This window comes from Arthrobacter sp. BPSS-3 (assembly GCF_044628475.1).
Taxonomy (GTDB): domain Bacteria; phylum Actinomycetota; class Actinomycetes; order Actinomycetales; family Micrococcaceae; genus Arthrobacter.
Window position 1 is genome coordinate 280,225 of record NZ_JBIMMV010000001.1, and the last position, 54,896, is coordinate 335,120.

General features: G+C 67.5%; 58 protein-coding genes and 1 tRNA gene (1 of these 59 running past the window's edge). 47 read left to right on the forward strand and 12 right to left on the reverse strand.

Features of this window, described 5'->3' with window-relative positions:
• Positions 1-366: 366 nt before the first annotated feature.
• The 6 genes from ACFVY3_RS01310 (at position 367) to ACFVY3_RS01335 (ending at position 8,719) form a co-directional block, all read left to right on the forward strand.
• On the forward strand, positions 367-972 hold the full coding sequence (locus tag ACFVY3_RS01310; protein ID WP_400158509.1) for a hypothetical protein: 606 nt from the start codon (positions 367-369) through the stop codon (positions 970-972).
• The gene (locus ACFVY3_RS01315; protein WP_290256032.1) at positions 969-2,318 is read left to right on the forward strand and encodes a glycosyltransferase; all 1,350 of its coding nucleotides are present in this window, start codon (positions 969-971) and stop codon (positions 2,316-2,318) included. Before ACFVY3_RS01310 ends, ACFVY3_RS01315 begins: the two co-directional genes overlap by 4 nt.
• A complete protein-coding gene (locus ACFVY3_RS01320) occupies positions 2,308-4,110 on the forward strand; it encodes a polysaccharide deacetylase family protein (RefSeq protein ID WP_400158510.1) in 1,803 nt (600 codons plus the stop codon). The genes ACFVY3_RS01315 and ACFVY3_RS01320 overlap by 11 nt, the downstream gene beginning before the upstream one ends.
• 58 nt (positions 4,111-4,168) lie before the next feature.
• Positions 4,169-5,956, forward strand: a complete 1,788-nt coding sequence (locus ACFVY3_RS01325) for a polysaccharide deacetylase family protein (protein WP_400158511.1) — start codon at positions 4,169-4,171, stop codon at positions 5,954-5,956.
• 164 nt (positions 5,957-6,120) lie between these two features.
• Entirely contained in the window at positions 6,121-7,716 is a 1,596-nt protein-coding gene (locus ACFVY3_RS01330) for an endo-1,4-beta-xylanase (RefSeq protein WP_400158512.1), read from the forward strand.
• Between the two features lie 130 nt (positions 7,717-7,846).
• The gene (locus ACFVY3_RS01335) at positions 7,847-8,719 is read left to right on the forward strand and encodes a universal stress protein (protein WP_400158513.1); all 873 of its coding nucleotides are present in this window, start codon (positions 7,847-7,849) and stop codon (positions 8,717-8,719) included.
• A 12-nt stretch (positions 8,720-8,731) separates the two neighbouring features.
• On the opposite strand, the gene rarD is transcribed toward ACFVY3_RS01335, so the two are convergent.
• Positions 8,732-9,664: an EamA family transporter RarD gene (rarD, locus tag ACFVY3_RS01340; protein ID WP_364134649.1), complete on the reverse strand. Its 933-nt coding sequence runs from the start codon at positions 9,662-9,664 to the stop codon at positions 8,732-8,734.
• Positions 9,665-9,971: 307 nt separating this feature from the next.
• Here rarD and ACFVY3_RS01345 point away from each other — a divergent pair, with 307 nt between their 5' ends.
• From ACFVY3_RS01345 to ACFVY3_RS01385, 9 genes are all read left to right on the forward strand, one after another.
• Positions 9,972-11,411, forward strand: coding sequence for an FAD-dependent oxidoreductase (locus ACFVY3_RS01345; protein WP_400158514.1), 1,440 nt, complete (start codon positions 9,972-9,974; stop codon positions 11,409-11,411).
• A 191-nt stretch (positions 11,412-11,602) separates the two neighbouring features.
• A complete protein-coding gene (locus ACFVY3_RS01350; RefSeq protein WP_400158515.1) occupies positions 11,603-13,015 on the forward strand; it encodes a GAF domain-containing protein in 1,413 nt (470 codons plus the stop codon).
• 166 nt (positions 13,016-13,181) lie between these two features.
• Positions 13,182-14,705 carry an aldehyde dehydrogenase family protein gene (locus ACFVY3_RS01355; RefSeq protein WP_400158516.1) on the forward strand — a complete coding sequence of 508 codons (1,524 nt, stop codon included), beginning with the start codon at positions 13,182-13,184 and terminating at the stop codon, positions 14,703-14,705.
• Positions 14,706-14,798: 93 nt separating this feature from the next.
• A complete protein-coding gene (locus ACFVY3_RS01360; RefSeq protein ID WP_290256024.1) occupies positions 14,799-15,215 on the forward strand; it encodes a DUF779 domain-containing protein in 417 nt (138 codons plus the stop codon).
• A gap of 106 nt (positions 15,216-15,321) precedes the next feature.
• Positions 15,322-16,896 carry an amino acid permease gene (locus ACFVY3_RS01365; RefSeq protein WP_400158517.1) on the forward strand — a complete coding sequence of 525 codons (1,575 nt, stop codon included), beginning with the start codon at positions 15,322-15,324 and terminating at the stop codon, positions 16,894-16,896.
• Positions 16,897-17,143: 247 nt separating this feature from the next.
• Complete coding sequence (locus tag ACFVY3_RS01370; protein ID WP_400158518.1) at positions 17,144-18,127, forward strand: ABC transporter substrate-binding protein; 984 nt, start codon at positions 17,144-17,146, stop codon at positions 18,125-18,127.
• The gene (locus ACFVY3_RS01375; RefSeq protein ID WP_400158519.1) at positions 18,124-18,969 is read left to right on the forward strand and encodes an ABC transporter permease; all 846 of its coding nucleotides are present in this window, start codon (positions 18,124-18,126) and stop codon (positions 18,967-18,969) included. The genes ACFVY3_RS01370 and ACFVY3_RS01375 overlap by 4 nt, the downstream gene beginning before the upstream one ends.
• A complete protein-coding gene (locus ACFVY3_RS01380) occupies positions 18,966-19,739 on the forward strand; it encodes an ABC transporter permease (RefSeq protein WP_400158520.1) in 774 nt (257 codons plus the stop codon). The genes ACFVY3_RS01375 and ACFVY3_RS01380 overlap by 4 nt, the downstream gene beginning before the upstream one ends.
• Before the next feature lie 37 nt (positions 19,740-19,776).
• A complete protein-coding gene (locus ACFVY3_RS01385) occupies positions 19,777-20,598 on the forward strand; it encodes an ABC transporter ATP-binding protein (RefSeq protein ID WP_400158702.1) in 822 nt (273 codons plus the stop codon).
• 120 nt (positions 20,599-20,718) lie between these two features.
• On the opposite strand, the gene ACFVY3_RS01390 is transcribed toward ACFVY3_RS01385, so the two are convergent.
• Together ACFVY3_RS01390 and ACFVY3_RS01395 are read right to left on the reverse strand one after the other, a co-directional pair.
• On the reverse strand, positions 20,719-22,215 hold the full coding sequence (locus tag ACFVY3_RS01390) for a catalase (RefSeq protein ID WP_290256019.1): 1,497 nt from the start codon (positions 22,213-22,215) through the stop codon (positions 20,719-20,721).
• Positions 22,216-22,241: 26 nt separating this feature from the next.
• Positions 22,242-22,709 carry a Fur family transcriptional regulator gene (locus tag ACFVY3_RS01395; protein WP_290256018.1) on the reverse strand — a complete coding sequence of 156 codons (468 nt, stop codon included), beginning with the start codon at positions 22,707-22,709 and terminating at the stop codon, positions 22,242-22,244.
• Between the two features lie 81 nt (positions 22,710-22,790).
• On the opposite strand from ACFVY3_RS01395, the gene ACFVY3_RS01400 reads away from it, so the two are divergent.
• Both ACFVY3_RS01400 and htpX read left to right on the forward strand, forming a co-directional pair.
• Entirely contained in the window at positions 22,791-24,062 is a 1,272-nt protein-coding gene (locus ACFVY3_RS01400) for an MFS transporter (RefSeq protein WP_400158521.1), read from the forward strand.
• A gap of 75 nt (positions 24,063-24,137) precedes the next feature.
• Complete coding sequence (gene htpX / locus ACFVY3_RS01405) at positions 24,138-25,007, forward strand: zinc metalloprotease HtpX (protein WP_377973237.1); 870 nt, start codon at positions 24,138-24,140, stop codon at positions 25,005-25,007.
• Between the two features lie 114 nt (positions 25,008-25,121).
• Here htpX and ACFVY3_RS01410 read toward each other — a convergent pair whose 3' ends face one another.
• A complete protein-coding gene (locus ACFVY3_RS01410; RefSeq protein ID WP_290256015.1) occupies positions 25,122-25,613 on the reverse strand; it encodes a YajQ family cyclic di-GMP-binding protein in 492 nt (163 codons plus the stop codon).
• A gap of 202 nt (positions 25,614-25,815) precedes the next feature.
• Here ACFVY3_RS01410 and ACFVY3_RS01415 point away from each other — a divergent pair, with 202 nt between their 5' ends.
• Complete coding sequence (locus ACFVY3_RS01415) at positions 25,816-26,070, forward strand: hypothetical protein (protein ID WP_364133533.1); 255 nt, start codon at positions 25,816-25,818, stop codon at positions 26,068-26,070.
• Positions 26,071-26,278: 208 nt separating this feature from the next.
• A tRNA-Tyr gene (locus ACFVY3_RS01420) sits at positions 26,279-26,360 on the forward strand.
• 65 nt (positions 26,361-26,425) lie between these two features.
• Here the strand turns inward: ACFVY3_RS01420 and ACFVY3_RS01425 are convergent.
• Positions 26,426-27,706, reverse strand: coding sequence for a tyrosine-type recombinase/integrase (locus ACFVY3_RS01425; RefSeq protein WP_400158522.1), 1,281 nt, complete (start codon positions 27,704-27,706; stop codon positions 26,426-26,428).
• Positions 27,693-28,292: a helix-turn-helix domain-containing protein gene (locus ACFVY3_RS01430; protein WP_400158523.1), complete on the reverse strand. Its 600-nt coding sequence runs from the start codon at positions 28,290-28,292 to the stop codon at positions 27,693-27,695. The genes ACFVY3_RS01425 and ACFVY3_RS01430 overlap by 14 nt, the downstream gene beginning before the upstream one ends.
• Positions 28,293-28,406: 114 nt before the next feature.
• Here ACFVY3_RS01430 and ACFVY3_RS01435 point away from each other — a divergent pair, with 114 nt between their 5' ends.
• The 10 genes from ACFVY3_RS01435 to ACFVY3_RS01480 all read left to right on the forward strand — a co-directional run bounded on the left by ACFVY3_RS01435 (position 28,407) and on the right by ACFVY3_RS01480 (position 34,293).
• Positions 28,407-28,592 (forward strand): helix-turn-helix domain-containing protein, encoded by a 186-nt coding sequence (locus ACFVY3_RS01435; protein WP_400158524.1) that lies wholly within the window; start codon positions 28,407-28,409, stop codon positions 28,590-28,592.
• 79 nt (positions 28,593-28,671) lie between these two features.
• The gene (locus ACFVY3_RS01440) at positions 28,672-28,830 is read left to right on the forward strand and encodes a hypothetical protein (RefSeq protein ID WP_400158525.1); all 159 of its coding nucleotides are present in this window, start codon (positions 28,672-28,674) and stop codon (positions 28,828-28,830) included.
• A complete protein-coding gene (locus ACFVY3_RS01445; protein ID WP_400158526.1) occupies positions 28,827-29,360 on the forward strand; it encodes a hypothetical protein in 534 nt (177 codons plus the stop codon). Before ACFVY3_RS01440 ends, ACFVY3_RS01445 begins: the two co-directional genes overlap by 4 nt.
• Before the next feature lie 235 nt (positions 29,361-29,595).
• The gene (locus tag ACFVY3_RS01450) at positions 29,596-30,237 is read left to right on the forward strand and encodes a helix-turn-helix domain-containing protein (RefSeq protein WP_400158703.1); all 642 of its coding nucleotides are present in this window, start codon (positions 29,596-29,598) and stop codon (positions 30,235-30,237) included.
• 9 nt (positions 30,238-30,246) lie between these two features.
• Positions 30,247-30,681, forward strand: a complete 435-nt coding sequence (locus ACFVY3_RS01455; RefSeq protein WP_400158527.1) for a hypothetical protein — start codon at positions 30,247-30,249, stop codon at positions 30,679-30,681.
• Positions 30,662-31,213, forward strand: coding sequence for a helix-turn-helix transcriptional regulator (locus tag ACFVY3_RS01460; RefSeq protein ID WP_400158528.1), 552 nt, complete (start codon positions 30,662-30,664; stop codon positions 31,211-31,213). The genes ACFVY3_RS01455 and ACFVY3_RS01460 overlap by 20 nt, the downstream gene beginning before the upstream one ends.
• Positions 31,214-31,331: 118 nt before the next feature.
• Positions 31,332-31,556 carry a hypothetical protein gene (locus tag ACFVY3_RS01465; RefSeq protein ID WP_400158529.1) on the forward strand — a complete coding sequence of 75 codons (225 nt, stop codon included), beginning with the start codon at positions 31,332-31,334 and terminating at the stop codon, positions 31,554-31,556.
• Between the two features lie 25 nt (positions 31,557-31,581).
• Positions 31,582-32,226: a hypothetical protein gene (locus tag ACFVY3_RS01470; protein ID WP_400158530.1), complete on the forward strand. Its 645-nt coding sequence runs from the start codon at positions 31,582-31,584 to the stop codon at positions 32,224-32,226.
• A gap of 157 nt (positions 32,227-32,383) precedes the next feature.
• A complete protein-coding gene (locus ACFVY3_RS01475; RefSeq protein ID WP_400158531.1) occupies positions 32,384-33,289 on the forward strand; it encodes a tail fiber domain-containing protein in 906 nt (301 codons plus the stop codon).
• A gap of 647 nt (positions 33,290-33,936) precedes the next feature.
• Positions 33,937-34,293, forward strand: coding sequence for a hypothetical protein (locus tag ACFVY3_RS01480; protein ID WP_400158532.1), 357 nt, complete (start codon positions 33,937-33,939; stop codon positions 34,291-34,293).
• A 183-nt stretch (positions 34,294-34,476) separates the two neighbouring features.
• On the opposite strand, the gene ACFVY3_RS01485 is transcribed toward ACFVY3_RS01480, so the two are convergent.
• A complete protein-coding gene (locus ACFVY3_RS01485; protein ID WP_400158533.1) occupies positions 34,477-34,800 on the reverse strand; it encodes a hypothetical protein in 324 nt (107 codons plus the stop codon).
• 186 nt (positions 34,801-34,986) lie between these two features.
• Between ACFVY3_RS01485 and ACFVY3_RS01490 the strand changes: the two genes are divergently transcribed.
• The 3 genes from ACFVY3_RS01490 to ACFVY3_RS01500 all read left to right on the forward strand — a co-directional run bounded on the left by ACFVY3_RS01490 (position 34,987) and on the right by ACFVY3_RS01500 (position 36,267).
• The gene (locus tag ACFVY3_RS01490; protein WP_400158534.1) at positions 34,987-35,319 is read left to right on the forward strand and encodes a hypothetical protein; all 333 of its coding nucleotides are present in this window, start codon (positions 34,987-34,989) and stop codon (positions 35,317-35,319) included.
• A gap of 204 nt (positions 35,320-35,523) precedes the next feature.
• Positions 35,524-35,802, forward strand: coding sequence for a hypothetical protein (locus ACFVY3_RS01495; RefSeq protein ID WP_400158535.1), 279 nt, complete (start codon positions 35,524-35,526; stop codon positions 35,800-35,802).
• A 63-nt stretch (positions 35,803-35,865) separates the two neighbouring features.
• Complete coding sequence (locus tag ACFVY3_RS01500) at positions 35,866-36,267, forward strand: helix-turn-helix domain-containing protein (RefSeq protein WP_400158536.1); 402 nt, start codon at positions 35,866-35,868, stop codon at positions 36,265-36,267.
• 83 nt (positions 36,268-36,350) lie between these two features.
• Here ACFVY3_RS01500 and ACFVY3_RS01505 read toward each other — a convergent pair whose 3' ends face one another.
• Complete coding sequence (locus ACFVY3_RS01505; protein WP_400158537.1) at positions 36,351-36,911, reverse strand: hypothetical protein; 561 nt, start codon at positions 36,909-36,911, stop codon at positions 36,351-36,353.
• A gap of 9 nt (positions 36,912-36,920) precedes the next feature.
• Positions 36,921-37,901 carry a hypothetical protein gene (locus ACFVY3_RS01510; protein ID WP_400158538.1) on the reverse strand — a complete coding sequence of 327 codons (981 nt, stop codon included), beginning with the start codon at positions 37,899-37,901 and terminating at the stop codon, positions 36,921-36,923.
• Positions 37,902-38,316: 415 nt separating this feature from the next.
• On the opposite strand from ACFVY3_RS01510, the gene ACFVY3_RS01515 reads away from it, so the two are divergent.
• From ACFVY3_RS01515 to trxA, 6 genes are all read left to right on the forward strand, one after another.
• Positions 38,317-38,739, forward strand: coding sequence for an STAS/SEC14 domain-containing protein (locus tag ACFVY3_RS01515; RefSeq protein WP_400158539.1), 423 nt, complete (start codon positions 38,317-38,319; stop codon positions 38,737-38,739).
• Positions 38,740-38,933: 194 nt separating this feature from the next.
• Complete coding sequence (locus ACFVY3_RS01520; RefSeq protein WP_290256012.1) at positions 38,934-39,110, forward strand: DUF1059 domain-containing protein; 177 nt, start codon at positions 38,934-38,936, stop codon at positions 39,108-39,110.
• A gap of 41 nt (positions 39,111-39,151) precedes the next feature.
• On the forward strand, positions 39,152-40,273 hold the full coding sequence (locus ACFVY3_RS01525) for an EAL domain-containing protein (protein WP_400158540.1): 1,122 nt from the start codon (positions 39,152-39,154) through the stop codon (positions 40,271-40,273).
• A 4-nt stretch (positions 40,274-40,277) separates the two neighbouring features.
• Entirely contained in the window at positions 40,278-40,832 is a 555-nt protein-coding gene (locus ACFVY3_RS01530) for a GNAT family N-acetyltransferase (RefSeq protein ID WP_290256010.1), read from the forward strand.
• 84 nt (positions 40,833-40,916) lie between these two features.
• Positions 40,917-41,462: an acyl-CoA thioesterase gene (locus ACFVY3_RS01535; RefSeq protein WP_400158541.1), complete on the forward strand. Its 546-nt coding sequence runs from the start codon at positions 40,917-40,919 to the stop codon at positions 41,460-41,462.
• 124 nt (positions 41,463-41,586) lie between these two features.
• A complete protein-coding gene (gene trxA / locus ACFVY3_RS01540; protein ID WP_290256008.1) occupies positions 41,587-41,991 on the forward strand; it encodes a thioredoxin in 405 nt (134 codons plus the stop codon).
• Between the two features lie 118 nt (positions 41,992-42,109).
• Here the strand turns inward: trxA and ACFVY3_RS01545 are convergent, their stop codons facing one another.
• Positions 42,110-42,388 carry a putative quinol monooxygenase gene (locus ACFVY3_RS01545; RefSeq protein WP_290256007.1) on the reverse strand — a complete coding sequence of 93 codons (279 nt, stop codon included), beginning with the start codon at positions 42,386-42,388 and terminating at the stop codon, positions 42,110-42,112.
• 112 nt (positions 42,389-42,500) lie between these two features.
• Here ACFVY3_RS01545 and ACFVY3_RS01550 point away from each other — a divergent pair, with 112 nt between their 5' ends.
• A complete protein-coding gene (locus tag ACFVY3_RS01550) occupies positions 42,501-44,174 on the forward strand; it encodes an AMP-binding protein (RefSeq protein WP_400158542.1) in 1,674 nt (557 codons plus the stop codon).
• Positions 44,175-44,197: 23 nt separating this feature from the next.
• Here ACFVY3_RS01550 and ACFVY3_RS01555 read toward each other — a convergent pair whose 3' ends face one another.
• Positions 44,198-45,178: a DNA-3-methyladenine glycosylase gene (locus ACFVY3_RS01555; RefSeq protein WP_290256005.1), complete on the reverse strand. Its 981-nt coding sequence runs from the start codon at positions 45,176-45,178 to the stop codon at positions 44,198-44,200.
• 135 nt (positions 45,179-45,313) lie between these two features.
• Between ACFVY3_RS01555 and ACFVY3_RS01560 the strand changes: the two genes are divergently transcribed.
• Positions 45,314-45,715, forward strand: coding sequence for a VOC family protein (locus tag ACFVY3_RS01560; protein WP_400158543.1), 402 nt, complete (start codon positions 45,314-45,316; stop codon positions 45,713-45,715).
• Between the two features lie 25 nt (positions 45,716-45,740).
• On the opposite strand, the gene ACFVY3_RS01565 is transcribed toward ACFVY3_RS01560, so the two are convergent.
• A complete protein-coding gene (locus ACFVY3_RS01565; RefSeq protein ID WP_400158704.1) occupies positions 45,741-46,874 on the reverse strand; it encodes an SLC13 family permease in 1,134 nt (377 codons plus the stop codon).
• 132 nt (positions 46,875-47,006) lie between these two features.
• Here ACFVY3_RS01565 and ACFVY3_RS01570 point away from each other — a divergent pair, with 132 nt between their 5' ends.
• The 7 genes from ACFVY3_RS01570 to ACFVY3_RS01600 all read left to right on the forward strand — a co-directional run.
• Positions 47,007-48,392 (forward strand): cystathionine beta-synthase, encoded by a 1,386-nt coding sequence (locus tag ACFVY3_RS01570; protein WP_290256002.1) that lies wholly within the window; start codon positions 47,007-47,009, stop codon positions 48,390-48,392.
• 17 nt (positions 48,393-48,409) lie between these two features.
• Entirely contained in the window at positions 48,410-49,588 is a 1,179-nt protein-coding gene (locus ACFVY3_RS01575) for a cystathionine gamma-synthase (RefSeq protein ID WP_400158544.1), read from the forward strand.
• A gap of 5 nt (positions 49,589-49,593) precedes the next feature.
• On the forward strand, positions 49,594-50,871 hold the full coding sequence (locus ACFVY3_RS01580) for a glycosyltransferase 87 family protein (RefSeq protein WP_400158545.1): 1,278 nt from the start codon (positions 49,594-49,596) through the stop codon (positions 50,869-50,871).
• Positions 50,872-50,919: 48 nt separating this feature from the next.
• Complete coding sequence (locus ACFVY3_RS01585) at positions 50,920-51,432, forward strand: winged helix-turn-helix transcriptional regulator (protein ID WP_377973224.1); 513 nt, start codon at positions 50,920-50,922, stop codon at positions 51,430-51,432.
• Positions 51,429-52,766, forward strand: coding sequence for an MFS transporter (locus ACFVY3_RS01590; protein ID WP_400158546.1), 1,338 nt, complete (start codon positions 51,429-51,431; stop codon positions 52,764-52,766). Before ACFVY3_RS01585 ends, ACFVY3_RS01590 begins: the two co-directional genes overlap by 4 nt.
• Before the next feature lie 92 nt (positions 52,767-52,858).
• A complete protein-coding gene (locus ACFVY3_RS01595) occupies positions 52,859-54,265 on the forward strand; it encodes a glycosyltransferase 87 family protein (RefSeq protein WP_400158547.1) in 1,407 nt (468 codons plus the stop codon).
• Positions 54,262-54,896, forward strand: partial view of an SDR family oxidoreductase gene (locus ACFVY3_RS01600; RefSeq protein ID WP_400158548.1) — the 5' portion only. The gene runs 151 nt beyond the window's last position; the window shows 635 of its 786 coding nt (coding positions 1-635); it begins with the start codon at positions 54,262-54,264; its stop codon lies off the right edge, out of view. The genes ACFVY3_RS01595 and ACFVY3_RS01600 overlap by 4 nt, the downstream gene beginning before the upstream one ends.

Below are 54,896 nucleotides of genomic sequence, written 5' to 3' on the forward strand. Positions count from 1 at the left end.
CAATGCTGGCTGGCCCCTATGAGGGGAGTCGCCATTGAAAACCTCATCACAACTCAATCCCCGGCGAGGGACCCGGGGAACGCAGGGGAGACCTCCTGCCTGACACGGCACCCACGGCCCAGGCAACCGGAGCTTAGTCCGGTTCACTCCGCTACCGCGGACCGGCCACCACCCTGCGTTAGCGCGCCCCGCTACCGGAACCCACTCTGTTCCGGCGGGGTATGCACCGTGCGCGGCCACCGCGCCATGGACGTCAACGATGCCGATCCGTGGGGGGCCGTGGCACCAACTTTTGCACGAGAGAGGGGACATGCAAATGATTCAGCTTCTACCTACCCAGAGTCCAAAAGACCCGGGAGTCCGGGCATGACCGCCGCCGTTGCCGTGACCACTGCCATCGCGGTGCCCGCGGAGACGACCTTCGGCCGGGACGGGGCGCTGTTCGAGGCTCTGCTGGGCTTCGTCGCGCAGATGAGCCTGGTGCTGTGGGCGCTCGTGATCTTCACCGTCCTGATCCGCTTCGTCGGTATCCGCGTGTACCGCCGTGCCGCCCGGCGCGGTGCCGCACGCCAAGCCGCCGTCGTCGCCCCGGTGGACTCCCCGGCGGACCTGCTGCCTCCGGCGGTTACCGCCGTGATCGACGCAGCCGTCGACGCGGCCCAGCCTGCGGTCTCCGCCGTGATCGACGCCGCTGTTGACCTGATCCAGCCGCCCGAAGCGCGCCCGGCCACCGTCGCCGCCAGCGTGGCGCCGGTTGCGGCCGCTCTCCCGGCGGAGGATCCGCGCGGAGCGGGCATGCCGCCCGCCGTGCCGGCGCCCTTCCCCGCCGTTCCCGCCCTGGCAGCGCACGGGGCCGGTCCGGCCATCACGCTGCCCTACAGGAGGCCCCGCGACCGGCACGCCGACCGGCACGCCACGGCCCGCACCGATGAGCATCTCCCCGCCATGTCAGTGAGGGCAGCGAAGCCGTGAGCCTGGATATGCCGCTGCTGACATTCTGGCTCTTCGCCGGCGTCAGCATCCTGTACGTCATGCACTTCGGCCTGTACCTGGTCGGGGCCAACTTCTACGACGTGTGGCAGCAACGCCGCAAGGCCGTTAGGGCGGTCCCCCGCCGCGTCGACTTCGAACCGGAGTGCGCCGCGACCGCCACCTGGACCCGGCGCGCGGCGCCCGAGGTGCCGGGGCTGGTCTCGATCGTCGTTGCCGCGCACAACGAGGAAGCCGTCATCGTCCGGACCCTGGACTCGATCGGACGGAGCCTGTACCGCTCCTTCGAGGTGATCGTGGCGGATGACGCCTCGACCGACCTGACCGGCCGGCTGGTCCGGGACTACCAGGTGCGCCATCCCGGCATGAACCTGCGGATCGTGCGGATGCACCACAACGTCGGCAAGGGCGCCGCGCTGAACGCGGCACTGCGCCGGCACGCCCGCGGCCAGTTCGTCATGACCCTGGACGCGGACTCGATCATCGCCCCGGACGCCATCTCCAACGCCCTGGCCTACTTCGAGGACCCCTACGTGGCCGGTGTTGCCGCCAACGTCAAGATCCTGGAGGAGACCACCGCGTTGGGCATCCTGCAGCGCTTCGAGCACATGATCGGCTACCGCTCCAAGAAGCTGTACTCCCTGATGAACTGTGAGTTCGTCGTCGGGGGAGTGGCCTCCACCTACCGGATGCGGGTGCTGCGGAAGGTGGGCTTCTACGACACGGACACCCTCACTGAGGACATCGGCCTGAGCGAGAAGGTCACCAGCCTGGGCAACCGCCGCTTCCGCCTGGTTTACGGCTCGGACGTCGTGGCCAAGACCGAGGGCGTCATGACCCTCCGGGCGCTGGCGAAGCAGCGCTACCGCTGGAAGTACGGCAGCCTGCAGAACCTGATCAAGTACCGCGGCATGATCTTCAACCCCAGCCGCCGGTACACCCGGACCCTGACCTACTACCGGATGCCGATGGCCCTGCTGAGCGAGTTCACCCTGCTGATCTCCCCGCTGGCGTGGACCTACGCCGTCTACTGGTCCCTGGTGACCCGCACCCCGGCGCTGGTCCTGGGCGCCTACCTCACCATCACCGCCTACACACTGATGACCATCTGGCTCGACGAAAACCTCAGTCCCCGCGAGCAGATCCGGCTCACCATCTACGCGCCCACCGCCTATTTCCTGTTCTACATCATGGACCTGGTCCAGTTGACGGCGGCGGTCCGCTGCATCGTCCGCTCCCGCGGTCTGTTCCGCCGCCCCGCAGTGAACACGTGGAAGTCACCGCAGCGGGCCGGGAGCACGACGGCGGTGGTAGCCCATGGCACGTAGGCGCCCCTGGATCCTGAGGCTGCTGCTGAACCCCCTGGTGGTCATCGCGGCGGTGGTCGCCCTCGTGGCTGCCGGCTGGATGATGTACACGGGCGCGACCAACGGCATCGCCCAGGCCCGCCCGGGCGCGAACCTGCTGCCGACGCTGGCGCGCACTGCGGGCGGCGCCGCCGGATCTGTCTCCGGAACGGCTGCCGCGTTGCCCACCGCTGGCTGGACCGTCAACCACAGCGGGGACGCCAAAACCTCCCTCGAAGTGACCGACGGGCAGGTGATCGGCCAGGCGCTGAAGCTGGACGTCACCAGCTACGCCTCGGGCGACATCACGCTGACCAGCCCCCGCGTCAACGTGGACCCGGGCAAAACCTACCTGTTCAAGGCGTATGCCGCCAGCGAGGCGGATTTCACCCTGCTGGCCCGGCACCACCACGCCGACGGCTCCGCCACCCTGGAACAACTGCGCAACCCGCTGCAGAAGCCCGGCAATTCCCCGTTCACCGTCAGCGACGCCTTCGACACCAACGACAAGACCACGGCGGTGGAGTACGTCTTCCGGATGGCCTCCAAAGGCACCCTCCGGGTCGAGGGTGCCTACCTGGAGGCGGCCGACGATGTCCGTGTCCCGCCCGCGTCCCCGGCCGGACCGAACCTGATTCCCCCACCCGGCCCGGCCGGGCCCCAGCCCGGCGACGCCGACGGCTGGGCCCCCTTCACCTACGGGGCGCTGGCCATGCAGTCCGGCCGTGGCGTGGACCAGGACGGCAGCTACTTCTGGACCCGCATCACTAATTACCAGAACGGCGAGGGGAAGTGGCAGTACCCGCCGGTGACGGTGGCCCCGGACCGGTCTTACGAATTCGGGGCGAGCTACCGGGCCGACCGTGAGGTGGACGTCGTGGCGGAGTTCGAACTGGCCGGGGGCGGACGCATATTCCGGAACCTGGCGACCCTGCCGCCGGCCGGGGAATGGACCACGCTCCGGGACGTCGTCCAGGCCCCCGCCGGAGCCGCGTCCGTGATGGTCACGCTGATTTCCCACGCCAACGGGAACACCGCGGTGCGTGGCTACACACTCAAGGACATCACCCGGCCCGGGCCGCTGCGCTGGAGCCAGCCGACGGTTTCCCTGACCTTCGACGACGGCTGGCAGTCGGTGTATGACCGGGCTCTTCCGCTGTTGAACAAGCACAACTTCGTCTCCACGCACTACATCAACGCCAGCTCCATAGAGACGCCGAACTTCATGACCGCGGCCGAACTCCAACAATTGCACCGCTCCGGGCATGAGATCGCCGCACACAGCTACCAGCACGTCGACCTCACCTCCATCGGTACCGCCCAGCTGGACGAGCAGCTGCGTAAGAGCGAGGACGGGCTGGCCGCGGCCGGCCTCGCCACCGACGACCTTGCCCCTCCGTATGGGCGGATGGATCCACAGGTCCAGTGGTACGCAGGGAAGTACTTCAACGTCATCCGCGGCACCGACGACGGCATCAACACCCGGCAGAACCTCGACCCCGAGGACCTGAAGGTCCTCTACGTCACCGACGAAACCACGCCGGAAACCCTCAAAGAAGCGCTCGCCGAGACCAAACAGGCCAACGGCTGGCTCATCGTGGTCTACCACCAGATCTCGGCTCCCGATTCGTCGGGCACCCAGGAACACACCATCGCGGCGGACCGCAGCACCATCACGAGCGACGCCCTCACCACCCAGCTCCAGATCATCGCCGACAGCGGCATTCCGGTGCAGACGGTAGCGAAGGCGTTCATGCAGCTGCAGGGACCCTGACCGCCGTCCGGCGGTGCGGCCCCGCAGCTGAGGTCACCCAAGAGATACGGAGAAATTCATGACCAGAACCAGATCCGGCTTGGCGCGGGGGCGCGCCTTGCTGATGACCGTCGGGGTGGCGGTGGGGGCCATGGGTGCCGCACTGCTCACGCCCGCCGTGGCTAACGCCGCCGCGGACAACCCCGCGGCGACTCCGCTCGTGTCCTTCACTTTCGACGACAGCATGGCAAGCGCCATCACCCAGGCCGCCCCCACGCTGCAGAAGTACGGGCTCACCGGCACCAGCTACGTGATCACCAACTGTGTCGGAATGACGACGGCGCCCAACACCTGCCGGGCGAACACCGATGTCCCGTACATGACGTGGGACCAGATCACGCAGCTGCAGAACACCTACGGCTGGGAAATCGGCTCGCACACCGTGGACCACCAGTGCCTGGTCAGCGTCGGCAATGACTGCCAGGCCACCAAGCTCACCGCCGCGCAGGTGGAGGCCGAGCTGGCCAACAGCCGCTCCGCCCTGGTGTCGCACGGCTTCAATCCGACCGCGTTCGCGCCGCCCTACGGCGACTACGACATGTCGGCCCTGGCCCGCATCGCCAAGTACTACAGCTCGATGCGCGGCTTCGCGGACACCGGCAACAACCCCTGGCCGCTGGGGGATTACCTGCTCCGTGACGTCCCCGTCCAGGAGGTCACCACCCCGGTCTCGAACCTGAAGGCCCAGGTGGACGCGGCCATCGCCAACAAGACGTGGGTGATCTTCACTTTCCACGACATCCGGCCCTCGCCCAGCCAGGTCCCGGACGACTACCAGTACGGCACCGCCGAACTGGACCAGCTGGCCGCGTACGTGAAGACCAAGGTCTCCGCGGGCCTGATCAAGAACGTCAACGTCAGCAAGGGCCTGGTCAACGGCAGCCCCAACAAGCTGCCCAACGCCTCGTTCAACAACGGCATCGCCGACGGCTGGACCACCGATGCTCCGACCGGCATCACCGCCGACTCCGGTACCAACGGCAACTACCCGGACGCGGCCAAATCGGTGAAGCTGGTCTCCGGCACCACCTCCCGCCACCTCTTCTCGCCCAAGGTTCCGGTCACGCCGGCCACGAACTACATGTTCAAGGCGTACCTCAACGTGGCCGCGATCAGCAGCGGTGAAGTGGGCTTCTACGTCGACGAATACAACTCCGCCGGTCAATGGATCTCCGGGCAGTTCCGTAAACGGGAGAACACCAGGTGGGTGGAGTCGATGAACTTCACCTACACGCCAAGTTCCACCAGCGTCGCCTCCGCCAGCCTCCAGGTGTACGTCACCGGGACCGGCATCACGGCCTACGTGGACAACATGCAGATGTTCGCCCTCGGCGCCGAAACCGCCCCGCCGCCTGCCACCAACCTCGTGGCCAACGGCACCTTCGACGCCGGCATCAGCGCCGGCTGGACCACCGACTCGGCCACCACCATCCTGGCCGACGCCGCCAACCACGGCAGCCCCGCCAACCCGGTGAACTCGGTCAAGATGACGGCCACGACGGCGAACAAGCACTTGTTCTCGCCGCAGGTCGCCGTCAGCGCCGGAACGTACAAGATCGCCAGCTACCTCAACGTCACTGCACGGACCAGCGGTGAGGTGGGCTTCTACATCGACGAGTACAACTCCGCCGGCCAGTGGATCTCCGGCCAGTACAAACTCGGGGTCACCGCCGGCGGTGTCACCAACGTGGACCTGACCTACTCGCCGAGTACGACGTCGGTCGCCAAGGCGAGCCTCCAGGTCATCGTGCAGGGGAACTCCGCAATCCAGGGGTACTTCGACGACGTGCGCTGGACCAAACCGTAGAGCCTCTGCCCGGTGCACGAGGGCTGCGCGCCGGGCACAAAGAGAGTAGAAACGAAAGGACGATTGGAGACGCAATGGGCGGGCGCCGGGCATCACGGTTGGTGGTGCTGGCGTCCGTCCTTGCCTTTGCCGCGGGGTGCACGCCGCCCGCCCCGAAACCCGACGTGACCATCGACCTGCTCCGCCAGGACTGGGGACACACCCCCGGCATCACGGCCGACGGCGGCGCCCTGCAGGTCTCCGCGCTCCAGCGGACCATCGTCGAACAGGACGGCTCCGGTGGCCAGCCCAACCCGCCGGTGAACCTCGCCGGCACCCACCTGGAGGCGGCCGGGGACTTTACCCTCGCCGCCACCTTCACGAACATCGGCACCGACGCGACGTGGACCGTCTACAACCAGCCGCCGATCATCGCCGACGAATTCAGGGTCGAACCGGCCTCCCTCCGGCTCACGCTCCAGGGATCGGACCTGCACATCGCCGTGTTCGACGGGAAACAAAAGAAGGACGTGACCCGGCCGGCCCCCGTGCACGACGAGACCGTCACGCTCAAGGACCCCGCGGCCGCCCTGACGGTCAACCGGTCGGGGGACACCCTGAAAATCCTCAACGGCCCGGACACCCTCTCCTCCCAGCCGCTGGCGAACATCTTCTCCTCCGGCAGCCTCTGGTTCGGGTTCTCCACGGGAGCGGGCAGCTTCGAGGTCACCTCGCTCACTGCGACGGCGCCCGCGTCCACCGGGCTGCGGGCCTCCGGCGCCGCGGTGGCCGGCGACGGCTCCGCCACCAACGGCCTGCAGGCGCTCGCCGCCAAAATCCGGCCGGACTTCCGGATCGGGGCCGCCGTCGCCCTGGGACCGCTGACGGGGGACCCGGACTACGCCCGCGCGTTCGCCGGCAACTTCGGCGCGCTCACCCCGGAAAATGCCATGAAGCCGCAATTCCTGTCCCCGGCGCGCGGGCAGTACACCTTCGAGGAGGCCGACGCGATCCTGGCGATCGCGCAGAGCAAGGGAATGGCCGTGCACGGGCACACCATCACCTTCTCCGAGGCACTGCCGCGCTGGATGCAGGACCTGCCCAGCGGGACCGACGCCGAACGCCGCGCCAGCGCCGGTGCCCTCCTGGACTACGTGAAAACCGTGGTGACCCACTTCAAGGGCCGGCTCGCCTCGCTCGACGTCGTCAACGAACCCTTCGACGTGGACCAGGGCACCAGCATGCAGAAGAACGTCTGGTACCGGGTGCTCGGCGCCAACTACCCGGCCGTCATCTCCAAAGCCGTGTTCGCAGCGGACCCGGACGTCCGCCAGTACATCAACGAGAACGGCGCCGACGTCCCCGGCCGCCGGCAGGACGCCCTGCTCAAGCTCGCCCTGGACACCAACGCCGCGGGCGGCCACATCTACGGCGTCGGGCTGCAGGCCCACATCTACGACCTGAAAACGGACGCCATCTCCGCGGCCGACCTCACCAAGACCCTCGGCAAGTTCGGCGACGCCGGGCTGCGGGTACGGATCTCGGAGAACGACGTCACCGACGGCAAAGGCAAGCAGGCCCAGGCCGAGCAATACGCCGCCGTCCTCTCCACCTGCCTGCGCTCGCAAACCTGCGTTTCCTACACGACCTGGGGAGTTGACGACCGCTACGACTGGCGGATCGAGGACGACGGAAGCCTGCAGCAGGGCCACGATTTCCTGTTCGACGGCGGCAAACCCACCCCCGCCTATGACGCGCTCCGCAAGGTCCTGGGCGGCTAAGCCCTAAACCTCCCGCATCCGCGCATTGCTGGGCTAGAGTCGTGCCAACACTGCAGGAATGCAGGCCGGCCAGCGCAGCCCGGAATCCCGGGCGGATGCCCGGTCCTGCCCGGACCCACAAGGGGTACACATGCGATACATCGTCGGCTACACCCCCAACGACCGCGGCGCTGACGCCGTCGCCCTCGCCTCCGCCATGGCCCGGGCCCAGGGCGCCCACCTGGACCTGGTCCACGTGGTGGACGGCAACACCCCGTACGTGGCGCTGAACCCGCAGGGCAACCGCGTAAGCGCGGCGGAACAGTCGGTGCTCACGGCGGAGCGGCAGGGCCTGGCCCTCGTCCCGGAGGGGCTGCAGGCCCGCTTCCACGTCCGGCAGGCGGAGTCCTTCGCCGCCGGACTGATCGACGCCGCGAAGGAATACCGGGCCGGCCTGATCGTGGTGGGCGCCGCCGGCAACGGCCTGTTCAAGAGGTTCAGCATCGGCAGCGTGGCCAACGCCCTCCTGCACGCCTCCCCGGTGCCGGTGGCGCTCGCTCCCCGCGGTTACCGGCGCACCGAACCCGTCAGCCGCCTCACCCTCGCCGTGGGCCAGCGCACCGGCGCGGAGGCGGCGATCGACGTCGCCATCGAATCGGCCGAACGCCGTGGCGTGCCGCTGCGGCTGGTCTCCCTGGTGGAGCTGGACGCCGAGGGCGACGGCGGCGAGAACGTCAACGCGGCCCACGTCCACGCCAACACGGTCCTGAGGGCGGCCGCCGAACGGCTACCGGAGGGTCACCACGTCAGCGTCGAGGTCGCCCACGGCCGGACCATCGAGGAAGCCATCGACGACCTCGAATGGGACGACGCCGAAATCATGATTGTCGGGTCCTCACGGCTGGCGGAGAAGAACAAGCTGTTCCTCGGCAGTACGGCCAACAAGGTCCTGCGCGCCCTGCCGGTTCCGATGGTCGTGGTCCCGCGGGACTACGTCCGGATCGACAGCAGCCCGGAGGACTAGGTCTACTAACAACTAGGCGGCGGCGCGGGCGCGCTTCCGGGTCACTGCATTCCTGCGGGCGGCCCGGAGCATGTCCGCCGTCAGCAGCAGCAACGCCAGCCAGACGACGCCGAAGCCAACCCAGCGCTCCGGGGTCATCGCCTCCTTGAAAACCACCAGCGCCACGATGAACTGCAGCACCGGAGCGAAGTACTGCAGCAGCCCGATGGTGGTCATCGGCAGCCGTCGCGCGGAGGCGCCGAAGAAGAGCAGGGGCACGGCAGTGATCACGCCCGAGGCGGCGAGCAGCCAGAAGTGGCCGGAGCCGTTGCTGGTCAGCGTGGCGGCACCCGTGACCGCCAGGACCACCATCGCCACCGCGGCGATCGGGGCCAGGACGAACGTCTCCACGCTGAGGCTGGTGAGGGCGTCAACGCGCGGGCCCACCCGCTTCTTCACGAAGCCGTAGAGGCCGAAGCTGAAGGCCAGGGTCAGCGCGATCCAGGGCAGCTTGCCGTAGGAATACGTCAGGACGCCGACGGCGACGAAGCCCACCGCCACCGCCGCCCACTGCAGCGGCCGCAGCTTCTCCTTCAGGACGAAGACGCCCAGCAGCACCGAGACCAGCGGGTTGATGAAGTATCCCAGCGACGTCTCCACGGCCTGGCCGGTGGTCACGCCGTACGTGTAGGTCACCCAGTTCACCGCGATCAGGCCGGCCGCGAGGGCCAGGGTGCCGAACACGGTGCGGTTGCGGAAGGCGGCGCCGATGGCGGGCCACGCGCGGGACACGGTGATCAGCAGCGCACAGAACAGCAGCGACCAGACGACGCGGTTGGCGACGATCTCGACGGCGCCGGCAGGGTTCAGCACATAGAAATAGAGCGGGAGCAGCCCCCACAGCCCGTACGCGCCGATGCCGAAGAGGATGCCCGTCGTCGTTTCCTTGTCCGCTGCCTTGTCCATGACCGAGCGCGTTGCCGCCGGGCCGGGACCGCTGCCGCGGGCGACGCCGTTCACTGCGGGGGAAGCGTCTCCCGAAGAGGTCAGGGCGGTGGGAGCGGAGGATCCGTCGGAAGTAGGCACAGGAGACATAACATCACCTCCGCGGACCCTATTCCTCCCGCCGAGCCGTGTCCGGGACTCCGCCGCACTGCGACGTCCATCACGCCCGCTCCCGTTTTCCGGGCCGGGAGCGGGCGCGGGCATCTAGAATGGAAGACTGCGCGCCGCATCGTGCCGGCGCATCCGCCAAGAGTCAGAAGGGTTCCCGGTGTCCAACTCGGCCGAATCACCGTCCAATCGTCCCCTCCGCGTCGCCATCATCGGCGCCGGACCGGCCGGCGTCTACGCCGCGGACATCCTGACCAAGTCGAACCAGGTCAAGGACGGGGACCTCGAGGTCAGCATCGACCTCTTCGAGGCCTACCCGGCGCCCTACGGACTGATCCGCTACGGCGTGGCCCCGGACCATCCCCGGATCAAAGGCATCGTCAACGCCCTGCACAAGGTCCTGGACCGCGGCGACATCCGCTTCCTCGGCAACGTCACCTACGGCCGTGACCTCACCCTCAGCGACTTCCGGGCCTTCTACGACGCCGTCATCTTCGCCACGGGTGCGATCAAGGACGCGGACCTGAACATCCCCGGCATCGACCTGGAGGGCTCCTTCGGCGGCGCCGACTTCGTCTCCTGGTACGACGGGCACCCTGACGTGCCCCGGGAATGGCCGCTGGAGGCCAAGGAAATCGCGGTGATCGGCAACGGCAACGTGGCCCTGGACGTGGCCCGTATCCTGTCCAAGCACGCCGACGACCTCTTGGTCACCGAGATCCCGGACAACGTCTACGAGGGACTGAAAGCCTCCCCGGTCACCGACGTGCACGTGTTCGGCCGTCGCGGCCCGGCCCAGGTGAAGTTCACCCCGCTGGAACTGCGCGAACTCTCGCACTCCAAGGACGTGGACATCGTCCTCTACGCGGAGGACTTCGAGTTCGACGAGGCCTCCGACGAAGCAATCCAGTCCAATAACCAGATCAAGACCATGGTCGGCACGCTGACGAACTGGATCGCCGAGCAGCCCGAGGACCTCTCCGAACTCACGGCGTCCCGCCGGCTGCACCTGCACTTCCTGCACAGCCCGGTCGAGATCCACGACGACCCCGCCCACCCCGGCAAGGTCACCGGCATGACCTTCGAGCGCATGCAGCTCGACGGCACGGGCAACGCCAAGGGCACCGGCGAGTTCGTCGACTACCCGGTCCAGGCCGTCTACCGCGCCATCGGCTACCACGGCTCGCCCCTGGCCGAACTGGAGTACGACGCCCGCCGCGGCGTCATCCCCAACGAGGGCGGCCGCGTGCTGGACACCGCTGGCAGCCCGGTCCCCGGGATCTACGCCACCGGCTGGATCAAGCGTGGCCCGGTCGGCCTGATCGGCCACACCAAGGGCGACGCCCTGGAGACCATCGGATTCCTGCTGGAGGACCGGCTCACGCTGCCCCCGGCGCAGAACCCGGACCCGCAGGCCATCATCGACCTCCTCGAGGAACGCGGCGTCGAATACACCACCTGGGAAGGCTGGAACAAGCTCGACGCCCACGAGAAGGAACTCGGCGCCGCCTGGACCTCCGCCCACCCGGCCGACGGAATCGAACGCGAACGCGTCAAGGTGGTCCCGCGCGAGGACATGATCCGGATCTCCCGCGACTGACGCCGCGGCAGTCCTGCACTGTCGACGCGCATCATGCCCGCCGCCCCCGGAATAACCGGGGCGGCGGGCATTTTCCGTATCGCAGGCCACGAACGACGTCGGTCCATCCTCTGGCGGGCGGCGTGCCGCGACCGTAGACTCGACGGGACGAGTTGCAGTGCATCGACGCCGATGCCGGCCAGGGGAGTTCAATGAGGAATCCGCTCCAGCAGCCAGCCCCGCACGGATCCTACGCCGGACCCGACCCGGAGCTGCGGCAGCGGTATGCCCGCGCCGGGCACGAACTCCTCGGCGCCGCGGGTGACACCGCCGGCCTCCCCGACGGCCCGGTCCCCGGCCTGCGGAGCCTGGTCCAGGAATCGTGGCAGCGCTCCGCCCGATCACACGCCAACCCGGACAACCCCGAGGCCCCGCTGGCCATGGACCGCGAGGAACTCGAAGAATACCGGCGGCAGCACCCCTTGGCCGCCATCATGCCCATCATCCACAAGCTCCTCATCCTGCCCAGTCACGACAGCGGCATGCTTGTGGCCGTGGGTGACGAGGTGGGCCGGCTGCTGTGGGTGGAGGGCAACCCGGTCCTGCAGCGCCGGGCCGAATCCATGATGTTTGTCCCCGGGGCGGACTGGTCCGAGGCCACTGTGGGCACCAGCGCGCCGGGGACCGCCCTGGCCCTGGGCCGCGGCATCCAGATCGCCGGCGCCGAACACTACAAGCGCTCCGTCCACCCGTGGAGCTGCACGGCCGTGCCGTTCCACGATCCGGACTCCGGCGCCCTGCTCGGCGTCGTCGACATCACCGGCACGGAGAACGCCGTCGCCCCGCACACCCTGTCCCTCGTCGAGGCGACCGTCGCCGCCGCCCAGGCGCACCTGCGGGTGGAACGCCTGCAGCGGGAGGCGGCCCGGCTCACCACCCCCGCAGGCCGCCGCCGGACCGGCCCGGCGGCCGGCGGAGCCGCCGCGACCGCCGCCGGGCGGGGCACAGGAAACGCCGGCGGCACTCTGTACCGCAACGGGCTGCAGCTGCTGGGCCGGGACCAGGCCGTGCTCACCCTCGACGGCCGGACCGTCACCCTCTCGGCCCGGCACAGCGAGATCCTGGCCCTGCTCAGCTCCCACCCGGAGGGCCTCAGCGCCGAGCGGCTCACCGCCCTGCTCTACCCGGGAGACGGGTCCACCACCACGTTGCGGGCCGAGATGGTGCGGCTGCGGAAGGTTCTCCAGCAACTCAACCCCGCCGCCGTGCCCGACTCGCGGCCGTACCGCCTGCCGCTGGACCTGGTCCCGGACACCGGACAGGTGCTCGGCTGCCTGCGGCGCGGAGCGCACCGGATCGCGCTGGAACTCTACCGCGGCGCCGTCCTGCCCGGCTCTGAGGCGCCCGGCGTCGTCGAACTCCGCGGCCGGGTCGCGACGCTGCTGCGCGAGGCCGTGCTCACCGACGGCAGCGCCGACGCCCTGCTGAAGTACGCCGCCCTGCCCGAGGCCCGGGACGACGTCGAGGTCCGCGCCGCGGCGCTGCGCCTGCTCCCGGCCCGCTCGCCGCGCCGGGCCGCCGTCGTCACCGAACTCGAGCGGCTCGAAGCCGAACTCAGCGCCTGACCCCCCGCACCCCCGCAGCCGCCACCGGGGCCGCAGCGCGGAACGTGACCCGGATCACCCCGATGCAACCTGGCTGCAACCTTCCCGCTCCTACGCTGGGTGCAGCGGCGGCCCGTGATGTCCCGGCCGCGTCCGCCACCGACCTTGCACAGCAAAGGAGCTAGCAATGACTGTTTACGCACAACCCGGCACCGACGGTTCGAAGGTCCAGTTCAAGGACCGCTACGAGAACTGGATCGGCGGGGAGTGGGTGGCCCCGGTCAAGGGCCAATACTTCGAGAACATCACCCCGGTGACCGGCAAGGCCTTCTGCGAGGTGGCCCGCGGCACCGCCGAAGACATCGAGCTTGCCCTGGACGCCGCGCACAAGGCGGCACCCTCCTGGGGCAAGATCTCCGTCGCCGAACGCGCCGCGATCCTGAACAAGATCGCGGACCGGATCGATGAGAACACCGAGCTGCTGGCCGTCGCCGAAACCTGGGACAACGGCAAACCGATCCGGGAAACCCTCAACGCCGACATCCCGCTCGCGGCCGACCACTTCCGCTACTTCGCCTCCGCCGTCCGCGCCCAGGAGGGCCGGCTCTCCCAGCTCGACGACGACACCACCGCCTACCACTTCCACGAGCCGCTCGGCGTCGTCGGCCAGATCATCCCCTGGAACTTCCCGATCCTGATGGCCGTCTGGAAGCTGGCCCCCGCCCTTGCCGCCGGCAACGCCGTCGTCCTCAAGCCCGCCGAGCAGACCCCGTCCTCGATCCTGGTCCTGATGGAACTGATCAGCGACCTGCTGCCGGCCGGCGTGGTCAACGTGGTCAACGGCTTCGGCGTCGAGGCCGGCAAGCCGCTCGCCTCAAGCCCGCGGATCCGCAAGATCGCCTTCACCGGCGAGACCACCACGGGCCGCCTGATCAGCCAGTACGCCTCCGCGAACCTCATCCCGGTCACCCTGGAACTCGGCGGCAAGAGCCCGAACATCTTCTTCAACGACGTCGCCGACAGCAACGACGCGTTCTACGACAAGGCCCTGGAGGGCTTCACCCTCTTCGCGTTCAACCAGGGCGAGGTCTGCACCTGCCCCTCCCGCGCCCTGGTGCAGGAAGGCATCTACGACTCGTTCATCGCCGACGCCCTGGCCCGGACCCAGAAGATCATCCAGGGCAACCCGCTGGACACCGACACCCAGCTGGGCGCCCAGGCCTCCAACGACCAGCTGGAGAAGATCCTCTCCTACATCGACATCGGAAAGCAGGAGGGCGCCAAGGCCCTCACCGGCGGCGCCCGCGCAGAGCTCGACGGCGACCTGGCCGGCGGCTACTACGTCCAGCCCACCATCTTCGAGGGCCACAACAAGATGCGCATCTTCCAGGAGGAGATCTTCGGCCCGGTGGTCTCGGTGACCCGGTTCAGCGACTACAACGACGCCATGGGGATCGCCAACGACACCCTCTACGGCCTCGGCGCCGGCGTCTGGTCCCGCAACGGCAACGTCGCCTACCGTGCCGGCCGCGAGATCCAGGCCGGCCGGGTCTGGGTGAACAACTACCACGCTTACCCGGCAGGGGCGGCGTTCGGCGGCTACAAGTCCTCCGGCATCGGCCGCGAGAACCACGCCATGATGCTCGACCACTACCAGCAGACCAAGAACCTGCTGGTCAGCTACAACGAGAACAAGCTCGGCTTCTTCTAAGCCGCGGCAGCGGCGGGCCGGCCCCCACCCGGGACCGGCCCGCCGCACCCCCCATTCGCCCCTCCCAGCCCTTTCCGCCTCCAGGAGTCCGCCATGACCCAGCCCGTGCTCGACGCGGCGTCCACCCTCCCCGGCGAGGACTTCTCCAGGGTGGCCCTCACCCCCGAAGCCGTGGAGCTGCTGCGCAAACTGTGGGACCAGCACGGGCCGCTGATGTTCCACCAGTCCGGGGGCTGCTGCGACGGCTCCTCGCCCATGTGCTACCCGGCGGGGGAGTTCATCACCGGCGGCTCCGACGTACTGCTGGGACGCTTCGACATCGCCGCGGACACCGGCGCGGGAGCAGCCCAGCCGATTGAGTTCTGGATGTCCCGCGAGCAGTTCAACTACTGGAGCCACACCCACCTGACGGTGGACGTCGTGCCCGGCCGGGGAAGCGGCTTCTCGGTGGAGGCACCTGAGGGAAAGCGCTTCCTGATCCGCTCCACGCTGATGGACTGGCCGGTTTAAGACACCTTCACCGTCTCACCATGTGGGATTAAAGCGGCCGTCCAGTGGATGGACACTACTATTAATAGGTCCGTTTTCCCCAGCTATAGAGACCGTGGACCTTCCTATGAACCTTTTCCGGACCAAGTCCGTCGAGCAGTCGATGGCCGACGCCGATGAGCCGGGCCGCAAGCTCAAGCGCTCGCTCAGCACCTGGGACCTGATGATCATGGGCGTCGCCGTCGCCGTCGGCGCCGGGATCTTCTCGGTCGGCGCCAAGGCCGCCGCCAACTTCGCCGGCCCTGCCGTCACCATCTCCTTCGCCATCGCGGCCGTCACCTGTGCCCTGGCCATCATGTGCTATGCCGAGTTCGCCACCGCCATCCCCGTGGCCGGCTCCGCCTACGTCTTCACCTACGCCACCATGGGCGAGGTGCTGGCCTGGATCATCGGCTGGAACCTGATCCTGGAACTGTTCACCGCCGGCGCCGTGATCGCCAAGTACTGGGGCATCTACCTCAGCAAGGTCTTCGCGCTGATGGGGCTCGACGTCCCGCCGTCCATCTCCCTCGGCGGGATCGACCTCTACTGGGGCGCCTTCCTGATCGTGGCCATCTTCACCGTGCTGCTGGTGCTGGGGACAAAGCTGTCCGCCCGCGTCGGGAATGTCTTCACGCTGATCAAGATCGCCGTCGTCCTCTTCGTCATCGTCGTCGGCTTCACCTACGTGAAGTTTGAAAACTACAGCCCGTTCGTCCCGGCCTCCCAGCCCACCGGCGGCACCGGCACCACCGACGTGCTCAAGCAGTCCTTCTTCGGCTTCCTCACCGGCGCGGCCCCCGCCCAGTACGGCACCCTCGGCATCTTCGCCGGCGCCGCGCTGGTCTTCTTCGCCTTCATCGGCTTCGACGTCGTCGCCACCTCCGCCGAGGAAGTCAAGAACCCGCAGAAGACCCTGCCGCGCGGCATCTTCGGCGGCCTCGCGATCGTCACCGTGCTCTACATCCTGGTCTCGCTCGCGCTCACCGGCATGGTCCCCTACAGCAAGCTCGCGGAGGCAGAGAGCCCCACGCTCACCACCGCCTTCGAGGCCGTGGGCAACAACGACGCCGCCAAGGTGATCGCCTTCGGCTCGCTGGTGGGCCTGACCACGGTGATCATGGTGCTGCTGATGGGCCTGTCCCGAGTGGTCCTCGCGATGAGCCGCGACGGCCTGCTGCCGCGCTCCCTGTCCAAGACCAGCACCATCCGCGCCACCCCGGCCCGGCTGCAGATCATCTGCGGTGCCGCCGTGGCCCTGGTGGCCGGCCTGACCAAGGTGGACCTGCTGGAGGAAATGATCAACATCGGCACGCTGTCCGCCTTCGTGATGGTCAGCCTGGGCATCCTGGTCCTGCGCAGGAAGCGGCCGGACCTCAAGCCGTCCTTCCGCGTGCCGTTCGGCAAGGTGGTTCCGGTGGTCTCCGCCGTGCTCTGCCTCTACCTGATGACCAATCTGGCTGTGGAGACCTGGATCTTCTTCGCCCTCTGGCTCGTGGTGGGCATCATCATCTACTTCTCGTACGGACGCCGGCACTCCCGGCTGAACGAGAAGTTCGCCGAGGCGCGGGCGTCCGTCAGCGGCCCGGCCGCTGCGGGCACCGGCGAACCCGGCACCGACGAACCCAGCAACGTGGCCTCCGAGAAGGTCTCCCGCCACTAGCGGGCCACCTCCCGCAGCACCGCACAGCGGGGTCATTCCGTCCCGTCCGGCACCGCCGGACGGGCCCGGAGTGGCCCCGCTTTGCTGTGCCCGGCGACCTGTCTCAGAGCCGTAACAATGCCCCGGATGTGGTTGACCTCACAGTAGCCTTAGACCAGACTTGATATTTGAACGTTTGTTCGAAAAGCGAACATTGGCGGTGGTGGGGGCGAGTCACTCCCGGGCCGCAGTGCACAAAGGAGTGAACATGTTACGTCGTACCTTCTCCCTGCTGGCGGCCGCGTCCGTCCTGGCCCTCACGGCCTGCGGCAGCGGATCGCCCAGCTCGACGGGCGGCACCGCCCAGGGCGGGGCCGCCGGCGGGGGAGACCTGACCAAGGTCAGCGTCGGCGTTATTCCGATCGTCGACTGTGCGCCGGTCTACCTGGGCAACAAGCTGGGCTTCTTCAAGGACGAGGGACTCCAGTTGGACATCCAGACGGCCACCGGCGGCGCCGCGATCGTTCCCGGCGTCGTCAGCGGTAGTTTCGATTTCGCCTTCTCCAACCTGATCTCCGTGATGGTCGCCAGGGACAAGGGCCTCGACCTGAAGTTCGTCGCCAACGGCGCTTCCACCACCGGTGAGAAGGGCAAGGACGTCGGCGGCGTCGTCGTCCCGGCCGGTTCCCCGATCAAGTCCGCCAAGGACCTGGCCGGCAAGACCGTCTCCGTGAACAACCTGTCCAACATCGGCGACACCAGCATCAAGTCCGCGATCGAGAAGGATGGCGGCGATCCCTCCTCCGTGAAGTTCGTCGAGGTGGCCTTCCCGGACGCGCCGGCGGCCATCGCCAACAAGCAGGTGGACGCGGCCTGGATCCTCGAACCCTTCATGTCCAAGGCCCTGGCCGACGGCGGCACCGTAGTCTCCTGGAACTTCGTGGATGTCAGCCCCAAGCTGGACATCGCCGGGTACTTCACCAAGGCCGACACCATCATGAACAAGCCGGAGCTGACCCAGAAGTTCACCCGGGCCATGAACAAGTCCCTCGAGTACGCCCAGGCCCACCCGCAGGAAGTCCGGGACATCGTGGGCACCTACACCAAGATCGACGAGGCCGCCCGCTCCAAGATGACCCTCACGCACTGGACGGTCACCTTCGACAAGGACGCCTTCAAGACCCTGGGCGACGCCGCCGCCAAGTACGGAACCCTTTCCAAGGCCCCGAACGCGGGCGACCTGCTGCCGTGAGTGCCGACGCCCTCGCCACCGGCGGCCGCACGACCCGTGCGGGACGCGGCCGCCGTACGGGCAAACGCGCCTTCCCCGGCCAGCGGCTGCTGGGCCTGGCCGGGATCCTCGGATTCCTGGCCACTTGGGAGCTGATTCCTTGGCTCGGCCTGATCGACGCCAAGTACCTGCCGCCGGCCAGTGAGGTGGTGATGGCGCTGGTCCGCGACCTGGGCCTCACCGCGTTCTGGGTCTCGGTGGGGGAGACCATGAAGGCCTGGTTCCTGGGGCTGGTCCTCGCGATCGTCCTCGCCGTCGTGCTGGGCTTTGTGATCGGGTCCAGTACCTTCCTCCGCCGGGCCACCAACTCCACGGTGGAGTTCCTGCGGCCCATCCCGTCGGTGGCGCTGATTCCGCTGGCCGTGCTGCTGTTCGGCGTGAAGCTGGAATCCTCGCTGATGCTGATCACCTACGCCGCCTTCTGGCAGGTCCTGATCCAGGTGTTCTACGGCGTGGCCGACGTCGACATGGTCGCCAACAACACGGCCAAGACCTACGGGCTCGGGCCGCTGGCCCGGATCCGCTACGTCGTCTTCCCGACGGCGCTGCCCTACCTGATGACCGGCGTGCGGCTGGCGGCCACCGTGGCACTGGTCCTGGCCATCACGGCCGAGCTCGTGATCGGTTCCCCGGGCCTGGGCCGGGAGATCGCGCTGGCGCAGTCCGGCGGCGCCATCTCCGGGATGTACGCCCTGGTGCTGGCCACCGGCCTGATCGGCGTCGTGATCAACGCCCTGATGCGGCTGATCGAGAAGAAGACGCTGTCCTGGCACTCCTCCGTCCGCTCCGAGGTGATCCTATGAAAGCCCTGAAAACCCTGGGCTACGTGCTGGCGCTGCCGGTGCTGCTCGTCCTGCTTTGGTGGGCCTCCACCCTGGGCGCGGTGAACTTCTTCGTGCCGACGCCCGCGGCGCTGGTGCAGAAGTTCGCCCAGACCTGGTTCGGCCCGCGGTTCTTCTCGGACGTGCTGCCGAGCATCGGCAGGCTCCTGGTGGGCGTCGTCGCGGCGGTCGCGATCGGCGTCGTCGGCGGCGTGGTGATCGGCTCCGTCCGGTGGCTGCGCGCCCTCCTGGAACCCACGCTGGAGTTCTTCCGGGCCATCCCGCCGCCGGTGCTGGTGCCGGTGCTGATGCTGCTGATGGGCATCACCGACTCCATGAAAATCGCGGTGATCATCTCCGGCTGCGTCTGGCCGGTGCTGCTGAACACCATCGAGGGTGTCCGCGCCGTCGACGGTGTCCTCTCCGACTCGGCCCACACCTACGGAATCTCCGGCTGGGCCCGGGTCCGGTACCTGGTGCTGCCCTCGGCCAGCCCGCAGATCCTGGCGGGTGTCCGCCAGTCCCTCTCGCTCGGGCTGATCCTGATGGTCATCTCCGAAATGTTCGCCTCGTCCTCCGGGCTTGGCTTCACCATCGTGCAGTTCCAGCGTTCCTTCGCCATCCCGGAAATGTGGTCCGGCATCGTGGTGCTGGGGCTGCTGGGCGTGACGATGTCGTTCATCTTCCAGTGGGCCGAGCGGAACATCCTGCGCTGGTACCACGGCCAGAAAGAGGTAGAAAATGCAGCCTGACACCACCCCCGAGGCGGGGACCATCCGGCCGGAGGCCATGCTCTCGGTCCGAGGACTGAAGAAGGTCTATCAGACCGACGGCGGCGACATCGAAGCCGTCCGCAACCTCACCTTCGACCTGCGCGCCGGGGAACTGGCCTGCCTGGTGGGTCCTTCGGGCTCGGGCAAGACCACCCTGCTCAAGTGCATCTCGGGCCTGATGGCGCCCACCGAGGGCGAGGTCCTGCTCGACGGCAAGCGGGTCTCCGGGCCGCCGAAGAAGATGGCGGTGGTCTTCCAGGAGTACGGCCGCTCCCTCTTTCCCTGGATGCGGGTCCGGGACAACGTGGCGCTTCCGCTGAAAAACCAGGGCGTGCCGAAGGCCGAACGTGACCGGCTGGTAGACGAGGCGCTGGAGGCCGTGGGCCTGTCGCACGTGCCGCGGTCCTACCCCTGGCAGCTCTCCGGCGGCATGCAGCAGCGCGTGGCGATCGCCCGGGCCATCGCCTACCAGCCCGAGGTGCTGCTGATGGATGAGCCGTTCGCCGCGGTGGACGCGCAGACCCGCGCCGACCTGGAGGACCTGATCCGGACGATCTGGAAGAAGTTCGGCGTGACCGTCCTCTTCGTCACCCACGACATCGATGAGTCGGTCTACCTGGGCGAACGGGTCATCATCCTCTCCAGCTCGCCCACCGTGGTCCAGGAGGATATCCGGATCGACCTGCCGGTGGAGCGGGACCAGCTGGAGACCCGGTCCCTGCCGCGGTTCACCGAGCTCCGGCACCACGTGTACGAGCAGATCCAGCTGGCCAAGAAGGGCCACCGCCCGGCCGCGGCGGAGCCGGCGCCGGCCGGCAGCGCGGCCAAACCCGCCTGACGCTCGCCCGCCTAAGCCTGGCCCGCCTGACACGTCCGGCACCCCCGACAAACGACAGCGCCCCGCCGCGGAAGATCCGCGGCGGGGCGCTGTTGTGTCCTGCTGTGTGTCCGGGGACACTTAGGCCATCTTGTTGGCGGCCTCGGCGTCGGACGGGTTGGCGGCACCGAGGTTGGAGCGCAGCTTGGCGCCGAGCTCGGCGTCGACGTTGGTCCAGTACTGGATGGCGCGTTCCTTGATGTCGGCGTTCTTCACGCCGCCCACGGCGGTGGTGATGGTCTCCAGGAACCGGGCCTTGGCGGCGTCGTCGTAGACCTCGCGGTACATCGTGCCGGCCTGGCCGAAGTCGTCATCCTCGGCGTGCAGGGAGTGCGCGGAGAGGGTGAGTGCGCCGTCGTTCTCCCAGCCGCCGGCCGGGTTCTGCGGCTCGACGGCGGCGGGGCCGCCCAGGGAGTTCGGTGCGTAGACCGGAACGGTGGGCGCGTTGAAGTGGTAGCGGGCCGCGCCGTCCTGGCTGTAGTTGTGCACCTCGTTCTTCGGGGCGTTGACCGGCAGCTGGGCGTGGTTGGTGCCCACGCGGTAGCGGTGCGCGTCCGCGTAGGAGAAGATGCGGGCCTGCAGCATCTTGTCCGGGGAGGCGGCGATGCCCGGGACGAAGTTCGACGGCGCGAAGGTGGCCTGCTCGATCTGCGCGAAGTAGTTCTCCGGGTTCTTGGTCAGCTCCATGGTGCCGACCTTGATCAGCGGGTAGTCGCCGTGCGGCCACACCTTGGTCAGGTCGAACGGGTTGAAGCGGTAGGTCTTCGCGTCCTCGTAGGGCATGACCTGGACGTGCAGGTCCCAGGCGGGGAAGTTCCCGGCGTCGATGTTTTCGCGCAGATCGCGGATGTAGAAGTCCGCGTCGTTGCCGGCCAGTTCCGCCGCCTCGTCGTTGGTCAGGGACTTGACGCCCTGGTTGGACTTGAAGTGGTACTTGACCCAGAAGCGCTCGCCCTCGGCGTTGATCCACTGGTAGGTGTGCGAGCCGTAGCCCTGCATCTCGCGCCAGGTGGCGGGCAGGCCGCGGTCACCCATCAGCCAGGTGACTTGGTGGGCGGACTCGGGGGAGAGGGTCCAGAAGTCCCACTGCATGTCGGCGTCCCGCAGGTGCGAGCCCGGCAGACGCTTCTGGGAGTGGATGAAGTCCGGGAACTTGATGCCGTCGCGGATGAAGAACACCGGGGTGTTGTTGCCCACGAGGTCGTAGTTGCCCTCGGAGGTGTAGAACTTGATCGCGAAGCCGCGCGGGTCGCGCAGGGTGTCGGCCGAGCCGGCCTCGCCCGCGACGGAGGAGAAGCGGATCAGCATGTCCGTCTCGGTGCCCGGCTGGAAGAGGGCTGCCTTGGTGTACTTCGAGACATCCTCGGTGGTCTTGAACGTACCGAAGGCACCGCCGCCCTTGGCGTGCACGACGCGCTCCGGAACCCGCTCGCGGTTGAACTGGGCGAGCTTTTCGATCAGGTAGTGATCGGTCAGGATGATGGCGCCGTCGGCACCGACGGACTGCGAGTGGGCGTCCGACGTGACCGGCGCGCCGGACTGGGTCGTGGACACGGGCGCAGAAATGTTCTGAGTCATCGTTCTCCTCAATTGTTGTTGTGAACCTAGTTGCTGTGGGCGGGCAGTTTTTGGGTGCGCTGGCACTCTTCGCAGATGCCCTGGTACAGGACGTCGGCGATCTGGATGGTCATCGGTGCGGTCCCGGAGCCCCAGTGCGGGGTCAGGCAGGGGGCGTGGCCGACGGCGCACTCGACGTCCTCCACGCGCCCGCACCCGATACAGACGGCGTGGTGGTGGTTGTCGCCCACCCGGGTCTCGTACAGGGCGGGGGAGTGCGGGGGTTCGAAGCGGCGCAGCATTTGCAGCTCGGTGAGGTCGCCAAGGACCACGTAGACCGACTGCGCGGTGAGCTCCGGGAGTTCCTCCCGGGCGGCGGCCAGGATGCGCTCGGCCGGCGAGTGCGGGTGGCGTTCGACGGCGTCGAGCACGGCCAGCCGCTGCTTGGTCACCCGGCGGCCGTGGGCGCGCAGGGCGTCGGCCCATGCGTCGCTGCTGCCCGGGTTAGCGTTCATGGACCCATTCAAGCATCTATTTTGAGCAAGTCGCAATAAGGCTGGACTTAGTTAGCCTTGCCGTCCTATTAGAGTTGCCGGGTGGGGAAATTCCTGGCTGACATCACGCCGCTACGCGAGAGCCCGGCGTTCCGCCGCCTGTGGCTGGGAACCGCGGCTTCCGCCGTCGGCAGCCAGCTCACCCTGGTGGCCGTGAGCCTGGAGGTGTACCGCCTCACCCAGGACAGCTTCTACGTGGGCCTGCTGAGCATCTTCGCCCTGGTCCCCCTGATTCTCGGCGGGCTGCTGGGCGGATCGATCGCCGACGCCCACGACCGGCGCCGGGTGGCCCTGCTGGCCTCCTCCGTCCTCTGGCTGACCACCGGCTGCCTGGCGCTTCAGGCCTGGCTGCAGGTGGGCAACGCCTGGCTGCTCTACGCCCTGGTGGCGGTCCAAAGCGGCGCCCAGGCCATTAACCAGCCGGCCCGCAGCGCCATCATCCCGGTATTGGTCCGCAAGGAACTGCTGCCTGCCGCGAACGCCCTGTCCATGATGAGCATGGGCCTGTCCATGACCGCCGGGCCGCTGCTGGCCGGCGTCCTGGTGGCCACCATCGGCTTCGCCTGGACCTACACCATCGACGTGGCCAGCTTCGCCTTCGTGGTCTGGGCCCTGGTCAAGCTGCCGGCCATGCCGCCGGACCGGGTGACGCACCGGGCCGGGCTGCGCTCTGTGGTGGAAGGCTTCCGCTTCCTCGGCACCCGACCCAACCTGCGGATGACCTTCGTGATCGACCTGATCGCCATGATCCTCGCCCAGCCGCGGGCCCTGCTGCCGGCCATCGGCGCCCTGATGATCGGCGGCGGTGAGGCCACGGTCGGCATCCTGCTGGCCGCCACCGCCGTCGGCGCCTTCCTGGCCGGGCTGTTCTCCGGTCCGCTGGGCGGCGTCCGCGCCCAGGGGACCGCCGTGGTCTGGTCCGTGATGGGGTGGGGCGCCTCGGTCGCCGGGCTGGGGCTCGTCGTCGTCCTGGCCGGCCGCTCCGGAGGTGCCGGGGTGACGGCCTGGCTGATTCCCGCCGCGCTCTGCTGCGCGCTCGCCGGCATCGCTGACTCGGTCAGCGCCGTCTTCCGCACCACCATCCTGCAGTCCGCAGCGCCCGATCATCTCCGCGGCAGGCTGCAGGGCGTGTTCGTCGTGGTCGTCGCCGGCGGGCCTCGCGTGGGGGACCTGCTGGCCGGCGGCGCAACCAAGCTGCTGAGCGAGGGCTGGGTACTCCTGGCCGGGGGCGTCCTGTGCGCCGTGGCGGCCTGGCTGGTGGCACGGTGGCAGTCCGGTTTCCTGCGCTATGATGCCCGGAACCCGGTGCCGTAGCAGTTCGTTTCCAGAGTGGAACGGGCCCGGTGTTTCCGCACCGGGGGACGGTTCCGGTTTGGCTTGGGAGGATCTGTGCACAACCATCACAACGGCCTGAAGACGGCCGCCCTGTTCGGTGCCCTGTGGGCGGTGCTGCTGGCACTGGGTGCCCTGATCGCGTCCGGGACGCGCAGCTCGGCCCCGCTGTGGATCATGGCGCTGATCGGCGTCGGCACCACCTTCTACGGCTACTGGAACAGCGACAAGCTCGCCATCCGGGCCATGCAGGCCTTCCCGGTCGCAGAGGCCGAGGCGCCGCAGCTGTACCAGATCGTCCGGGAGCTTTCGGCCCGGGCCAACCAGCCGATGCCAAGGATCTACATTTCCCCGACCATGGCGCCCAACGCGTTCGCCACGGGCCGCGATCCGCAGCACGCGGCCGTCTGCTGCACGCAGGGCATCCTGCAGCTGCTGGACCTGCGGGAGCTCCGCGGCGTCCTGGGGCACGAGCTGATGCACGTCTACAACCGGGACATCCTCACCTCCTCGGTCGCGGCCGCCGTCGCGGGCGTGATCACCTCGGTGGGGCAGTTGCTGCTCTTCTTCGGCGGCGGGGACCGCCGGAACGCCAACCCGCTAGCCCTGCTGGCCATGTCCATCCTGGCGCCGTTCGCCGCGTCCCTCATCCAGATGGCGATCTCCCGCACCCGCGAGTACGACGCCGACGAGGACGGCTCGGCGCTGACCGGGGATCCGCTGGCGCTGGCCTCGGCGCTGCGCAAGATCGAACAGGGGGTGCAGCTGGCGCCGTTGCCGCAGGACCAGCGGCTGGTCAACGCCTCGCACCTGATGATCGCCAACCCATTCCGCGGCGGGGGCATGGCCCGGATGTTCTCCACCCACCCGCCCATGGCCGACCGGATCGACCGGCTGGAGCGGATGGCGGGCCAGCGGCTGGGCTAGGGCCCTTCAGCTCACCGCCCCGCGAGGCTGAAACCGCCCCGCGACACGGAATAGACCTGCCGCTGCCGGAATACCGGGAGCGACAGGTCTTTTGCGCGTCGAAATTGAGGGAGCTTAGCTGCGGAAGTTCACGAACTGCAGGTCGGCCTCGTCGAAGTTCTTCAGCAGGGCCATTGTCTCCTGCAGGTCGTCGCGGGACTTCGAGGTCACGCGGAGCTCGTCGCCCTGGATCTGGGACTTCACGGACTTGGGCGCCTCGTCGCGGATCAGTTTGTTGATCTTCTTCGCCAGATCCTGCGCGATGCCTTCCTTGATGCTCGCCTCCAGGCGGAACTCCTTGCCGGAGGGGTAGGGCTCGCCGGTGTCCAGGGACTTCAGCGAGATGCCGCGGCGGATGAGCTTGGACTGCAGGACGTCGAGGACGGCCAGGACGCGCTCCTCGGAGTTGGCCTTCATCAGGATCTTCTCGCCGCTGAAGTCGACCTCGGCGCCGACTCCCTTGAAGTCGTACCGCTGGGCCAGTTCCTTCTGGGCCTGGTTCAGCGCGTTGGCAACTTCCTGTTTGTCGACCTTGCTGACGACGTCGAATGTGGATTCGCCTGCCATGACTGTCCTCCTGCTATTTGTCGGTGATGTTTCACTGTGCCGGCCCTCGGAAAGGGCGGTACTTCCTGCCATCCAGCCTAATACGGATGGCCCGGACGGAGCGGGTGCGTTCACAGTCGGCTCAAAGCGAAACGCGGGTGGGAACGAAGGTTGGCCCGGCAGGGTTGAAGGCGTTGACAGAGTTTCACGAAAGGCAGGGCCCATGAGCCGCAAAGCCATCCAATACGTCACCGCCACCACCGCTGCGGCCGCCGGTTCACTGACGACGGCGGCCACCTCCATGGCCGCGGCCGCCCTGGCCGCCTCGGTGGTCCTGAGCCCCGCCGCCGGGACGATCGCCCGGCTCGACGGCGTCCACGCCGACCTCGCCCGGGCCGTCCAACTGAACCAGGTCACGTCCGAGCAGGCGGCCCGCTTCGAGGCCAGGCTGGCCGGACGCATCCTCGGCGAATCCTGACCGCAACCCACTTAGCCGCGGCCCGCTTCCGCCGCGGGCTGCCGCCGTCGTTCCGGCCCTCGAGCGGCCTTGGAGAGGGGCTGCGGGGCCGATTCGATTCTTCGGCGGAAGTTCTGTAAAGTTGTCTTGCCCGCGGTTGCCGGACACGGAACGAACTGGAAACAGGACGAACCAGGACGGTGGCGCGAGTGATCTTCTTTTGAAGTTCGGCAGATTACCCGAGCGGCCAAAGGGGGCTGACTGTAAATCAGCTGGCAACGCCTACGGGGGTTCGAATCCCTCATCTGCCACAGTCCCGGATTTCCGGGGAATTTAGACCCGTTCGGATCTCTTCGGAGGTCCGGGCGGGTCTTTTTTATTGCTCTGTGAGCACAGTTGTGAGCACACCGCTGCGCACACGCGGGTTTCGGGCCGGCAATTGGGAGGAAATTCCCTCCGCTGCAGCCTTGGCTGTCGCGTCGAACATGTGCCCGTACAGGTCGCGGGTGATCGCACTGTTGGAGTGCCCCAGCATCTTGGAAACGATGGCGACGTCGGTGCCGTCCTTGATCGCCAGCGAGGCGGTGAGATGCCGCATGTCGTGGAATCGCATCAGGGGGAGGCCGGCCTTCTCCACCAGCGCTTCGAACAACTTCGAGGGGTAGCCAGGCCGCAGCTGCCGGCCATCCTCGTACGTGAACACCCGGACGCTGGCTTGGTACGCCTCGCCCCACTGGTCTCGCTCCGCGGCCTGCTGGATCTGCCAGGCGACCAACGCGCCGGCGGCACGATCGTTAAGCGCCACGCGACGGTCCTGCCCGGCAGCCGTCTTGGCTGACACCTCCTTGACCTCCGCGCCCACCTGAACGAGCTGCACCCTTACGGTTAGGGTCCTATTTGCGAGATCGACGTCTTCCCAGCGCAGGCCGCAGAGCTCGCCGCGTCGCATGCCGGTGAGTATGGCCACCTCGAAGAGGGGAGCGAGTCGGTGACCGACCTTCCCGTTGGGCCGCCCATGGCTGTCCACGTTCTCGAAGTCCGCTATGTAGTCGAGGAACTCGCCCGCTTGGGTGGGCTCCCACACCTGTATGCGCTTCTTGTGAGCCTTCGGGAGGCGGACTTGGGCGGCGGGGTTGTCCTCGATGAGATCCTCGCGCAGAGCGTCGCCAAGGGCCGATGACAACGTGGCGTGAATCCGCTTGATGGTCACCGCGCCGCGCCCATCGTCCTGCAGCTGCTGCACCAGCCCGGACACCTGATACTTCCGCAAGCTGGTGAGCTGCAGGTGGCCCAGAACGGGAACGATGTCGTTCTCGATGTAGCGCCGGTACATGCGAACGGTTGAGGGCTTGAGGCCGGCGTGCTGCTCATGCCGGTCAAGCCACTTCGTCAGATACTCGCCAACCTTGATGCGGTCGAACTTGAAGTTCTTCGACATCAGCTTCTTCTCATCAGCGTTCTTGGCCGTGCGCGCCGCCTCCGCCGAAGGGTACTTGTAGCTGGTCACGTACCGGCGCTTACCGGTAACAGGATCGGTACCGGCCGACAGTCGGTAACCCCATGTGCCATGCCGCGGGTTCTTCAGCTTCGGGCACGCCTTCCCGTACTGCTTGCCCGCCTCATCACGGCACCCGCAGCGCCGGCTAACTTCCGCCATCTTGGTTCTCCTCGGCTCCCTGAAGGCGGCCCAGCAGTCCGGATTCAGGTAGTTCTTCTGTTTCGGGTTCGTAGTACTCCGATGCTCGCTGGATGTTGAAGTTACTCAGCACCGACAGGATGTCGTCGTGACCCTCGATCTGCACGGATGGCTGGTTCAAAACAGCCTGCTTTGCGTCCGATACAAGAACGTATTGGGCTGAGACCATCCCTTGCAGAGCGCGCTGAGACTTGTCCAACGCCCTCACGCTCCTGGCTATCCTCTGCATCTGCTCATCGCTTGATGCGCTGAGGTCTGAGGCCAGGGATTCCGCCGGGATAGCCAGAGTCCCCGTTGTCACTGTGCGGACATCGGCGGGCGGCAGAAATAACTGCGCTAGAGGGATTTCCAAGACGTGGGATACGGCAAGGACCTCATGGGCAACCATGGCCCGGTCTCCGCTCTCCATCATGTAGATCGTTTGCCTGGGCCAGGGCTTGCCGAAGATCTCCCCAAGACGCTCCCCGAGGACCGCGGCGGTCATTCCTAGCGCATCCCGCTTCGTGCGGACGTTGTGTCCGATCACCTGGGTGATTGTCCAGTCCATATGCATCCTTCCATTGTTGGTGGTCTCAAATATGTCAGGAATATTGAGTGTTGACAAGTGCTGCAAGGTGCCATAGATTATGACTGTCAGCTTCTAGGGAACCAAGGAGGGCAGATGCACCAGCAACAGGAAGAAAGCCCCACGCTCACCGTGGCGGAGGCAAAAGAGATCGCAGGCATCGGGATGAGCCAGATGTACGCGGCGATCAAAGAGGGAACAATACCTTCGCTCCGGATCGGCCGGCGGATCTTGATCCCTCGCAAGAAATTCATGGCCCTGCTCAATGGCGAAGCGGCCTGAGCCCAAAAAAGAAACGGCCCGGTAGCTGTAACTACCGGACCGTCAGTCGAACCCCAACCAACCAGAAGGAATCCGAATCATGTTCAACACACAGCTTAGCCCCCGCGGTCCCGTCAACGTCAACCGTCCGGCCCCGACCCGTCAGAACCCTGGCGTTGTCTACGGCCAGCGCGGAACCGACTTCCAGCGCCTCACCGGCCGCACCATGCCGGTCTTCATCAAGGGCGGCACCAAGTGAGCACTGCAACCCTGACAACTGCCCGCACGCTTCTCTACGACCCTTGGGAGCACGTCGCCGAGCTCGGCATCGAGGTCAACGCGACCAATCTCCCGGGATACATGGTCGCAGCGACAGATGCCAAGGCGATCTGGATCGACAAGCGTCTCTTCACCTGGGAAGCGACCAACGCACTGGCTCACGAGATCGTTCACTGGGAACTCGGTCACAGCACGGCCCAGCCGGCATGGATTGAGCGCTCCGTCAACGCATTGACTGTCAGCCGGTTGTACCCGGACTGGTTGCTCGAGCGCGCTCCAATGGAAACCATGTGCGGGCGCGACGTCAACGCCTGGCTCTACGAAGAGACCGGCCGGCAAATGACCGGCGGCCAGCTGCAGGACATGGCGGGGCTGGGCGGGACCGGCGTGTGGGGCGATCTGCGTAATTGCACAAAGGGCTTCGACGGTTCTTGCGAGCACGGCCGCCAGTACCCCAAAAGCTCGCGCACACGGGACTGGCTGAGCCTCATCTCCGGACGGCTGTCGTGACCTCGAAGGAACTTAGTAGGCATCTCGGCGCGCCCAGACCCCAAGCGGCGCAAGGCCGGCCGCCGAAATCGGTAGGCGGTTCGACCTGATTTTCAGCTTGTTGGGCCGCTTGTATACAAGGGAAAGTCGCAGGGATGGCCGAGGCCAAGAACTCTAAGAGGGGAGGTGAATGATGGGAGCTGACCACTCGATCTTCACTCGTGAGCCGCTGGGCCGGTTCGAGTGGGAGCGTCTAATGCGCCGGGCCATCATCAAGCCGCCCAGCGTCAAGCTGCTGGGCCTCGTCATGGCGACCTACGCGAACTCGGACGGCACGCGAATCCGACCCGGGCAGAGGCGCCTGGCAAACGTCATGGGAACCAGCATCAGCACTGTGGAACGAGGGCAACGCGTCCTTGAGAGTCTCGGATTCGTGGAGATGACCTATAAGGGCCACTCAGCGGGGCGCGGCCGGCCAGGAGGTTATGCCAGTGAGTACCGGCTAACAATCCCATCGGACCTTTTAGACCGGATTCCCATGTTGGAGCCGGACGAGAGTCACCCAGCAGAGATGAAGGGTGATTCCGATAATCACCCAGCACCTACGACGTGTGAGTCAGAGAAAACACCCGTCAATGGTGCGGAATCACCCGTCAATCCGTCCCAGTCACCCAGCACTCATGACGGCCCACCAGAACACTCTCACCACAACAAAGAACATCAATCAAAAGAGTCGGTCGCCAAAATGCCTACCTCACCTATGGCACGCAGGAACTTCGCGATGACCGCCGATTCCTTTTCCCCAGAACCAAGCATCCAAGAGCAGCGGGAGCGACAGTCCCGACTCCTCTTGCAGCGCCAAGCCGAGTACGAGAAATCCCAGAGGGAGACCGCCTAGACCATGACCATGAACCTCCAAGAGCTGATCCTGCACCGCAAGGGAGACCGCAGCTACCCGCAGCTCGCCACGGCCGCCGGCGGAGCCGTCACTAGCCGGACCCTCCAGAGCATCACCAAGGATGGATTCACACGCTTCCCCGACGCCGCCACACTAACCGGCATCGCCAAAGCCCTCGGCCTCCAGGCCCGTGACGTGGTCCTCGCAGCAGCCACAACCCTCGGCATCGACGTCGATGACGTATGTAGTACTGACGCCATCCATCCCGGCGCCCGCGAGATTGATGACCTCGGTAGTACCGACCCCGTCCGGCCAGGCACCCCAGAACCCGAAGAACAGATCTACTACTGGCGCAACCACGCCGAACACTACAAAGCCCGAGCGATGGTAGCGACCGCTACTGCTACCGGTAACCGAGGGGGCCATGCGCATGCGCGTAGGTAAGCCCGATGGGCGCGTTACCGGTGAAGAGCAGGTAGCCCTGGCTGCTGGCTTCGGGGCCCGGCTCCGGGAGCTGCGCGAGGCGGCCGGCATGACCCGGGCGCGGTTGGCTTCGCTGGCCGGTGTCGCGGAGATGACTGTCGACTTCCTCGAGACCGGTCACCGCCGCCCCGGGAGGACGACGCTGGCGGCTATGGCGGCGATCCTCAGCCCCGAGAATGCCGGCGGGGTAGAGGCGGAGCTGAGTGGCCTTGCCGGTGGCTCCCTGCGGCCTGGGTGGAAGCGCGGCACACCGCCGGGGGAGCGGGGCATCACCGTCGCGCAGGCCAGCCGGGCGCTGCAGCTGGCCAGGGACGGCCGGGCACTCGCCAAGAAGGTCCATGGGTATCGCCCCAGCGCAGCGGCGGAGCGGCACCTGCAGAGGGCTGACGCGGCGGTGAAGGACGCGCAGGCAGATCTCCGCCGGGCGGAGAATCTCGCAGCGATCGGCCCGCGCATCGCACAGGTGGCCACGACTATTACGGGGGAGGTGTGACCCCATGTCAGCTGATTGACCATCAGCTAACCGGCCCAGAAAGGCCGTTATTCCAGGTCAATTTTCAGCGGTGATCACAACGTGAGCACCCACCGACGACCCCAGGAGACACGCCATTATGGCTAACTCAGATCACTACACCGACCCGACCGGCCACCACATCAACATCGGCGCCATGCAGGACGCCCTTGGTCCCAACTGCGCCGAATGCGGCCGCACCATCATCCCTCGGGCCAGCGGCGGCACCGTAGCGGAGCCCTGGCAGCACGCCATGGATTGCTCTTCGTACCGGCCTCACCCGGACTCCATCGCCGGCCAGCCTGGCTACGTCCCCTCCACCTAAGCCAACAGATAGGACCCTCCCAACCATGAGCACCACATCCGAATACCTGCAGGAACTCAATCACCTGTCCCGCGACTACCGGATCTCCGTCGAAGAGGCCAGTGCGCACACCAGCGAATTCCTGACCGCCGAGGGCTTGCGTGACCGCCGAGAGAAGATGATTGCACAGGCGAACTTCACCCACGCGGCCAAGCTGCGGCAGCTCCAGGCCCGCATGGACACGGCGGCCTACCGTATTCAGTCCCGGGCCCAGGAAGCGCTGCCCAAAGCACCTGCCAGCACCCGCGACAGCTGGGAGCGGGTCAAGATGCTCTTGGACGCAGGCCAGTCCTTGGCGCAGGTCATCGGCAAGGCCGATGCTCAGAGCCTCCACGCGATCCGTGAATGGGCGCCGACCTGGCTCGACGCCACGTCCAAGGGGAACACCACGGACCTGGCTCCGTTCGAGCGATCGATCGCGGAGCGGTGGGCAGAGCTCGTGCCGAACGCCGAGCCGATTCGCGAGTACATCGACAGCGCACCCGACGTCGCCACTTTCAACCAGATGGCCGAAAGCTTCGGCAACCGGCTGGAGGGCCGCGAGTCCTCCTTCGGGTCCTTGTCGGACGCCTTCGCCGCCACGTACGCCGGCCAGCAGGCCAAGGTGAACCTGGCCTCGCTCGAGTCCTAGGACCCCTTCAGATCGGTCTGCCGCCGGGAGTCCAAGCCCCGGCGGCAGACCAAACCATAGGAGATTCGCCGGGGACGGCACGACTCCGTAGAAACTGCCGTCGGGTGTGCAGCACCCGACGGCAGACCCAAGGCCACTACCCCCAGGAGAATCAGCAATGCCCCAACCAGGAAAGCCCTCAGTAGCAGGCGAAGACTTTCTCGTCCGCAAGGTCCAAGACCTCGAGCGGACGGTCAAGGAACTCGCCGCGGCGAACATCTTCGGCCCAATGGGCATCAAGCCCCGCAAGGGCGGCATCAATGTCCTAGGCTTCGTCAACTCCCTCAGGGAGGACGGCACGGTCGGAGTCAGCATGGACGATGACGGGGTGTTTGTCGTCTACGACGCTGCCGGCACCACACCCGTTGCGCGCTTCGGGCCGCTCGACAACAGCGCACCCGGCCAATACGGCGTGGAAGTCCTCGTCGGTACCACGTGGGTCCAGATCGGGGCGCAGACCACCACGTGGTCAACCGTCAGCGGCAAACCAGACACCTACCCGCCCGCGGCGCACAAGCACGTCGGGGCGGACATCACCTCTGGCACTGTGCCCCAGGCCGATGGCTCCCAGTACGGGTGGACTAACAACGTCGCCGGCACCTCGTTCTACCAAGTCTGGGTGGGCAACGACGGCGGGTACCACTTCGGCCGCAACACCAGCTCAATCCAGTACAAGGAAAACGTTCGGGCCCACAACACCGACCCGGCCAACGTGCTCGCCCTCCAGCCCGTCATCTACGACCGAATCGACGGCGGCACCAACGAATACGGCCTGATCGCTGAACAGGTAGCCGAGCACTTTCCAGAGCTGGTGATCTGGTTCGACGGCAAGATCGACGGTCTACGCTACGACCTGCTCCCCGTCGCTCTGCTCGACGTCGTCCGTGACCAAGAGAACCGCATCAGGGCCCTGGAAGGCAAAGAACCCCTTCCCGCCCGTCCGACGGTGCCCAACGTTCCGGCATCGGGCGCACCAGCGGAACAACCTCAGCCGCTGCCCTTCGACATCCAGGAGACGCCGTGAACCTGCCAGCCGCCAACGTCCGCACCCTCGACCGGGCCCGCGCCCTCCGCGCCGTGCTCGGCTTCCGAAGCAATGACGCATTAGCCGTGGAGCACGTCGCCCGAGACGCGTCCTCGGACACCGAGCCTGAGGCGGTGGCCATGCTTGTCCTAGCCCTAACGGAACTCGCAGCCAATTTTCTAGGGCCTGATCCGACAGCCGATGAAAGGCTGAGGGAGATCCTTCTCGAGCATGCGCGGCGGGACGCTGAGCCAGGCGCGGGACCCCACCAGGGCAACTGACTCGCAGTGGCAAGGTAGACGCTCCCGACCAGCGCGGGGCGTCCTCCTGTCGATGCCGAGAGTGGGTCAATCCCAACGGAGGGTGGTGCTCGGAGGCCGGGCATGACCATTGGCCTAATTGACTTGCGTGTGGCCGCTCATTATGTTCTAGGTGGGTTGCCGGATGCCCCCATGCCGGTGCCCGCATCCGAAACGCCCCCGCGCCCAGCCGCCCCCAAATGGCTCCCGCGGGGGCGTTTCTCGCTTCCCCGTCGACTGTCGTACCCGGCGGCTACCGTTCCGTGCGTGGTGAAAATAGACACGGAGGCCGTTGCACGTCTGCTGGCCAAGGCCCGCGGTGGGCGTCGCCGCCGATACGATGGCGGCATGCCAAGCTTCACCCTCGACGGGGAGACGTTCGAGTACCTGCAGCCCGATTCCGGGAACGGGCCGGAGGACGCCCAGTCCTGGACCTACGGTGCCTACCCGAAGGTCCGTGCCGCGGTTCCCTTGGCCGCCGGTGGTTCCGTGCCGGTCTACGCCTCCGCAGAGCGCTGGAACCCCTCCAGCGTCCTTGTGCGGTGGGCTGACGACGGCCGGCACTCCCACTGGGCATGGATACCCGCCGGCAACGTGGAGCGCGTGACGGACTCAGAGTGGGACATCGAAGAGTACCGGCGCTGCCCCGAGAAGTTCCGCGCCATCAGATGGGGCGACCGGCTACCCGGATTTCTGCCCGCCTAGGACCGCCCGTAGGAAAGACCCTGATCATGGAAGGTCGAGGAGTTGGCTAATTAGCTCACTGACCAGCTAACGCACGCCTTTTCACAGCGCCATTCCTTGCCGCTGCCGCCGACAGTACGCTCGAGCTGAGGACGTAAGCGGACGTTCCCGCCGCACTTCGGGCAGGTGTCTGGGATCTCGGTTTCAGCCATTTGCCGACTCCTCCGCACCTAATCCGGACAGGTCAAGGCCGCCCATTTTCTCAACCAGCCCGTCGAAAGTTTCTACGAGGCTTGGGTCGAATTTGGGCATCTTGTCGGTGCTGTATAGGAACGTGAGAGGTATAGCGGAGGAAATCGTCACTGCAGTCGTGGCCGGCTCCCCTTGAGCGTCCTCACCGCTGAAAGCGAAGTAAAAGACCTCACCCCTAGCGAGTCGCCCCAGGATCGTTTCCTGTGCTGCCCGCAGTACCTCGTCGTGCATATTTAGCGTGACATGGCCAGACGCGCCGTAGATGAACTTACCCATTGGATCCCCAGTCTCCTTGGGCGCCTGATCTGGGCGCCAGTGAGGTCGAACGTACCATCGGGCGCTGACATATCGTGCTCACCACGTGCTCACGGCGGAAAGTGCCCAGAGGGAGCAAGGGTTCTGGGTGTGGGATCTGTCCTCAAGTCAGCTCACTGGGCGGAAAGCGTGGAATAGGCTGGGCCGGTGGAGATCATTTCGGTTACCGATCCGTTGGAAGTGGCGCATAGCCAGCGGATCATGAGCTACTTCCAGCGGGCGGAGCAGGTGGCCGCTGCGCTGAGCGAAGTTATCACGCCCGGAGAGGGAACTGATCTGGCGAACGACGACGCCCGATGTCCCCATCACGACGTCGCTGGGTACGCCTACAACCAGCTGATGGTGGCGACCTCCTGTATCGAGTCGATGAAGCGAATGATGGTACAGGAGTCAGAAGACTCAATCATGCTTACTGCGAGTGCCTTCGGTGCTTACGCCCTCGTTCGTAATTCGATCGACTCAGCAGCAACCGCCCTCTGACTGTTGGAACCCGTGAACGGGACGCTGAGGATTAAGCGCAGGATCCTGCTTGGGCTCGATGAAGAGGACAAGAAGGGTTTTATGCATGAGAGTCTCGGCAAGCCGTGGGACGAAGTGAAGCATCGTCGGCAGCAACGCCTCAAGGAGGTCGCTAGCGAAGCTCAACTTGGGTCATGGAACCCGCTCGCTTATCGCCTTCCATCCATGACTACGACTCTCCGCCGGCTGGAGTACAAGCACGAGAACGTCGTAATGCCGTGGCTTTCGGCATGGCAGTTGGCCAGCGGCCACGCGCACGGGAAAATGTGGGCCCACCTCGCATCCAACGAAATCGAGGAGATCCCGGGGACGAAGACCGCCACCGGCGCCCAGTACGTCATGACTATCAACTTCGGCATGCTTGCCGTTGTGCTCTATGAGGGAGTGCAACTGCTGGAGGTGGCCGCCAGCAGGTATCTGAAGCTGGCGCAAGGACCCCAGTGAGCTGCTGGTGCCGGCACTGACAGTGCGTGGAAAAGTCGGCAACGCCTTGATTAGTCTGCGTTGATGGACAACCAGCAGCCAGACTTGGCCGGCAAGATCCTTGAGCGCATCTCGACCGATAGGGCAGTGCAGGAAGCCTTCCAACGTCTCCTGGACGAGATGCAAGGCTTCCGGGCTGAAGTCCGCGAGCTGTCCCGGGCGATGTCCGACCCAGCACGTCAGCGGTACCTGACGACGGCCGAGGTAGCGAAGCTGTTCGGAGTCTCCGAGGCAACGGTCCGCAGGCGGGTCAAGGATGAGACCTGGCCGGCATGGCGGGATGGCAGGCAGATGCGTTTCGGGCCCGCAGAGATTGCAGCCATCGAGGAGTGGGGCCGGCCCAAGCAACCCCCAATGCCGTTGACGCCTTTGGAGCGACGGCAGCGGAACAAGCAGCTCCGTTCGGTGTTCTCTGGCGGACTGTGACTACATCGTGCTCACGGGGAAAACTGCCCAGCGGTAGCAAGGGATCCGGCGCCGGCAGCTGATGAGCGAACAATCAGAAGCCCTTAGAGCTTGGTGGAAGCCGTGCCACTCAGTTCGCGGCGGACCTTATTGATCCTCGTGTACGCCACGTACAGGCGTGGAAGGGCAATGATGAACACCACGAATACGTAGGTCGTGACGGTCGTGATCACGGCGGCCCAGACACCGCCGATGCGTCCTGCTGCATCGGCGCCAAAGCTCATTGCCATTATCAAGAGGGCTGCACTTACAGCCGCAGAATAGGCCGCAACGAGGAGGTGCGCGGCCGTCTCGTCCAAGTAATCGCGGTCGATTCGCTCGCTGAACTGATTGTCCCCGGCACGATCCGTCAGCTTCAAGCGGAGGGTTGATAGTTGCCCAAAGGATGCCAGCAGTCCGCCGGAAAAGAGAGCTACGGCTGAAAGTAACGCGCCAGGAGCGCTGAGGCAGCCCCTGTTGAGAAGCATCAAAACACCTGCCGCCAAAGGGACCCCAACAACCAGAAGACGTGACAGCTTGTCAGGCCTGGGAGTTGTACCTCTGTAGTCGCTAAGCCCCTTCCAGTGTCCGCGGAAAAGGCTTGTTGGGATGATGCGGTCTAACACTTGGACCTCCTACATCGATGCGTCCAAGTCTATATTCATGTCGAGGGCCGACAATATGGGGGGAAGCCGGCTCTTGGCCGCCTGGAGGATAGCTTCCGAAGACGGGGGCACCTCTCCCATGGGGTAGATGAAAAGCCTATCGACGGTGTTGGGCGTTATCGTTTGCTGCTTGTTGTTCTCCTTGAAGGAGATTTCGCCATCGTCGAACTCCTCGTCCATTTTGAGATGGACAAGCGCTTCTACCTGTTCCGCACCTTTCCTGCTTCGTTCTCCCTTGCTTCCGTTTTGTCGGTTGTTCCACCAGTTCAGCATTACCGCCATAACGCCCCCGATGCGCTCCACGCTGAGCCCAGTTTCCGTAACCTTGACTGTCCCCTCGTCCGGGCCCCCGTCGGACTTTTTCGCTTGACGGCGGAGCGTCAGCGAAAAGTTCGACGCCTCTGAAGCGATTGAGGCGAAGCGATCCGGGTCAAACATTGGGTTGGCCACCCAACGTAGCCATGCCGTCTCTGCCCTGTTTCCGGCCGCATCGAAGGTAACAGCGTCCCTTTGATTCAAACAGCGCAACCAATGAAACAGGACCTCACCGACGTGGGTCCTACCCTTAACTTCTGAGACCATCACGGCGGCATTCCCGGTTTCGGGGAAAACTAGCCACAGACGGTAGCCCCTACCACCTGCCTTGCCGGTCATAGGAGAATATGCGCCGGTTGATTCCAAGAGGGTCTCGTAATCTCCCTCAACGCCATAGTCGAACAGAAGATCCAGCCTTCGTCCATGTTGTGAAACCTTGCGGAGGAAGAGCATTGGCTTCCTCTTCTTGATGAGACCTTCTACAGGTTCGGCGTCATCTTCGGCTTCGGGCTTCTCTGTTAGGTAGGTTGGCGAACCCACAAGCGGCTGCCCCACGAGCGCCGTCAACTGCTCACACAACAACTGAACTGCGTGGAGGGTTTTGCTGCTATCCCCGGTTTTGTGGACCTTGGACATATCGAGTGTCGGCTGTTTCCGAGCCGGATGAACCACCAGTTGGTGCAACCGATATCCGTACGCTGTCAAGAGCCCCCCTGTTTCTGTGGTGTGTGATCACGCCGTGAGCACACGCCACAGAATACAGGGAGGTAACGGAAGTGATGGAAGGCTGTGCTGCGCGCCGTACACCGCGGTGAGAGGCAGAAGGGGGTGTCGGCAGTGCCAGCTGACGATATAGGGTAAATCACTGTAAATCAGCTGGCAACGCCTACGGGGGTTCGAATCCCTCATCTGCCACCCTCGGAAAAACCTCCGGAACCATCACGGTTCCGGGGGTTTTTCTTTTGCCCGGCGTCACATGCGGGCGCAGACCGCGGGCCACCGCGCCGATCCGGCACGCCCGGGGTTATTCTGGCGCTGGAAAGGATTCGACATGGAGATCAGCCTGGCGGCGGGAAAGGGAACGCTCACCCTCGACCGGAGCGGCATTCTGCGTCTGAGCTGGGCAAAGGGTTCCGCAGTAGAGGCCGTTGACGCCATGGAATCCGTGTTGGCGGTCGGCAAGGTCAGCGCCGGGCGGATGCTGCCCCTGCTGATCGACATCAGCGACGTCGATGTCAGCGCCGGCGCGCGGAACCACTACCTGGAGAGCCGCTTCGTGTGCGCCGTCGCCCTCGTGGGAGCCACCAATGTGGACCGCGTGGTGGCGGCGTGGATGCGCCGCGGCAATGACTGCCCCCAGCGGTACTTCACCGACCTAAGCGACGCCGAGGCGTGGCTGAACGGGCTCGAACGGCCCCCGGCCGCAGGGCACCAGCCCGCCGTCGCATCCGCCGTCGACCCCACCCCGGCCTAACTCCCGCCGCGGGCGCGAACCGCCTACCAATCCACCCTTTGCGCGGGCACCCGGACATCCCGCCCAACCCGGCGCCACGGCACCCCACGTCACCCCGCGGCGCGCCGAAAAAGTCATCTTCCGTGCAATCGGTTGGCGGACCCTACCGGGAAGTAGGGTTGTGCCGTTATTCGTGTTGAAGCATAGGAGCTGAAGTGAAGTCGTTTGCATGTGGTGACGTGGTCCCGGGCTGTGAAGCACGCTGGGTCTGCAGCACTGAAGATGAAATCCTGGTCCAGGTCGGTGCGCACGCCGCGTCCGTCCATGGCCTGACCGAACTGCCGCATGAGCTGGTCTCGTCGGTGCAGAAGTCCATTCGCCCGGTCAGTTGAGTCACGGGGCGGGCAGGTCGGGCCCGGAAACCGGCACTTTAATGCCGCCGGACTGGGACGCCCTGCTCGCCGCCGCCTGCCGCGGCGAGGGCCTTGCGACGGCGTATCAGCCGATCGTGGACACCTCCCGCGGGAGCGTCGTCGGGTACGAGGCGCTCGCGCGTTTCCCCGGCTACACAGAGAAAAACCCTGAGGTCTGGTTTGCCGCGGCGCGGACCCACGGCAAGGCCGCCGAACTGGAGGCCGCCGCACTGCGCACAGCCCTGCGGGCGAGGGCGGCCCTGCCTCCCAACTGTTTCCTGACGGTCAATATCTCCCCGGAGCTGCTGACCTCCGAGTGCGTCCGTTCCGTCTGGCGGGACGAGGGGCAGCTGGGCGGCCTGATTGTGGAGCTCACCGAGCAGACCCCCATTGATTCCTACGTCGGCCTCGAGCCGGACCTGAACCAGCTGCGCTCGGCCGGCGCGCTGATCGCCGTCGATGACGCCGGTGCCGGGTACGCGGGCCTGCGCCACCTGCTCGCGCTGCGGCCCTCGATGATCAAGATCGACAGGGAGCTGATCCAGGACGTCGACCGGGACGAGGCGAAGCGGGCCCTGATCGAGATGATGGGGGCCTTCGCGAGCCGCGTGGACGCCTGGATCCTGGCCGAAGGCGTGGAGCGGTCCGAGGAACTCGACGCCCTGGTGGCACTCGGCGTCCCCCTGGTCCAGGGCTACTACCTCGCCCGGCCCGGCCCGCCCTGGGCAGGAATCGAGCTTGACGTCGCGCACCGACTGGCCAGCGCCCGCACGGTCGCGGACAAGACCGTCATCCGGGACATCGTGGAGGCGGCTCCCGCCGTCCCAACCATCGCCGCCGCGGCCGAGGCCTTCGGAGCCAACCCGGCCCTGGAGGATGTGGTCCTGCTCGGGGAGCACCTCCGGCCGGTCGCACTCCTGAGTCCGGGGGCGGCAGCGATGGGCGTGGTCAGCCAGGGGATTCGAGTCAATCTCGACACCCCGCTGGAACAGGCCCTGGCCCGGTCCATGACCCGGCCCCGGGAGCAGCGCTACGAGGCCCTCCTCGTCACGGACAACGCCGGCCGCTTCGCCGGGGTCGCACGGATGGAGCGCATGATCCTTGCCCTGGCCGCACCCGGAGCAGATGCGGTGGAAGGATAGGGAGATGCCCCCTCCCGATTCCTTGCTGGCCGCCGACCTGCCGGACGGCGTCGTCATGCGCATCGTTCGGGAGGAAGACGCCGGTGAGCTCGCCGATGCCTACCGCCGCAACAGCGCGCACCTCGCGCCCTGGGAGCCGGTCCGCGGCGAAGAGTTCCTGACCCCAGCCGGCCAGCTCGCCAACACCCGGGGGAAGCTGGGGATGTTCGAGGCGGGAACCGGCGTGCCCTGGATCCTGCTCTCCGGACGCCGGGTGATCGGCGGCATGACCCTGAGCGGCATCGTGCGGGGCCCGTTCCTCAGCGCCAACCTGGGCTACTGGGTGGACCAGGACTTCAACGGCCGCGGGATCTGTTCGGCCGCCGTTGCCCACGTCCTCGAAGCCTCATCCACCACCCTGGGACTGCACCGGATCCAGGCGGCCACCCTGCTCCACAACGACGCCTCGCAGAAGGTGCTGCGGCGCACCGGCTTCGACGAGATCGGCGTCGCCCCGCAGTACCTGAAGATCGCCGGGCGCTGGCAGGACCACCTCCTGTTCCAGCGGCTGCTGTACTAAGCAGCGTCCGCGGGGCTTGCCCCGCCGTCCCGCCACGCTTCGTCATGATTGGCACCATAGTTACCCGCGGGTAACATAGCTGGCATGCACCTGCTGCTCCGCACCCTCTTCCTCCTGATGAACGCGTCCCGGCGCCCTAAGCTGGGCATCTGGGACGCCGCGAGCCTGCCGCTGCGGGTCCTGCCCACGGACATCGACATCGCAATGCATGTCAACAACGGCATGTATTTCTCGCTCATGGACCTTGGGCGGTTCGACCTGATGGCGCGCAGCGGCACCTGGAAGGCCATGCGGCGGCGCGGCTGGACCCCCGTGGTGGCGGGCGAGACCATAGCGTTCCGCCGCTCGCTGCAGCTGTGGCAGCAGTACACCATCGAAACCAAGGTAATCGGCCTGGACTCCAAGGCCATCTACTTCGAGCAGCGGATGGTGGTCGACGGCGAGATTTACGCCCGCGCGCACATCGCCACCCGATTGGTCAGCAAGGGCAAGCCGGTCAGCCAGGAGGACATCCTGCGCGAATTCGGCGAGCCGCCCGCCGGCCTCGAACTGCCCGAATGGCTGCACTCCTGGCGCGAAACCAACGCCCTCCCGGGTGCCCGCCGCCCGGCGCCGCACCTCTGGGGCTGACCGGACGTACTCACCTCCGCGCCCGCCGGGGGACCCGTCCGAGCACGCGTGCGGGGCGGACGGCCGGATGAGCCACGAGCGAAACACCGGCGACTTTCCGGCCCGTCTCGCGTACCGTTGAGAAATGGCAACCGTAGACATTACAGGTGAACAGTTCGCAGCGACCGTCGAGGACAACGATATTGTCCTGGTAGATTTCTGGGCCGAATGGTGCGGCCCGTGCAAGCAGTTCGGCCCCACCTACGCCGCCGTTTCGGAGAAGCACCCCGACGTGGTGTTCTCCAAGGTGGACACCGAGGCCGAGCAGCAGCTGGCCGCCGAGGCCGGCATCACCTCGATCCCCACCCTGATGGCGTTCCGCGAGAAGGTTCTGGTCTTCTCGCAGCCGGGCGCCCTGAACGCCCAGCAGCTGGAACAGGTGGTGGACGCCGTCAAGGCGCTCGACATGGAGGAAGTCCACGCCCACGTCGCCCGCTCGCAGGCCGAAGCCGCCACCAAGCAGGACGGCACGCAGATCCCCGACGCCTAGGCCCCACGGCCGGCGTCAACCAACGCGGGGCCGCCCCAGCCCCATCCTTCCAAGGACGGCGAGCCTGGAGCGGCCCCGCGTTGTGTCGTTATAGGCGGTGGGCTACCCCGCCGAACGGCTAGACCCGCTCCACCTTCACTGGCTCGGCCAGCAGGGCGCTCAGGGACTCGTTCAGGTCCTGGAGGGCGCTGCCCTTCGCGTGCCGGTCCAGGTCCTCCTGGCTGGCCCACTGCTCGGTCAGGACCAGGCGCTCTTCCGTGGCCTCGGTCAGTTCGTAGCGCAGGCAGCCGGGTTCATTGACCACCTCGTCGATCGCAATCTCGAGGGCAAGCTTCACGCGGAAGAATTCGCCGTCGTTGGGGATGAAAGTGGCTCGCAGATCAATGGGTTCGCTCATGTCCTCCAGCCTAGCTGGCGTCCCCGGGCGGCGCCCCGGGCGACCGAAAGATTTCCTAGGACATCCACGCTTTCCTCTTCTCTTGCCGACGGCGTGTTGGTAGCGTCACATCATGCTTGCGTACACCGCCGGGGACACTGACGTCCCGCTGATCGATGAAACCATTGGCGCGAACTTTGAGCGGATCGCCGCCCGGTTCCCCTACCATGACGCCCTCATCGAGGCCGCCGCCGTCCCGGGCGGTGAAGCCCGGCGCTGGAGCTACGCCAAAATGAACGACGACGTCGACCGGCTGGCCCGCGCGCTGCTCGCCGTCGGCGTCGCCAAGGGGGAGCGGGTGGGAATCTGGAGCCCGAACTGCGCCGAGTGGACCCTGCTGCAATACGCCACCGCCAAGATCGGCGCCATCCTGGTCAACGTCAACCCGGCCTACCGCAGCCACGAACTCGAGTTCGTCGTGAAGCAAAACGGGATGAGGATGCTGGTCACGGCGCCGTCGGACAAGAACAGCGACTACACCGCCATGGCCCGGCAGGCCTTGGCGGAATGCCCGGAACTGAAGGAACTCGTGTTCCTGCCCGCGGGCCAGCCCGGACTCACCGGGGCGGAGCCGGAGAACGACGCCGAGCAGGGCTACGCGGAGCTGCTCCGCCGCGCCGACGACGTCCCCTATGCCGCGCTCAAGGACCGGATGGCGGGTCTGGATCCGCACGACGCCATCAACCTGCAGTACACCTCCGGCACCACGGGCTTCCCCAAGGGCGCGACGCTGACCCACCACAACCTGCTCAACAACGGCTACTCGATCGGTGAGCTGCTGGACTACACCGAACACGACAGGGTGGTCCTGCCGGTGCCCTTCTACCACTGCTTCGGCATGGTGATCGGCAACCTTGCGGCGCTCAGCCACGGCGCGGCCACCATCATCCCCGGCCGCGGCTTCTCGCCGGCCGCCGCGCTGGAAGCCGTCCAGGACTTCGGCGGCACCTCGCTCTACGGCGTCCCCACGATGTTCATCGCGGAGCTGGCGCTGCCGGACTTCGCGTCCTACGACCTCTCCACCCTGCGCACCGGGGTGATGGCCGGTTCCCTGTGCCCTATCGAGGTGATGAATCGGGTGATCGCGGAGATGAATATGCGCGATGTGGCCATCTGCTATGGCATGACGGAGACCTCGCCGGTGTCCACCATGACCCGCAGCGTGGACACCATGGAGCAGCGGACCCAGACCGTAGGCCGGACCATGCCGCAGCTGGAGAGCCGCATCATCGATCCCGTCAGCGGCGAGGTGCTGCAGCGCGGCGAGATCGGCGAACTGTGCACGCGCGGCTACTCGGTGATGCAGGGGTACTGGAACCAGCCGGAGAAGACCGCCGAGGCGATCGACCCCGAAGGCTGGATGCACACAGGCGACCTCGCCCGGATGGACGAGGACGGCTACATCGTGGTGGAGGGCCGGATCAAGGACATGGTGATCCGGGGCGGCGAGAACATCTACCCGCGCGAGATCGAGGAGTTCCTCTACACCCACCCGGACATCCAGGACGTGCAGGTGATCGGCGTTCCCGATGCCACCTATGGAGAGGAACTGATGGCGTGCGTGATCCTCAAGCCGGAGGCCGGCCCGATGGACGCCGAGTCCCTGGCCGGCTTCTGCCGCGGCAAGCTGGCGCACTACAAGATTCCCCGGTACGTGGAGGTCCGCGACAGTTTCCCGATGACCGTGTCCGGCAAGATCCGGAAGGTCGACATGCGGCAGGAGGCCGTGGCGCGCCTGGGCCTCTGACCCGGGTCCCCGGCCGGCGGGTCCTAGTGGTGGCGGTGGTCCTGGATGGTCATCCGTGCGCCGAAGACGGGTTTCCGGAACCCGCTGAGCCCGATCATCCGGACCACCCGCTGGCGGTGCCCGGCCCAGGGCGCCAGCAACCGGATCATCCCGGCGTCGTCGGTGCGCCGGCCGGTCAGGGCCGCGCCCACGTAGGCGGCGAGGTGGTAGTCGCCCACCGCGATCGAATCGGGACAGCCGTGGGTGCGCTGCACTACCTCGGCCGCTGTCCAGATCCCGACCCCCGGGAGGGTCTGCAGTTTGGTGGCAGCCTCCGCCGAGGGCAGCCCGGCCAGCCGTTCGAGCGCCGCGGCGGAGCGGAGGACGCGCATGGCCGTGTCCGAGCGCTGCGGTCCGACGCCCGCCTTGTGCCACTCCCACGAGGGAATGGCGAGCCACTGCCGGGGCGTGGGCTGGACCATCAGGGTATCCGGGGCCACGGTGCCCGCACCCGGTGCCGGCGTCCCGAAGCGGTAGACCAGGTAGCGGTAGCCGCGGCGGGCCTCGATCACGGTGACCTTTTGTTCCATGATGGTCGGGATCAGGGCGTCGACCATGCGACCGGTGGCGGGCAGCCGGACGGCAGGGTTCCGGTGGCGGGCGTCCCGGACCATGCGGGGGAGCGTGGCGTGGAACGACGGCTCGTCAAAGCCAGTCCAGTCGTCGTCGCCGCCCAGCAGCCGGGGAACGGCCGCGACGGCCTCCTCCGCGCCGGGACCCCATGCCCGGGCATCGACGAAAGGATCCGACGCCGGCCCGTGGGAGACCAAGCGCAAACTGGCCGGACCGGCCGCGGTGGTGAAGGCCAGCCACACGCCGTCGGCGGCGACCTTGACGGCCGGGTCCCCGTGGCCGCGGCGCAGCGGGCTGATGGTCTGCAGCAGGTCGAACGGGCCGCCCGGACGCCAGCGCAGCGAGGCATCCGCGGACGCGGACGCGCCGGCGGACAGTTCTGCGGTGGTCATGCTTCCATGTTCCCACGGAGCTCCGACGCCGAGTCGAACGGCCCTGACCGGCGGCCCGCCTCCGGTCCTACAATCCCCCCAGGAGAAGCTGGTCCGGGCCGAAGGTGCGGACCCCGGCGAGGGCAGGAACAGATCATGGGCGGCGGCGTGGTGCATTTTGAACTTCCCGCGGACGACGAGGACCGGGCACGCGGTTTCTACAAGGCGGTGTTCGGCTGGACCTTCCAGGTGATGCCGGAAATGGAATACAGCCTGGCGCTGACCACTCCGATGGATGAGCACGGCCGGCCAGCGGTGGCGGGGTCCATCAATGGTGGCATCTTCCGCCGCGGCGAGCTGCGCGCGCCCGTGGTCACCATCGACGTCGAGGACATCGACGCCGCCCTTCGGGACATCGCCGCCCGCGGCGGCGCCGTCCTGCGCGGCAAGATGGAGGTGCCGGGCTCCGGCTGGAACGCCTACTTCACGGACACCGAAGGCAACGTGGTGGGGCTGTGGCAAAACGCCGCCCCCGCCGGGGATGCCGACGGCGGATAGGGCGGCGTTCAGTGCCAGGACAGGGTCAGTGCATCCCGCTGGTCAGCCACAGCGCCACGACCGCCAGCGGCAGCGTGAGGACGACGGCCGCGAGGCCGGCCAGGGCGAAGCCGCCCCAACGGATCTCCACATTCAAGGCCCGCAGCCGCTCGTGCCAGAGCAGGGTGGCCAGGGAGGCCCACGGGGTCACCAGCGGACCCAGGTTCACGCCGATCAGCAGGGCCGCCAGCCGCACGGGCGATCCGCCCACGGGCTCGAGGGCCAGGTAGGCGGGGAGATTGTTGACGACGTTGGCCGCCCCCGCGCCGAGGCCCGCCAGCTGCAGCAGCGCGGGCAGGCTGTCCCCGGACCCGGCGATTCCCGCCAGGGCACGGGTCAGGCCGTTGGAGTGCAGGGTCTCCACCACCATGAAGAGTCCCACCGTGAGCACCAGCGGGCGCCACGGCACCATGGACCAGCGCAGCGAGGATCGGCGGCGCCAGAGGAACAGCACCAGCAGCACCGCGGCCGCGATGCCGGCCGGGATGTAGACCGGCAGGCCGGAGACCAAGGCCGGCAGCAGGAGAATCATGACGCCCGATGACGCGTAGAGCAGTACCTTGTCCCGGACCCCGTGCGGGGCCTGGCGGCCGTATCCGCCGCGCAGGTCCTTGCGGAACGCCAGCCACAGCAGCACCAGCGGCAGCAGGATGCCCACCAGCGAGGGAGCCCAGACCAGGCCCGCGAAGCCGGCGGGGCTCAGGCCCAGCCGGGACTGGGCCAGCAGGTTGGTCAGGTTCGAGACCGGCAGCAACAGCGAGGCCGTATTGGCCAGCCAGATGGTGGTCAGGGCAAACGGCAGGGGAGGGATGCGCGCGTGCACCGCCAGCAGGACGACGACGGGCGTGACCAGCACCGCCGTCGTATCCAGTGATAGGAAGATGGTGGAGACCGTGGACAAGCCGATCACCAGCAGCCACAGCAGCAGGACCCGGCCCCGGCCCCACGCCGCCAACCGGTCCGTCACCGCCCGGAACAGGCCGGCGTCGTCCACCAGTTCGGTCACCAGGGACATGGCCACCACGAACGCCAGCACGGGGACCGTGCGGTCGGCCAGTTCGCCGAACGCCGGCAGCGGCAGCAGGCCCACTGCCAGCGCCAGGATGCCGGCCAGCAGCATGCCGCCGGGAACCGCGTAGCTGCGCAGCGCAGGCAGCCAGGAATTTCGCTTCACCGGCTAATCCTCGCACCCGCGCGGGCCCCGCATGGCACGGGAGCGGCCCGGTGACGCGAAGACGGTAACTTGGTAGTCATGAAGTATGCGCCGTCCGTCCTGGACCTCATCGGCAACACGCCCCTCGTCAAGCTCAACCACGTCACCGAAGGCATCGCCGCCACGGTTCTGGTGAAGGTGGAATACCTGAACCCCGGCGGGTCCATCAAGGACCGGATCGCGGCGAAGATGATCGACGAGGCCGAGCGCAGCGGCAAGCTCAAGCCCGGCGGCACCATCGTGGAACCGACCTCCGGCAACACCGGCGTCGGCCTGGCCCTGGTGGCCCAGCAGAAGGGCTACCGCTGCATCTTCGTGGTCCCGGACAAGGTGGGCGAGGACAAGCGCTCCGTGCTGCAGGCCTACGGCGCCGAGGTGGTTGTCACCCCCACCGCCGTCGCCCCGGACAGCCCGCACAGCTACTACGGCGTCTCGGACCGGCTGGTCCGGGAAATCCCCGGCGCGTACAAGCCGGACCAGTTCTCCAACCCCGCCGCCCCCGGCAGCCACTACGAGACCACCGGCCCGGAAATCTGGCGGGACACCGACGGCCGGGTCACCCACTGCGTGATCGGCGCTGGTACCGGCGGCACCATCACCGGCACCGGCCGCTACCTCAAGGAAGTCTCCGCGGACCGTCCCGACGCCGACGGCGGCGTCGTCAAGATCATCGGCGCCGACCCCGCCGGCTCGGTCTACTCAGGTGGCACCGGCCGGCCCTACTTCGTCGAGGGCGTCGGCGAGGACATGTGGCCCGGCAACTACGACAAGGGCGTCCCGGACGAGGTCATCGCCGTCACCGACGCCGACTCCTTCGCCATGACCCGCCGCCTGGCCCGCGAGGAGGGCCTCCTGGTGGGCGGTTCCTCCGGCATGGCCGTGGTCGCCGCGCTGCGGGCCGCCAAGGACCTGCCGGCCGACGCCGTCGTGGTGGTCATCCTGCCCGATTCCGGCCGCGGCTACCTGGCCAAGATCTTCAACGACCAGTGGATGCGCTCCTACGGCTTCCTCGCCAGCGGCGACGAGGCCTCCGTGGAAGAGGTACTCAAGGCCAAAACCGGGGAACTGCCCGACCTGGTGCACATCCACCCGAACGAGTCCGTCCGCGACGTCATCAACATCATGAACGAGTACGGCGTCTCGCACATCCCGGTCCTCTCGCAGGAACCACCCGTGGTGATGGGCGAGGTCCTCGGCTCCGTCGACGAACGCACGCTGACCGCCAAGCTGTTCCGCGGCGAGGCGGCCCTCACGGACAAGATCTCCGAACACATGGAGCCCCGCCTGCCCGTGATCGGTTCGCTCGAATCGATCTCGACCGCCCGCGAACTCCTCTCCGACGCGGACACCCTGATGGTGACCTTCGTCGGCGCGCCGGTGGGCATCCTCACCCGCCACGACCTCCTCGCCTACCTCAGCAACTGACATCTCCAAGGAGTCCCATGTCCTCGTCTGACAGCACCCCCGCAGGCTTCAACACCCGTGCGGTCCACGCCGGCCAGGCTTTCGAGCCGCGCACCGGTGCCGTGGTCCCGCCGCTGCACTTCTCCTCCACCTATGCCCAGGACGGCATCGGCGGACTCCGCTCCGGCTACGAGTACGGCCGCGGCGGCAACCCCACCCGCGACGCGCTGCAGGAGCAGCTCGCCGCGCTTGAGGGCGGATCGCACGCTTACTCCTTCGGCTCCGGCCTGGCCGCCGAGGACTCGATGATCCGCGCCCTGACCCGGCCCGGGGACCACATCGTCCTCGGCAACGACGCCTACGGCGGAACCTACCGCCTGATCAGCCGCGTCCTTGGCGAGTGGGGGATCGGCAACACCCCGGTGGACATGTCCGACCTGGAGGCCGTCGCCGCCGCGGTCGCCGCCAACCAGACCCGGCTGGTCTGGGTGGAGACCCCGTCCAACCCGATGATGAAGATCACCGACATCGCCGCGCTCGCCACGGTGGCGCACGACGCCGGGGCCCTCCTGGTTGTGGACAACACCTTCGCGTCCCCGTACCTGCAGAACCCGCTGGCGCTGGGCGCCGACGTCGTCGTCCACTCCACCACCAAGTACATCGGCGGCCACTCCGACGTCGTCGGCGGCGCGATCGTGGTCAACGACCCTGAACTGGCCGAGAAGATCGGCTTCGTGCAGTTCGCCGTCGGCGCCGTGTCCGGGCCGATGGACGCCTTCCTGACCACCCGCGGGTTGAAGACCCTCGGCGTGCGGATGGACCGGCACAGCGACAACGCCCAGGCCGTTGCCGAATGGCTGCTGCAGCGCCCCGAGGTGGAAGCCGTGCTCTACCCGGGCCTGCCCTCGCACCCCGGCCACGAACTGGCGAAGAAGCAGATGAAGAAGTTCGGCGGCATGGTCTCCGTGCAGTTCAAGGGCGGCGAGCAGGCTGCCCGCACGGTGGCGGAATCCACCTCCGTGTTCACGTTGGCCGAATCCCTCGGCGGCATCGAGTCGCTGATGAACTACCCCTCGGAGATGACGCACGCCTCCGTCAAGGGCACCGAGCTGGCCGTCCCGGAGAACCTGCTCCGGCTCTCCTGCGGCATCGAGGACGTGGAGGACCTGATCGCGGACCTCGAGCAGGCCTTCTCCCGGCTCCAGCCGGGCAGCTAACGCCGGTGTCCGTTCTCTCCACGCCGGCCCGCACCCCGCTGCGCGGCTGGCTCGCGACGGCGGCCGGTGCGGCCGCCGTCGTCGTTGCGCTAGTGGTCCTCTACACGGCCTACGAGCCGCTCATGAACGACTTCGAGGTCTACTTCTACGGCGGCAACCGCGTGCTGCAGACCGGCGAGACCGGAGTGAACGAACTCTACGCACCCCGGGAAGGGCTGCCGTTCACCTACCCGCCGTTCGCGGCCCTGGTCTTCGCCGCGATGGCCCTGCTGGGGTCCGCCGGCGGCAGCACGGTCTTCACGGCGACGGCGCTGCTGGGCGCCCTTGTAGTCTCCGCCTGGCTTACCCGGCACTACTTCGGACTGGGCCGGTGGCGGGACGCGGCCGCCGACTGGCGGTTCCGCTCCGTGACCCTGGCCGGCACCGCCGCGGTGCTGCTGCTGGGACCCTGGCGGGACACCTTCGACTTCGGCCAGATCAACATCATCCTAATGGGCCTGATCCTGGCCGACTTCGCCCTCCACGGAAAGTCCCGCGCGGGGGAGTTGCGCTGGCCCGCGGGGCTGCTGATCGGCGTCGCCGCCGGCATCAAGCTGACCCCGCTGGCGTTCGGGCTGTACTTCCTGGTCCGCCGCGACTTCAAGGCCCTGGCCTGGATGGCGGCCGGCTTCTTCGGCTCGATCGCCCTGGCCTGGGCGCTGCTGCCCGCCGCCTCGGTCACCTTCTGGACCAAAATCCTCCCGGACACCGGCAGGATCGGCGGCCCGGGCTACGTGGACAACCTCTCGGTCAAGGGCCTGCTGCTGCACCTGGGCCTGCCGGACACCACCTCCACCACCCTGCTCTGGCTGGTGCTGTCGCTGGCGCTGGCCGCCGTGGCCGCGCTGGTCATCCACTGGGCGCTGGCCGCCGACGAGAACTTCGTGGCCGTCTCCGCCACCGCCGTGCTGATGCTGCTGGTCAGCCCCGTCTCCTGGTCCCACCACTGGGTCTGGATGGCCGTCGCGTTGCCCTGCCTGGGCTTCGCCATCCACCGGGTCCCGTCGCGGAACGGCCGCATGAGGATCGCCGGGTGGGTCATCCTGGCCGCCACCGCCGCCGCGTTCTACCTGACGCCCAAGTACCTGGCGGTCCTGGCCGGGGCGCACGAGTGGGGCAAGGGACCGCACACCCAGTGGCAGCTCACCCTCGCCAGCCTGGGCGTGCTGTGCGGGATCGCGATGCTGGCCTACTGGGCCCTGGCGTACAGGCCGTCCCGCACCGCCCTCCGCTCCCGGGACTGATCCCGGAAAACTCTGGCTTTCTTGAAAGAAGTCAGCTAGCCTGCCGGTATGGCACTGAGATCCGACTGGTCCGAACGCACCTGCAGCATGGCCCGTGGCCTGGACATCCTCGGCGACCCCTGGGGCGTCCTGGTCCTCCGCGAGATCTTCTTCGGCAACGGCCGCTTCGATGCGATCAAGGACCGGCTGGGCGCCTCCGACTCGGTGCTGACCCGGCGGCTCGCGGCGCTCGTCGACGCCGGGCTGCTCACCCGGCGCCCCTACGACGACGGCGGCCGGAGCCGGGAGGAATACGTGCTGACTGCCAAGGGCCAGGACGCGCTCCCGGTGCTCAACGCCGTCGTCATCTGGGCCGAAAAGCACCTGCCCGCCCCCACCCCGGAGGCCCACATGTTCGTGGTCCACACCGGCTGCGGGCAGCGGACCAGCTCCGCCGACACCTGCACCGGCTGCGGCGAGCGGCTGAGCGCCGGCAACACCAGCTGGCATAGCCTCACCCGGACAGACCGGCCCGTCCCGCTGGCCACAGCCCCCGCTCCGCGGAACGGAGCCGCGGCATGAGCGCCCGGCCCGCCGGTTCTGCGGACGTCGCCGCGTCGACCCGGCCCCCGTCGGGTCGCCGGCACCGGATCCACCCCGCGTGGACGGTGGCGGCCGTCGCGTTCCTGGCCCTGGTGGGCGCGGCAGGATTCAGGGCCGCTCCCGGCGTGCTGATGGTCCCGCTGCAGCAGGAATTCGGCTGGTCCACCACGGTCCTCTCCGCCGCGGTCAGCATCAACCTGGTCCTGTTCGGCCTCACCGCCCCCTTCGCCGCGGCCCTGATGGAGCGCTTCGGCATCCGGTCCGTTACCGCCGTCGCCCTGGCACTGATCGGCGCCGGCAGTGCCCTCACCGTCCTGGTGACCCAGTCCTGGCAGATCCTCCTCACGTGGGGGCTGCTGATCGGGCTCGGCACCGGCTCCATGGCGCTGGTCTTCGCGGCCACCATCGCCAACACCTGGTTCGCCACGAGGCGGGGCCTGGTGACCGGCATCCTCACCGCCGGGAGCGCGGCCGGGCAGCTGGTCTTCCTGCCCTTCATCGCGGCCCTGGCCCAGCACCCCGGCTGGCGGCAGGCCTCCCTGCTGATCGCCGCCGGGGCCCTGGCCGTGGTCCCGCTGGTGCTGAAGTTCCTGAAGAATTCCCCGGCCGACGCCGGCGTCCTGCCCTACGGGGCCGAGACCCCGGAGGCGTCCGAGGCCGGCCCGGCACCCGCCCCGCGCGTCAACGCCGCGGTCCGGGCCCTCCGGGTGCTTCGGCGGGCCGGCAGGGTCCGCACCTTTTGGGCACTCGTGGCCGGCTTCGCCATTTGCGGTGCCACCACCAACGGGCTCATCGGCACCCACTTCATCCCCTCCGCGCACGACCACGGCATGCCGGAGACTACGGCGGCGGGGCTGCTGGCCGTCGTCGGCATCTTCGACATCGTCGGCACCATCGCGTCCGGCTGGCTCACGGACCGCTTCAACCCGCGGGTGCTGCTCGCCGTGTACTACCAGTTCCGCGGCATCGGGCTGCTGGTGCTCCCGCTCCTCCTCGGCGCCGAGGTCCAGCCCAGCATGATCGTCTTCGTTGTCATCTACGGCCTCGACTGGGTGGCCACCGTCCCGCCCACCGCGGCGATCTGCCGTCAGGTGTTCGGCGCCGACGGGGGCGTCGTCTTCGGCTGGGTGTTCGCCGCCCACCAGCTCGGCGCCGCAGCGGCCGCGCTGGCCGCCGGCGCCGTCCGGGACGCCACCGGCCAGTACACCTACGCCTGGTTCGCCGCGGCCGCCATGTGCACCATCGCGGCGGTCATCAGCGCCACCATCCCCAAGGACGCCGGGCGCGACGCCAAGGTCGCGGTGCCGGCCTGAGCACTCGGTAGGATGAACGGCGGGGACGGGCGCAGACGCCGCCGGCGCGCTGCGCCGCCGTCCCGCTGCAGCATCGACTGGGGGATCCACACATGCCACTGCTCGACGCCGGCTTTCCGCACGCCCCGCCGTCCGCACTCCCGGACGCGCCGCCCAGCGTTCCGGGCCGCCGACGCCTCAGCGTTGCCTTCGCCGGCGCCCTGCTTCCGCTGGGTCTGGCCGCGGTCGCCCTCGCGGTGTGGCATTGGCTGTCCGGCTGGGGTGAGCAGGGGCTCGACTTCAGCGTCTACTGGTACGGCGGGAAGATCCTCAACGACGCGGGCCCTGCGGCGTCGGAGCTCTATCGGGGCAATGTCGACTGGGCCGGAGGACCCGGCCTGCCGTTTACCTACCCGCCCTTCGCCGCCCTCCTCTTAAGCCTGCTGGCTCGACTGCCCGAGAAGATCGCCCTGAACCTGTTCAACACCGCCGGAGTGATCGTTGCACTCTGGGCCGCTGTCCGCGCGGTCCGCTATTGGACGGCGAAGGCAGACTGGCGCGCGGCCTTCCGCGTCCCGGCCAACGGCTGGGGCGCGGCCGTCCTGGTCCTGGCCGTGCTCAACCTCGGCCCGTGGCGGGAAACCCTGGCCTTCGGGCAGATCAACATCCTGCTCATGGGCATGATGGCGGCGGACCTGCTGGCCCGGAACCCCCGCTGGTCCCGTGGCGTTCCCGGCAGCGGGTTCCTGGTGGGGGTCGCCGCGGGCATCAAGCTGACGCCGCTGGTCTTCGGGCTCTACTTCCTGGTCCGCAAGGACTGGCGCGGCCTGCTGAACATGGGGGCGGGCTTCCTCACCACCGTCCTGCTCGGAGCGCTGCTGCGCCCGGCCGAGTCCGTGGAGTTCTGGTTCCGGATCCTGCCGGACACCTCGCGGATCGGCGGGGCGGGCTACGTGGACAACCTCTCGCTCAAGGGCGCGCTGTTGCACTTCGGAGTTCCCGAGGACGCCGTGACCGTGCCCTGGCTGGTGCTGAGCCTGCTCGTGGTGTCGCTGGCGGCCGGCATCATCAAGTCGGCGAGCGAACAGGGTGCCCGGGTGGTCGCCATCTCAACGACGGCCCTCACCATGCTGCTGATCAGCCCCGTGTCCTGGTCCCACCACTGGGTGTGGGTCGCCGTCGTCCTGCCGGCCTTCGCCTGGACCCTGCGCGAAACCCCGGACCTCTACCGTGAGACGCGCTGGCTGATGGGTGCGGTGCTGGGCGTCTCCGTCCTGGTGTTCTTCTTCTCGCCGAAGACGATCGGCACGGCGTTCGGCGCGCAGAACCTCGACGTCCAGACGCCGGGGCTCTGGATCATGGCCTCAAGCGCCGGGGTCTTCTGCGCCGTCGCCCTGCTGCTGTGCTGGCGGCTGGCCCTGCACCGCGGGTCGCTGGCCCACGCCTTCGACGTGCACACCGCGCCAACGACGGTCCGCGCACCGGCTGCCGCGCGGGCCGCGCTAGGCTCGAGCGCATGACCTCGCCTCCCGGTTCCCCCGCCCCCGCCCCGGTCCAGCGCAGGACGGCCATGGTGACCGGCGTCGGACGGCTCGCGGGCCTCGGGGCCGGCATCGCGCGGCGGCTGGCCGCCGACGGCTGGGACCTGGTGCTCACCTACTGGCAGGACTACGACGCCCGGATGCCCTGGGGCGTCCAGCCGGACGACGTCGAACGCCTCACCGCCGAACTGCAGGCCACCGGGGCGGCGGTGGTGACGGTACCCGCCGACTTCGAGGATCCGCAGGCCGTCGACGTGCTGATGGCCACGGTCGCGGAGGAGGCCGGCACCCTGCACGGACTCGTGCTCAGCCACGCGGAATCCGTGGACTCCGGCATCCTGGACACGTCCCTGGCCAGCTTCGAGCGGCACTTCGCCGTCAACACCCGCGCCAGCTGGCAACTGATCGCGGCGTTTGCCCGCCAGGCTCCGGCCGAAGGCGGCGCAATCGTGGCGCTCACCAGCGACCACACCGCCTTCAACCTGCCCTACGGGGCGTCCAAGGGCGCCCTGGACCGGATCGTGATAGCCGCGGCGCGGGAGCTGGGACCGCAGGGAATCAGCGCCAACGCGCTCAACCCCGGCCCCGTGGACACCGGCTGGATGGACGC

Bases quoted from the DNA above. Each gene is read 5' to 3' on its own strand.
- ACFVY3_RS01310 (WP_400158509.1), top strand. From the start codon at position 367: ATGACCGCCGCCGTTGCCGTGACCACTGCCATCGCGGTGCCCGCGGAG.
- ACFVY3_RS01320 (WP_400158510.1), top strand. From the start codon at position 2,308: ATGGCACGTAGGCGCCCCTGGATCCTGAGGCTGCTGCTGAACCCCCTG.
- ACFVY3_RS01325 (WP_400158511.1), top strand. From the start codon at position 4,169: ATGACCAGAACCAGATCCGGCTTGGCGCGGGGGCGCGCCTTGCTGATG.
- ACFVY3_RS01335 (WP_400158513.1), top strand. From the start codon at position 7,847: ATGCGATACATCGTCGGCTACACCCCCAACGACCGCGGCGCTGACGCC.
- rarD (WP_364134649.1), bottom strand. From the start codon at position 9,664: ATGGACAAGGCAGCGGACAAGGAAACGACGACGGGCATCCTCTTCGGC.
- ACFVY3_RS01350 (WP_400158515.1), top strand. From the start codon at position 11,603: ATGAGGAATCCGCTCCAGCAGCCAGCCCCGCACGGATCCTACGCCGGA.
- ACFVY3_RS01355 (WP_400158516.1), top strand. From the start codon at position 13,182: ATGACTGTTTACGCACAACCCGGCACCGACGGTTCGAAGGTCCAGTTC.
- ACFVY3_RS01360 (WP_290256024.1), top strand. From the start codon at position 14,799: ATGACCCAGCCCGTGCTCGACGCGGCGTCCACCCTCCCCGGCGAGGAC.
- ACFVY3_RS01365 (WP_400158517.1), top strand. From the start codon at position 15,322: ATGAACCTTTTCCGGACCAAGTCCGTCGAGCAGTCGATGGCCGACGCC.
- ACFVY3_RS01370 (WP_400158518.1), top strand. From the start codon at position 17,144: ATGTTACGTCGTACCTTCTCCCTGCTGGCGGCCGCGTCCGTCCTGGCC.
- ACFVY3_RS01380 (WP_400158520.1), top strand. From the start codon at position 18,966: ATGAAAGCCCTGAAAACCCTGGGCTACGTGCTGGCGCTGCCGGTGCTG.
- ACFVY3_RS01385 (WP_400158702.1), top strand. From the start codon at position 19,777: ATGCTCTCGGTCCGAGGACTGAAGAAGGTCTATCAGACCGACGGCGGC.
- ACFVY3_RS01390 (WP_290256019.1), bottom strand. From the start codon at position 22,215: ATGACTCAGAACATTTCTGCGCCCGTGTCCACGACCCAGTCCGGCGCG.
- ACFVY3_RS01395 (WP_290256018.1), bottom strand. From the start codon at position 22,709: ATGAACGCTAACCCGGGCAGCAGCGACGCATGGGCCGACGCCCTGCGC.
- ACFVY3_RS01410 (WP_290256015.1), bottom strand. From the start codon at position 25,613: ATGGCAGGCGAATCCACATTCGACGTCGTCAGCAAGGTCGACAAACAG.
- ACFVY3_RS01415 (WP_364133533.1), top strand. From the start codon at position 25,816: ATGAGCCGCAAAGCCATCCAATACGTCACCGCCACCACCGCTGCGGCC.
- ACFVY3_RS01425 (WP_400158522.1), bottom strand. From the start codon at position 27,706: ATGGCGGAAGTTAGCCGGCGCTGCGGGTGCCGTGATGAGGCGGGCAAG.
- ACFVY3_RS01430 (WP_400158523.1), bottom strand. From the start codon at position 28,292: ATGGACTGGACAATCACCCAGGTGATCGGACACAACGTCCGCACGAAG.
- ACFVY3_RS01435 (WP_400158524.1), top strand. From the start codon at position 28,407: ATGCACCAGCAACAGGAAGAAAGCCCCACGCTCACCGTGGCGGAGGCA.
- ACFVY3_RS01440 (WP_400158525.1), top strand. From the start codon at position 28,672: ATGTTCAACACACAGCTTAGCCCCCGCGGTCCCGTCAACGTCAACCGT.
- ACFVY3_RS01450 (WP_400158703.1), top strand. From the start codon at position 29,596: ATGCGCCGGGCCATCATCAAGCCGCCCAGCGTCAAGCTGCTGGGCCTC.
- ACFVY3_RS01455 (WP_400158527.1), top strand. From the start codon at position 30,247: ATGAACCTCCAAGAGCTGATCCTGCACCGCAAGGGAGACCGCAGCTAC.
- ACFVY3_RS01460 (WP_400158528.1), top strand. From the start codon at position 30,662: ATGCGCATGCGCGTAGGTAAGCCCGATGGGCGCGTTACCGGTGAAGAG.
- ACFVY3_RS01465 (WP_400158529.1), top strand. From the start codon at position 31,332: ATGGCTAACTCAGATCACTACACCGACCCGACCGGCCACCACATCAAC.
- ACFVY3_RS01470 (WP_400158530.1), top strand. From the start codon at position 31,582: ATGAGCACCACATCCGAATACCTGCAGGAACTCAATCACCTGTCCCGC.
- ACFVY3_RS01475 (WP_400158531.1), top strand. From the start codon at position 32,384: ATGCCCCAACCAGGAAAGCCCTCAGTAGCAGGCGAAGACTTTCTCGTC.
- ACFVY3_RS01480 (WP_400158532.1), top strand. From the start codon at position 33,937: ATGCCAAGCTTCACCCTCGACGGGGAGACGTTCGAGTACCTGCAGCCC.
- ACFVY3_RS01485 (WP_400158533.1), bottom strand. From the start codon at position 34,800: ATGGGTAAGTTCATCTACGGCGCGTCTGGCCATGTCACGCTAAATATG.
- ACFVY3_RS01495 (WP_400158535.1), top strand. From the start codon at position 35,524: ATGACTACGACTCTCCGCCGGCTGGAGTACAAGCACGAGAACGTCGTA.
- ACFVY3_RS01500 (WP_400158536.1), top strand. From the start codon at position 35,866: ATGGACAACCAGCAGCCAGACTTGGCCGGCAAGATCCTTGAGCGCATC.
- ACFVY3_RS01510 (WP_400158538.1), bottom strand. From the start codon at position 37,901: ATGTCCAAGGTCCACAAAACCGGGGATAGCAGCAAAACCCTCCACGCA.
- ACFVY3_RS01515 (WP_400158539.1), top strand. From the start codon at position 38,317: ATGGAGATCAGCCTGGCGGCGGGAAAGGGAACGCTCACCCTCGACCGG.
- ACFVY3_RS01525 (WP_400158540.1), top strand. From the start codon at position 39,152: ATGCCGCCGGACTGGGACGCCCTGCTCGCCGCCGCCTGCCGCGGCGAG.
- ACFVY3_RS01530 (WP_290256010.1), top strand. From the start codon at position 40,278: ATGCCCCCTCCCGATTCCTTGCTGGCCGCCGACCTGCCGGACGGCGTC.
- ACFVY3_RS01535 (WP_400158541.1), top strand. From the start codon at position 40,917: ATGCACCTGCTGCTCCGCACCCTCTTCCTCCTGATGAACGCGTCCCGG.
- trxA (WP_290256008.1), top strand. From the start codon at position 41,587: ATGGCAACCGTAGACATTACAGGTGAACAGTTCGCAGCGACCGTCGAG.
- ACFVY3_RS01545 (WP_290256007.1), bottom strand. From the start codon at position 42,388: ATGAGCGAACCCATTGATCTGCGAGCCACTTTCATCCCCAACGACGGC.
- ACFVY3_RS01550 (WP_400158542.1), top strand. From the start codon at position 42,501: ATGCTTGCGTACACCGCCGGGGACACTGACGTCCCGCTGATCGATGAA.
- ACFVY3_RS01555 (WP_290256005.1), bottom strand. From the start codon at position 45,178: ATGACCACCGCAGAACTGTCCGCCGGCGCGTCCGCGTCCGCGGATGCC.
- ACFVY3_RS01560 (WP_400158543.1), top strand. From the start codon at position 45,314: ATGGGCGGCGGCGTGGTGCATTTTGAACTTCCCGCGGACGACGAGGAC.
- ACFVY3_RS01565 (WP_400158704.1), bottom strand. From the start codon at position 46,874: ATGCTGCTGGCCGGCATCCTGGCGCTGGCAGTGGGCCTGCTGCCGCTG.
- ACFVY3_RS01570 (WP_290256002.1), top strand. From the start codon at position 47,007: ATGAAGTATGCGCCGTCCGTCCTGGACCTCATCGGCAACACGCCCCTC.
- ACFVY3_RS01575 (WP_400158544.1), top strand. From the start codon at position 48,410: ATGTCCTCGTCTGACAGCACCCCCGCAGGCTTCAACACCCGTGCGGTC.
- ACFVY3_RS01585 (WP_377973224.1), top strand. From the start codon at position 50,920: ATGGCACTGAGATCCGACTGGTCCGAACGCACCTGCAGCATGGCCCGT.
- ACFVY3_RS01590 (WP_400158546.1), top strand. From the start codon at position 51,429: ATGAGCGCCCGGCCCGCCGGTTCTGCGGACGTCGCCGCGTCGACCCGG.
- ACFVY3_RS01595 (WP_400158547.1), top strand. From the start codon at position 52,859: ATGCCACTGCTCGACGCCGGCTTTCCGCACGCCCCGCCGTCCGCACTC.